Source organism: Paenibacillus sp. O199, from assembly GCF_001636635.1.
Taxonomy (GTDB): domain Bacteria; phylum Bacillota; class Bacilli; order Paenibacillales; family Paenibacillaceae; genus Paenibacillus; species Paenibacillus marchantiae.
The window spans coordinates 1-51,073 of record NZ_LGRP01000033.1 but is presented as its reverse complement, the minus strand read 5'-3'; the positions used below and the strand labels follow the sequence as shown (position 1 = coordinate 51,073).

Below are 51,073 nucleotides of genomic sequence, written 5' to 3'. Positions count from 1 at the left end.
TTGAAACTGACGAGATTAAAAATCTCATTTATGCTCCAGTCGATTCAAGCCAAGGCTTGTCTCGAACTTTCGCGTTCATTCTGCAAGCAGAATGTTTACTCACTCGTTGTTCAGTTTTCAAAGATCAAACTTGATAATTTTCTTGCTTTTTCGTCACCATTTTCTCTCAGCGGCGACTTTTATAATATATCATACTTCGTTTGTTTCAGTCAAGCTTTTTTTGAAATTCTTTTTTTCGAGTTCTTATCGAACTCAGTCATTTCGTCAAAAGCATTTAACCAAGCAAGCAAAGCAACGAGATATAATGTACCATATAAATATCGAAGGAGTCAACTACCCAAACAAAGAAATTTTCAAACCCAATAATAAACCAACACCCGGCAACCCTAAAATGCTCACAGTACCTATTGTAGCAGGGTTCAGTGGAATGTAAGTTCCGGTGATCCACCCTGAATAGTTAACTACATATATCCCTACCGCAGCCAGCACCAGATGAATACCGAATGATGTAAAAAATGATAACCCAATCCGTTTTCTAAACAAGATGATTATCAACCCTAGTAACGACACAACAAGCACACTGCCTAATATAAGACTCTTCATACTCTCAACACCTCCATAATTGAATGTCACACCTCCGCCTACATGCTCACTCCTCGATCACCTATAACTGCCTTATTAATCCCTACACGTTTAGCGCGCTTCAAATGAATCTGATATTTACGCTCCGCGGCCTCCAGCACATAGATCGCATAATCGATTTCATCCTGCCCCTGTGCCTCTTCAAACTGTCTAACAGCCCGTTCCCACTCTGCCTTAGCTTTCTGTATATCTGAATAAATCTGGTCCTCTTCCATCTCCTTTAGCATTCTTTCGCGCTTCTCCACCGATCTCCCTACATTTCGCCATGTAAACATAAGCCATCCCCTTCCTGATCAGCACAGCATATTCTCATACATATCAGGGAAAGGACAAACTTAGAACTGAGCTAAATAAATTAATGAATCGTTTTTTAATCTCAACGACATTCTATGGATTAATAACCATACATCAGTAGAAATGAGAGACTTCACATTTAGGCAACGTTAAAAAGAGTATTAAAACAAAAAAAAGAGAGCCTAGTAGGCTCTCTAAGTAATCCAAACTCATCTATTCTTTTCTTTTAGGAAATCAATCATTATAAGCGCATGCTCTCATTAAGAAACACGCACTGCTATTTCATCTCCCTGCGCCCTTCCAGCGCCTTGGAAAGAGTCACTTCATCCGCATACTCCAGGTCGCCCCCAACAGGCAATCCATGGGCAATCCGAGTCACCGAGATCTCAAACGGACGGACCAGACGGGAAATATACATCGCCGTGGCCTCACCTTCGATATTCGGATTTGTAGCCAGAATCAGTTCTTTAACTCGCTCATCGCTTAAACGGGTCAAAAGTTCCTTCAGACGGATATCATCCGGACCTATTCCCTCCATAGGAGAGATTGCGCCTTGCAGCACATGATAGTATCCGTCAAATTCCTTGGTACGCTCCATAGCCACCAAATCCTTGGAATCCTGAACTACACAGATTACCGAGACATCCCTGGATTTGTCCTGACAGATCCGACACGGGTCAGTATCCGTAATATTACAACACACCGAACAGTAATGAAGATTCCGCTTCACACTGACGAGTGCTTTGGCAAAGTCAATAACGTCATCTTCCTTCATTTTAAGCACATGAAAAGCTAGTCGCGCCGCAGTCTTGGGGCCAACACCCGGCAAACGGGTGAAGGCGTCAATCAGCTTCGCTATCGGTTCGGGATAATACAATCGATTGCGTCTCCTTTGATAGGATCAAATTTAATTAAAATAATCCCGGAATTTTCATACCGCCTGTGAATTTACCCATATCCTGGTTCGCAATTTCATCAGCTTTGGTCATTGCGTCATTGACTGCTGTCATAACCAGATCCTGCAGCATTTCTACATCCTCTGGATCAACCGCTTCTGGCTTGATAGTGATAGCCAGCAATTTCTTATGTCCGTTAACTTCAGCAGTTACAACACCGCCACCAGAAGTACCTTGGACTGTTTTGTCCGCCAGTTCCTCCTGTGCCTTCAGCATTTGCTCCTGCATTTTCTTCACTTGTTTCATCATTTGGTTCATGTTGTTCATGATATTCATCTCCTTTGTTATAGTTATCGCGCCAGGCGCATGTATATCTATTCTTTGATCACTACAAGGTCCTCACCAAAGAGCTGGATAGCTTCATCAATCCAAGGCTGCTTGTTGCCTGAACCGCCGTCTTCATGCTCAGGTTCAAGCTTAAAGTCCTCCTTTGGCGTTTCAGTAGCCCCTTCCATCGCTCCAGTCCAATCTTTGAGCATCATCGTCACAAGACGCGCTGAACGTCCAAGCTGTTCAGACAATACCCGTTCAATCACTTCACGATTAGCCTGCTTCTCCGTAGTTTCACGGTGGATGTTGTTCTTAAACGCCACCAGAACATTGTCTTCCAGCAGCGATACCGGTTCACCATCCATAAACCAGGCGTGAACGGTTACTTTCTCTTCTTTGACGCGCTGCAGGATCTGCCCCCACTTCTTGCTAACCTCCGCAAACTCAGGAGATCCCTTACGTGCAACGTACTGATCAAGCTGTGCAGGCAGCTTCGCTGGCGAATTGCCTCTCGACACTGGAGCTCGTGTTGCCGGGCGTGAAGGAGCACTTGATGCAGCCTCCCCACCAGACAAACCGCCCTTAAGCGCGCGATCCAGCTTTTTCTCCAGTTCAGCAAGCTGTTGCTTCAGTCGGTTGATCTCCCCGCCATCCGCTGGCGCGGATACAGCAGGAGCAGCGCCGGCCGAACCCGCCATCTGACCCGATGACGCCCCTTGAGTAGGAATACTGCACAGTTTAAGGAGAGCTACTTCAAACAGCGTCTGCGGCTGAACTGCATATTTCATCTCACTCTGGTACCGGTTAAGAGTATCAATCATCTGGAACAGCTGTTCCTTGGTGAATGATTCCGCCATATCACGGAACGACTCGGGATTAAGCACCCGATCCGTCAGTTTATCTGCATCCGGCACCATCTTAATCATAAGCAAATCACGGAAATAATAAAGCAAATTTTCCATGCACTTGTCCGCACTCTTACCTTCATGCATGAACCCTTCGATCATTTGCAAAATATGACCTACATCGCCTTTGAGCAGAGAAGCAGCCAACTTTGCAAACTGTTCGGAAGGAATGCCTCCGGTCATATCCATAACTTGCTGATAGGTTACCCTTCCATCTGTATAGGAGGAGATCTGATCCAGGACACTGAGTGCGTCCCTCATCCCTCCGTCAGACAGACGAGCAATATACTGGAGTGCGTCCTGATCAGCTTCCATACCTTCCTGTTCACAGATCAGCGTAAGTCGTGCTGTCTGTTCTTCCAGGGACACCCGGCGAAAATCAAATCGCTGACAGCGAGAAATAATCGTTGCCGGAAGACGATGGGGTTCTGTTGTTGCCAAAATAAACATCACATGTGGCGGAGGCTCTTCCAATGTTTTGAGTAGCGCATTGAATGCCTCTGTCGTCAGCATGTGCACTTCGTCAATAATATACACTTTCTGCCGGACTTCAGTCGGGGCGTATTTCACCTTTTCCCGAAGATCGCGGATTTCTTCAACGCCACGGTTGGATGCGGCATCAATTTCCTGCACATCCATCACAGCGCCAGTCGTAATCCTGCGGCAAGCTTCACATTCGTTACAAGGCTCAGGCGCAGGCCCGCGCTCGCAGTTTACAGCTTTGGCCAAAATCTTGGCAGCACTCGTCTTCCCTGTTCCTCTGGGCCCGCTAAACAAGTAGGCATGGGAAGTCCGCTGTTCACGAATCGCGTTCTGCAAGGTCTGAATAATATGCTGTTGTCCCACCATATCTTGAAACGACTGGGGACGCCAAGCCCGGTATAACGCGATATGCTCCATGATGCGTTACCTTCCTTCCACTTCGCATTCGAGTCCTTTGTCGTTCCCCCATTATACTATATTCCGGGGTGAATCCAAACTTTATCTGACTCATCATGCATGGTTTTTTTAGACATATCAAAAAGACCTCTGCATACGTACAACTGCAAAGGTCTCTACATTTAAATGGTAAGCCGTGCACCTGCTATCGATATTTGCGATCCAAGCGGCACCCCTTAACAACAGCTCGGGCTAGGCGATCCTCCGGCACAAGAGTGATCTCACTTATGGCTGCTTCCTTCCGGACCTGACCAGGTTCATGAGTACTCATTGCGGAGGACCCAACCGTCAACACCACGTTAAGGGACCAAACCTCACATCGACAAAACCTCTAGCAGGAATTCAACCTCGCTGTAGCGGATTGCGAGTTACAGGGCACCGCTACCTCCCCATCTAGCACGGTAAGAAATAGTATAACTTAAGGTTGTCTAAATTGCAACCAGAGCGAAAAGAGCAGCAATACAATCACATAAAAACATATAAAAACCCCTGCCGGAACGGCAGAGGTGATTTGGATGTAATAGTCAGACAATTCCCAGGGAATTGCTGAATTAGATTCCGTATTTTTTCTTGAAACGATCAACACGGCCGCCAGCATCGATAAACTTCTGTTTACCTGTGAAGAACGGGTGGCACGCAGAGCAAATCTCTACACGAAGTCCGTCTTTAACCGAACCAGTCTCAAAAGTATTCCCGCAAGCGCAAGATACTTGACCAATCGTGTATTTAGGATGAATTGCTGCTTTCATTACCTTTCACCTCTTTCCGCCCTGAGCCTCAAGCGGACCCAGAGTAAATGGCACAACATCGAAGATTATAACACGGCCTAATGCCGGTTGCAATCCATTATTGTCATGAGGTGATCAGACGTTTCGGACGCGCCATTCCAGCTGGGGGAACGTGCGTGTATGAGCCGATAACGACATCAGGCAGCTCTTCCTCAAAGATCTCCATCATTTGCTTCATGCCCAAAATATCACCTTGAGCCGGAGGAATCAATTCCAGATAGCTCTCAGGGTCTATATTAAGATTACGCATTTGAATAAGACGCAAATCGGTTCTGCGAGCAAACTCAATCATCGCTTCAATCTCTTCCTCACGATCCGTTACTCCCGGGAAGATCAAATAGTTGATCGACGTATATACACCCTGGGAAGCAGCGTATTTCATCGATTTTTCTACATTGGCCAGTGTATATCCACGAGGTTTGTAGTATGCATTATAGTGGTCATCCAGTGCGCTGATTGTACTTACACGCATTAGATCAAGCCCAGCATCAACAATACCTCTCATGTGATCATTCAAACCGGCATTGGTGTTAATGTTAATATATCCCATATCAGTAATGGAACGCACTTCGCGGATGGCTTCAATAATCAATTTGGCCTGTGTGGAAGGCTCCCCTTCACAACCTTGACCAAAGCTGATAATCGATTCCGGCGTTTTCAAGTGCTCCAGCATTACTTCAACGATTTCGTCTACACGCGGACGGAAATTCATCCGGGTCTGCGGGGAAACGAAGCCACTGTCATCCGGTTGCTCGGAAATACATCCGAAACAGCCTGCGTTGCAGGAATAGGATACTGGAACTCCGCCTTCCCAACGATTCAGGAAGGTATTGGAAGAAGTCAGACATTCATACCCGAGCGCACAATTGGACAAATGGGTATAGAGACGATTTTCGGGATATTGCTTCGTTAAACGTTTAACACCCGCACGTACGTCATCCCGATCACAGTTCAGTGGGTTCCATTTATCCGGATGATCTGACATCCGGGCAGTGACGTAAAACTGACCATCTTTCCAAACAACAGCCGAGTAACCGAACAAAGGCAGTTTGTACTCCTTATCCGTTTTTACATACCCCGGCAGACACAACCGAGTGAATCCTTGCGGAAGCAAAGCTCCAACCGCCTGTGTATCACTAGGCATTGGCAGCATTTCGCCAGTATCCGGGTCCATACCAATCGGACGTGTACTCGGCAGTCCAACCAGCGTTGCACCTTCCGGCAAAGGAATCAGCTCATCCTCCATAATTTCGACGATCATATCTCCACTGCGGGCCAGCCCGTACAGGGAAGGGTGATCAAATACATTACCTTTTTCATCTGCGTATACTAAATACATGATGTTCTCCTCACATCTAATGGGTTAAAGCCAAACGACGAGTATATTGTTAATCAACAGCAGCGCTGCAAAAATTGAGTTAAATCAACGACGTAATGCTAGGTAGTTGTACCGGACGCCGCAGTCTGTCTTGGCGAACGTCGAGTCGTAGTCGTTCCGGAGTTGCTGGTCTGACTGCTGCCAGCTGTATCAAATGCCGCTAGGAACTCAGCATTCGTTTTGCTATTACGCAGTTTCTTCAAGAAACCTTCGACAAAGTCGTGGGAATCGTTCATGTTTTTACGAATCGCCCAGATTGTATCAAGTTCTTCCTTGCTCAGCAACACTTCTTCGCGACGTGTACCGGAACGACGAATGTCGATAGCCGGGAAGATACGACGCTCTGCCAGCTTGCGATCCAGATGAAGCTCCATATTGCCCGTACCTTTAAATTCTTCATAAATGATATCATCCATACGTGAGCCCGTATCAATCAAAGCTGTAGCCAGGATCGTCAGACTTCCACCCTCTTCTACATTCCGAGCAGAACCGAAGAAACGTTTCGGACGATGGAATGCTGCCGGGTCAATACCGCCACTAAGTGTCCGTCCGGACGGTGGGATGACCAGGTTGTATGCACGAGCAAGACGCGTAATGCTATCCAGCAAAATAACGACATCTTTTTTTGCTTCAACCAGACGGAGCGCACGTTCCAGCACCAATTCCGCAACTTTGATATGGTTTTCTGGCAGCTCATCGAACGTAGAAGCTACAACTTCCCCTTTAACCGAACGCGACATATCCGTAACTTCTTCCGGACGTTCATCAATCAACAGGACAAATAGTTCAATTTCTGGGTTGTTGGTTGAGATGCTGTTGGCGATTTCTTTGAGGAGAAGTGTTTTACCCGCTTTGGGAGGTGCTACGATCAATCCGCGCTGTCCCAGTCCTACCGGGGCGAGTACATCCATAATGCGTGTGGACAAATGGCTGGGGGATGTTTCGAGAACCAGTTTCTTCTGCGGGTACAATGGGGTTAATGCCGGGAAGTGAAGTCTTTCCGCAGCCGCTGATGGATTCTCACCATTTACAGCGTTGACTTGCAGCAAACCGAAGTATCGCTCGTTTTCTTTAGGTGTTCTACACTTACCTGATACGAGGTCACCTGTTCTTAGGTCAAACTTGCGAATCTGTGAGGCTGAGATGTAGATGTCTTCCGTACTTGGCAGGTAATTGATCGGACGAAGGAATCCGTAGCCTTCAGGTAGAATTTCGAGCACACCCTGCATGAACATCAATCCACTCTGTTCAGCTTGTGCACGTAATATAGCGAAGATCAATTCTTTCTTTTTTAAAGTGCCGTAGTATGGAATTTGATATTTTTTGGCCAGTTTGTAGAGGTCCGTTAGTTTCATTTCTTCCAAATCGGAAATTTGTAGATCCATATAATAACCACCTATTCAATTAATAAGTCCGTGAAATGGATAGTTTCGCTTGATGTTCCGGCTATAAGAGCAGCATCGTTCTGCATTTCTCTTCTGTCCATTGTACGGAATGTAACCGTTATAATGCAAATACTTGTCTTTGAGTGTAAGTTTCCGGGCGGGATGGCCAGCTTTCGGCAAGATCCGCTAGTGAGTGAACACGAATACATGAGGCGTTCGATCCGGGCAGACCGGCTATGGAGCGCAGTTCAAACAAAACCGGGGTTTGGGGAAAAGGAAATGATGTTCTTAAAGCCATATGAAGTCTGACTCAAAAAAAGACCCTCCGGTAAAGGAAACAGGAACATTTCGTCTTATCCCGGAGAGACTGAGAACTCTATTAAAACAGGTTTACCCAATTACTGAAAGGATATGCAGTTCTGTAAAAATAATCACTTTAATACCGTAAAACTCGTCATACAATACAGAATTAATCGGTTTCTCGCCACACATCTGCACCTAGCAGACGTAGATTGGTTACTAGATGATCGTACCCGCGATCGATAAACTCCACGCCTGTCACTTCGGTCACACCTTCACTGACGGTGAGACCTGCGATCACCAGCGCTGCACCAGCGCGAAGATCGGATGCTTTTACCTTGGCCGCATTCAATGCACTGCCTTCAATAATAGCTGAACGCCCTTCCACACGGATTTTGGCGCCCATGCGTACCAACTCAGGAACGTGCTTGAATCGATTGCTATATACAAAGTCGCTCAGGACACTCACACCCGTTGCCTGTGTCAACACACTGGTCATCGGGGACTGCAAATCCGTCGGAAAACCGGGATATACGAGCGCCTTAACGTCTACATGATTGTAGCTCGGTTTGCCAATGACACGAATACTTTCATCCAGCTCCTCAATACCAACGCCCATCTCCAGTAACTTTGCCGTCAAAGCCTCCAGATGTTTGGGAATGACATTGTCAATCAGAACGTCGCCACGCGTTGCAGCCGCAGCGATCATATACGTGCCTGCTTGTATACGGTCCGGAATGATGGAATGACGGCAACCCTTAAGCTCCGACACACCTTCAATACGGATCGTTTCGGTACCGGCACCCTTGATGCTGGCACCCATTGAATTCAAAAGTGTTGCTACATCTATAATCTCAGGCTCTTTAGCCGCGTTTTCGATAATTGTAGAGCCTTTGGCACGAGTAGCCGCCAGCATGATGTTAATGGTTGCACCTACACTGCTTACATCAAGATAAATCTTTGCTCCGCGTAGCTCTTTGGCATGCAAATGAATGGAGCCGTGTTCGTTTGTTACCGTTGCGCCAAGCGCTTCAAACCCTTTGATATGTTGATCAATCGGACGAGGCTCAAAGTTGCAGCCCCCGGGTAAACCAATGGTTGCTTCTTTAAAACGCCCAAGCAATGCTCCCATCATATAATACGAAGCACGGAGCTTCTTCACGGGACCATTCGGCATAGGAATGGATTTAATGTCGGAAGGATCGATCTTCATCTGACTGCCTTCCCAATGTACACGAGCCCCGAGTTCCTCCAAAATTTCTGCATAAACCGCCACGTCACTCAAAAGCGGCAGATTGTCCAGCACGACTTCTGACTCGGCAAGCAATGCTGCAGGAATAAGCGCGATGGCGCTGTTCTTGGCGCCGCTTATAGTTACAGTTCCCTGTAACGGACGTCCGCCACTAATCATCAATTTTTCCATAAAGCTTAATGTCCCCCTACGTGTTTTGCAGCCGGTTAACGGCAATACGTGCTGTTGGCTTTCGATGTAGAAATAAGGCGTGAAAATGGAAAGACACCGGCTAGGCGGTGTTCTTTCCACTTACACAGTATGGAACTGGTAAAGACAAATTACGCTTTGTTGTTGGAACCAAACTCGCGAATTTTACCTTTAACGGTTTCTTTGATTGCATCACGGCCTGGTACGATGAATGTACGTGGATCGTAAGCATCTGGTTTAGCTGCAAGCACTTCGCGAACCACTTTGGAGAACGAAATTTGGTTCTCAGTGTTCACGTTGATTTTGGAAGTTCCCAGGGAAATGGCTTTGTCGATATCATGTTTAGGGATACCTGTACCACCATGCAGTACCAGTGGAACGTTAACTGCATCGCGAACTTCTTCCATTTCTTTGAAGCCCAAGTTAGGCTCGCCATGGTAAGGACCGTGTACGGAACCAAGAGCTGGAGCCAATGTGTCGATACCTGTTTCTTTAACGATACGTACACACTCGTTCAGGTCAGCGTACATGATACCACCGATAACGTCGTCTTCTTGTCCACCAACAGTACCTACTTCGGCTTCTACAGAAACGCCTTTAGCGTGTGCATATTCAACAACTTTTTTAGTCATTTCGATGTTTTCATCGATGGAGTGGTGGGAACCGTCGATCATTACGGATGTAAATCCAGCATCGATCGCTTCTTTACACTTATCAAAGCTGGAACCGTGATCCAAGTGAATAGCAACTGGAACGGTGATTTTCATGTCGTGAATGAGTCCTTCTACTATTTTAACTACTGTGTAGAAACCGCTCATGTGACGTGCTGCGCCTTCGGATACGCCCAAGATTACTGGGGATTTCTCTTCTTCTGCTGCAGCAAGAATCGCTTGAGTCCACTCAAGGTTATTGATGTTGTATTGACCAACTGCATATTTTCCTTCGAGTGCTTTGTTCAACATGTCTGTCATAGATACTAATGGCATGGTTTCAATCCTCCTAGGGGTGTTGGGTTGTGTCTATGGTTTTTAGCCGAAATCACATACGGGCTTATTATACCACATCCCATGTCAAATACTAAACAAGCATTTGCAAAAATGCTGTGCTTTGCAGCACAGTTTTCATAGACACAGCATGATGACGTCCCCATTTCCAATATTCCCCGGATGCCTGACTGAAATACCCTGTAAGCCCACCTGTAAACTCTCACAGCTTCACACGCAAAAAAATCCTGTATCTACAGGATTCAGCTGCACTTATTTGCAGTATCATTTCGAAGCTGCATATTGACTGCTACTCGCATCTCATCGATATCAAACGGTTTCGTAAAGTGCATGAGCGCTCCAAGATCGGTAGCTTCTTTGATCATGTCCAGTTCACCATAGGCCGTCATCATGATGACTTTGATATCCGGATCAATTTCCTTAATATGTTTCAGAATTTCTAGGCCATCCATGCCAGGAATCTTCATATCAAGCAGCACAAGATCAGGTTTGTCATTATTTACTATCTCCAGGGCGATCTTCCCATTAGGCGCTTGGAACGTATTATATCCTTCGCTGCTGAACACTTCCATTAACAGGATTCGAATACCGTTTTGGTCATCAACAATCAACACTTTTTTATTTTCCACTAAGTAACCTCCTAGAATTAGGAAAGCATGTACGTCTGAATCTGGATAACAATCCCATAGTCGTCATGATAAGTATTCTACCTTACCCATTGAAATCCTGCTTACATCCCAAAATGCCAAAAACCATTTTCGCTCATCTCGATGCACTAAAAAAGGATGTCCCCAGCACCCTTATCGGCTGCCAAGAACATCCATTTATTTATAGCTTAATGATCAACACTTATTTTCCAGCGCTCTCCAGAGAAGCTTTTACAAACTCACGGAACAATGGCTGCGGACGGTTCGGACGGGAAGTGAATTCCGGGTGGAATTGTACTGCCAGGAACCACGGGTGTCCTGGAAGCTCCACGATCTCAACAAGACGTCCATCCGGGGATGTACCCGAGATAACCAGACCGGCTTTTTCGATCGCTTCACGGTATTCATTGTTGAACTCGTACCGGTGACGGTGTCTCTCATAGACCAATTCATCATCATAACAAGACATTGCCAGGGAACCTTCCTGAAGCTTACAAGGATACAGACCCAGACGCATTGTACCACCCAGGTTTTCGATGTCTTTTTGTTCAGGCAACAGGTCGATCACCGGGAACTCTGTAGCTGGATTGATCTCGGAGCTATTTGCTCCATTCAAACCAACGATGGAACGTGCATATTCAATAACAGAAACCTGCATACCCAGGCAAATACCGAAGAACGGAATTTGTTTCTCACGGGCATAACGAATCGCAGATACTTTACCTTCAATACCCCGATCACCAAATCCGCCTGGAACGAGGATTCCGCCTACGCCGTGCAGCAGATCGCCCACATTCTCATCGGTGATATCTTCGGAGTGAATCCAGCGGATCTTGACATCTGCATTGGATGCAAATCCTGCATGAGACAAGGATTCAACAACACTCAAATAAGCATCATGCAATGCCACATATTTACCTACAATGGCAATCTCCACTGTATGCTTCAGCTTATTGATACGGTCAACCAGCCCTTCCCACTCGCTCATATCCGGTGCAGGAGTAGTCAGCTTCAGGTGGTTTACCACGATCTCATCCAAACCTTCTTCACGCAGGTTCAAAGGCACTTGGTACAATGTGTCTGCATCACGGCATTCCACCACGGCATTTTCATCAATGTCACAGAAGAGAGCGATTTTGGCTTTCATGTCTTTGGACAGCTCATACTCTGTACGGCATACAATGACATTCGGCTGAATACCGATGCTGCGCAATTCCTTCACGCTGTGCTGCGTTGGTTTGGTTTTCACTTCTCCGGCAGCCTTGATGTAAGGAATAAGTGTTACATGGATGTACATCACGTTGTCACGACCTACATCACTCTTGATTTGACGAATAGCTTCCAGGAACGGCAAGCTCTCGATGTCACCTACCGTACCGCCGATCTCCGTAATGACAACATCCGAACCCGCTTCACGTCCTGCGCGGAATACGCGCTCTTTGATCTCGTTCGTAATGTGTGGAATGACTTGTACCGTTCCGCCCAGATATTCCCCGCGCCGCTCTTTGCTGATGACGGAGGAGTATACTTTACCAGTCGTGACGTTGCTGTTTTTGGAGAGGTTGATGTCAATAAAACGTTCATAGTGGCCAAGGTCAAGATCCGTTTCCGCGCCATCATCCGTTACAAAAACCTCACCATGCTGATAAGGACTCATTGTTCCCGGGTCGATATTGATGTATGGATCAAATTTTTGAATAGTTACCTTCAACCCTCTGTTTTTCAGCAATCTGCCCAGCGAGGCAGCCGTTATCCCTTTGCCCAGGGAGGACACAACTCCGCCCGTCACGAAAATATACTTTGTCACTGTTATTACCCTCCTAATATAAGTACAGAAATTCAGGCGATATATGGTATTATCGTAACCCGTTTCCCAGGTAATCATCGTTAAAAAGAGCAATGGCAGAAATTCCCTGCATCTGCGAACTGCTCTTTCATGCGAAGACCGTGTGTAAACAACGTTGTTCTACAGCGTAGAATGGTGCAAACCTTCCGGGAGCCAACTACCGAGCCTGTCCCTAAATAGATATCATTGCATCGATCCATTTGGTGTTTTGGATATACAAAAATAGACCACGGATTGTTGGCCGGGAGCATGCGGAATTCAAATCATTTTGCAAAATTCTGCCTCTAAAAATACAAAAAAAGTACTCCCGCAGGACGGGGCACTTTTTATAAAAAACATAAATATTTTGTCGCTCATTCATAAGCCCATGCAATAGTTTACCCGTTACCCCGTCTGCTGTCAAGGCTGACTATGCGGGGAAAACGGGTAAACTATCGATGTCAAAAATGACTGCTACTTATCGGAATCGTCGTCAAATTCACCCTCGTCTTCGGACTCTTCTTCATCGTCTTCTTCGAGGTCTTCCTCTTCCAAATCGTCATCTTCAACTAGAACTTCTTCTTCGCCATCTTCTTCGTCAAAGATGTCGTCTTCGTCATCATCATCGTCATCATCATCTTCGTCCTGATCATCATCAGAATTGTCGAAGTCTTCGTCGCTGTTGTAGCTGTCTTCCTCTTCCCCGAAGTCCTCATCTTCCAGATCATCGTCTTCATCGTTGATGATGCGCGGACGCTTCGCACCCGTCATGGTATCTTCCGATCCAGCTACCGGATACCAGCGCTTCAAGCCCCACAGACTTGTACCGACGCAAGCAAAACGGCCATCGATATTAATCTCGGTATATAACTGGGCGATAAACTCGTTGATTTCTTCATCAGTCATTCCGCGCTGTTTAGCTACCTCATTCATCAAATCACGGTAGTAATACGGCGTATTGGCCGCTTTCAGCACCATAAAGGCGAGGTCCACCAAAGGAATCTCTCTGACCTTTTCTTTATCAATTTTCAAATTGAGCGAGGTACTCACTGACAGACACTTCCTCTCACACAAAATTCACTTTATATCCCTACGAACTGGAATGTTACATATAACATATCCATTAACAAACCTAAGTAAAACCTATTTAGCCTCAAAAAGCAAGTTTTTATGTATGGATGTCTCATAATTCCAAGAAGCGACTTCAAACGAGCAATGTATAGACCCGTAAGAGACCGCTAACTCGCGGGCATATCGTCCTTTTTGCAAAAAAAGCATGATCATATAAAAAAGACGGAGTCCCCTCCGCCTTCTGACTGTATACCCTTGAAGGATCGCTCCTCACCAGGGTCCCCGCGAGAGCCCTCTAGCCCTCCATCCATCATATGTCCCTGCGCCCGTTTTGACACGAAGAGAATGTGTTTTTGTAAAAAAAGGGCAGGTTCCCCATGCGGCGGGATCAATGAATTCATAGAATACCTCAGCATGTTCATCCCGAAGGGGGCTGCCCATTATGGACTATACTGGTTTTCTACATCAATTGGTTGAAGGAATGCAACGTCCCGAACCAGAACAGGGGCGGCGGTACCTGATACGGTTCGCCAAACCGAAGCAATATGAAGCCTGCCTCGTGGAACTGTCGCGGATGAGGAATGAATTTACGGATCTTGGTATGGTACGCTCCTCCCGGCTGGCCCGCTCCATTATCGCCCCGGTGCATGACCCAGAAGAATTATCTCGCTACAGCAATGAGATTACGGTAGAAGAAGATGTATCCATCTCACTGCATGCCACCGCGCTTCACAGTAAACCGAGCAGTGCTCAGGGCATACCTTGGGGCGTCAAACAGATTCACGCTCCCAAAGTATGGTCCGTATCCACGGGACATCGAATCAAAATCGGCGTGATCGACACAGGTGCCGATTATCAACACCCGGATCTTCGCTATTCGCTGGCACGCGGAATCAATCTGTTAAACCGCAGTCTGCTTCCTCATGATGATAACGGTCATGGCACCCATATTGCCGGAACCATTGCCGCAGCTAACAGTACGGCAGGTATGATTGGCGTAGCCCCTCGCTCCCTGATCTATCCGGTGAAGGCATTCGACCATAATGGTTCGGCCTTCGTGTCAGACATTGTGCTTGGCATCGATTGGTGTGTACGCAATCGGGTCGATATTATCAATATGAGCTTTGGCATGAAAACGCGTAGCAAAGCATTGCTTGATGTCGTGAACCGTGCCCATCAAGCCGGAATTGTCATTGTTGCTTCATCAGGAAATGACGGCAAACGCCGCAGCATTGATTATCCGGCACGTTATCCGCAAACGATATCGGTTGGGGCAACCGACAAAAACCGGCGGATCGCCTCGTTTAGTAACCGAGGTGCATACGTTGATGTATATGCGCCAGGGGACAAAATTGTTTCATCCTGGGTGCAAGGCAAGCACCATGAGATGAGCGGTACCTCCATGGCGACATCGCACGTCAGTGGCGCCATAGCGCTCTTGCTTGCGAAGCATCCAGGCCTGTCGCCAGCCGAGATCAAAACGCTCGTAAAGCGCGCGACCGTTCCGCTGCGCGCACGCAAGACAACCACCGCGAAGAGCAAAATACGCGGTGGCGAGATTGACGCCCTCAAGCTGATGCAGGAGGGCGGAGGGTAAACAGCGCTGCCTGCCGCAGGGAGCCGTTCCGTGAAGCATTCGCTAAGCGCAGCACTGCTGCGCGGTGTGATGCTTCACGGTGATTGCCCACAGCGGCAGGCAGCGCTGGCTCTGGGTGCCTCGGGGCCGTATGAACTCGGCCGCGGGCAAAACAAAAAGTCTCCATGTCCACGCTGGATTGCAAGCGTGGTGCATGGAGACTTTTTGCTAAAACCATAGGGCGGTTGTGCACCGCCAGGGCTTGAATTACATTTTGTCCGGTGCGGATACGCCCACCAGACGAAGCGCTGTTGCGATGACGGTGCGTACAGCACCGATCAGGGCCAGACGCGCCTGGGTTTGTCCCGCGTCTTCAGTAATGACGCGCTCTGCACGATAGTAACTGTGGAACAGGGATGCCAGTTCATATACATAACGAACAATACGATGCGGCGCATATCCCGTAGCAGCAGTCGCGATTTCTTCAGGCAGTTCACCCATTTTGCGAAGAAGGTCATATTCATGTTCCGTTGTCAGCTTCGAAAGGTCGATCTGTGCCAATGGCAACAGCTCAATGCCTTGTTCTTCTGCCTGACGGTATACGCTGCATACCCGAGCGTGAGCGTATTGTACATAGAATACAGGGTTTTCATTGGACGTCGAAATCGCAAGGTCCATGTCGAAGTCCAGATGAGAGTCCATGCTGCGCATGGTAAAGAAGTAACGAATGGCATCAATGCCTACTTCGTCCATCAGATCTTCCATCGTTACCGCCTTGCCTGTACGCTTGGACATCTTCACTTTCTCGCCATTCTGGAACAAGCTCACCATCTGTGCAATCAGCACGACCAATTTCTCAGGATCGTTGCCCAGTGCTTGCATGGCCGCTTTCATCCGTGGAATATAACCGTGGTGGTCCGCTCCCCAGATGTTAATCATCGTGTCGTATCCACGCGCATATTTATCACGGTGATAAGCAATGTCCGGCGTAAGGTACGTGTACGTGCCGTCATTTTTAATCAAAACACGCTCTTTATCGTCACCATACTGCATGGTTTTCAACCAAGTTGCTCCGTCTTGCTCATAGATTTCATTACGATCACGCAATTCGTCAAGTACACGCAACACTTCTCCGTTATCATACAGCGAAGTTTCGCTGAACCAGATGTCGAAATTGACACGGAAGCGATTCAAGTCACGTTTGATCTTGTCCAATTCTTTTTCCAAACCGAAGTCGCGGAAATAAGCTGCACGGTCACCTGGATGCATGGACAGCAAAGAATCGCCTTTCTCAGCCACTAGCTCCTTGGCGAATCCTTTGATATCCTCACCATGATAACCATCTTCCGGCATCTCTGCGTCTTGGCCAAGTTCCTGCAAATAGCGAGCTTCAATGGAACGAGACAGATTAAATACCTGATTACCCGCGTCATTAATGTAGTATTCACGTGTTACATCATATCCGGCATAGTCGAGGATGTTGCAAAGCGCATCACCCACAGCCGCTCCACGCGCATGGCCCAGATGCAGACTGCCTGTCGGGTTGGCACTGACAAACTCCATCTCGACCTTGCGCCCTTCACCAACATTGATTCTTCCATAATTCTCACCCTGCTCATGTACAAGCCCCAGCACAGGGTAGAGATAACTCTTGTCCAACTTAAAGTTAATGAATCCCGGTCCGGCAATCTCAGCCTTCTCAATTCCAGCTTCAGCCAGGTTGAGATTGGCAATAATCTCTTCTGCGATCTGGCGTGGATTACGCTTGGCAATCTTGGTCAGTTGCATAGCGGCATTGGTTGCCAAATCGCCGTGTGTTTTCTCGCGTGGTACTTCAAGGGTGATGGTCGGCAGATCCTCCTGCGTAACAATGCCAGCAGCAACAATGGCATTGCCGATGGCTGTACTTACCCGTTCGTTAATCGTATCTAATGGATTACGTGTCATGAAATTGGTTCCTCCTGTATATGCAAACTAATCGCGAAATGTCCGGATTCTTCGTCAAAGCGGTAAAAGTCGTAGCTCCACGCTGCGCGTGCGCTCAATCCCTGAATGGAAAGTTCCAGCTCCTGTGTATGCGTGGACAAGGCAAACGACATATACGGCGAGCGGTAAAAACCAGGGAGCTTGCGGTTTAACTCAAATGTTTGCTCCGATTCCACCTCACCGTGACGTATAATCTTGATGGATTGTCCGCCCAGCTTCAATGTTGTTCGGGTAATACCGCCCTCGGGGCCAGCCTGTGGCTCTTCATAACGAACATAGAGCACAGATCCCTTCAATACGGCTTCACCCTGCATTTCCTGCAGTACATCTTCACCTTCATAACGGCTGTGCAGCCGGATCTGAACCGGTCGCATGTTCGACATGAATGTTAACCTCCATTATATTCGAGGCGACGCAAAATCAGGCACGGCCGGTGAGAACAGCCCTTCCTGTATTGTTGTGCCGCTATACGCGCTCATATTCCCGGATAGCTCGCTATCCTACACTCTACTGTATAACTATATCCAGTTCACCCGCTCAATTCAAATCCAAATTCAGAGTTTTTGCCCATCAATGCCAAAAAAAGCAGAGCCACACTCGTAAAGTGCAGCTCTGCCTTGCTTCATTAATAAAGAAATACGTTCTGGATCAGGTCCATCGCGGCTCATATGGAAATGGACAGGTCGACTCTACCAACTTGGCGCGCACCTGTACGAGACAGCCACAATAGCGGCAGGTCGTACCGTATTGTAATCCTGGACAATCAGAGCAGATGGATAAACGCCGCTCATATTCAGCATCATCGACGACCGGACGTGAGCGTGAGACCAGCTCCACGAGCCGGGCCATCTTGGCTTCACTAATTTTCACATCATATTGATCGTTACATCCCTTGCATGGCTCCCGTTTCCCAGCACTTCTACTCTGCACGGATGAATCCATCTGATCAAGCCTTTATAGCGACCACTCCAACCGAGGCCGGAGGCAGTACAAAACGCAGTTTGTTATTTTCGAGTGTAATACCCTTCCAGTCCGCAGGTTGAACCTGATTCGGCTGTTCAAATGTGTTGAACGCACTATAATCTGCGTGATGCAGAATTCGTCCCGATACAGCAGAAGCGTTCGTTGATTCAATCTGACAAACCACTTCAAGCTCATCCGTATGACTAAGGTTACACGCCGTCACATGAATAACGCCATCATTGCTACGAGAAGCTGACAAACTAAGTTGAGGGATGGTCTCTTCCCCGAAAGTATATCCAGGGCTCTCGTAATTCAGTTCCAACCGCTGCGCGTCCATGTGCACCTGATACATATCAAACACATGATATGTAGGCGTAAGCAGCATCTTCTCTCCTTCTGTCAAGACCAACGCCTGGAGAACATTAACGATCTGGGCCAGATTGGCCATATGCACTCTTTTATTATGTTGGTTGAAAATATTCAGATTGATCCCTGCAAGTACAGCATCACGCATCGTATTTTGTTGATACAGGAACCCAGGATTAGTACCCGGCTCAACGTTATACCACGTTCCCCACTCATCCACGATAATACCGACTCTGCCCTCAGGATCATATTTATCCATAATCTCGGAGTGCTTAAAAAGTAACTCTTCCATATATAGCGTCTTTTTCAATGTAGTGAACCACTCAGCTTCTCCGAAACCTGTAGCCTGACCTTTATCTGCCCACTCACCTGTTGGAATGGTGTAATAATGCAGGCTGATTCCATCCATAAAACGACCGGCCTCCCGCATTAACACCTCCATCCAGTGATAGTTGTTGTCATTGGGACCGCAGACAATTTTATAAATTTCATTCCCGGAATAATTGCGTACATATGTAGCATAACGACGGTACTCATCTGCGTAGTATTCCGGACGCATATTACCGCCACAACCCCAGTTCTCGTTCCCCACACCAAAGTATTTCAGCTTCCATGGCTCTTCACGGCCATTGCTCTTCCGCCAGTTCGCCATCGGTGATTCCCCATCAAACGTGATGTACTCCACCCATTCCTGCATCTCCTGCACCGTACCGCTGCCCAGATTGCCGCTGATATATGGCTGCGTATCAAGTAACTCACATAGTCTCAGGAATTCATGCGTGCCGAAATGATTGTTCTCTTCTACCCCGCCCCAGTGCGTATTGATCATCCGGGCGCGCTCACTTTTTGGACCTATGCCATCTTTCCAGTGATATTCGTCGGCAAAACAACCTCCAGGCCAACGAAGTACGGGAATGTGGAGTTTTTGCAGTGCAGTAAGCACATCATTTCGGATGCCTTCCGTATTGGGGATAGGAGAGTCCTCTCCCACCCAAATGCCTTCATAGATACAGCGTCCCAGATGCTCTGAGAAATGACCGTATATATTGCGATTTATTAATCCTTGTTCTGAATCCGCCTTTAGAATAACATCAACCATTATTTCAACCTCCTCAAAAGTATTGTTACCGCTTACAATAACGTGTTTCTAAACAGGATTCAACCGTTTTTATTCAAGCAAAAACAAGCCCTTTCCGGTTTCATTTGTCCGGAAAAGACTTGTTTGTTTGGGCTGGCCTCATCAGGCCAAATTAGTTGAGATTTATACCATTTTAGATTGAAATCGCCTTAAAATTATTCCATGGCATAACGTCATTTACTCGTTTACAGCGGGCAATAACATTTTTTGCTTCCATGTTGTTCCACCATCTGTCGTCTCATAAATCGCAGGAGAATTGTCGCTTGTTACGACGAGCCAACCTGTTTTGGCAGAAGGAAACGAAATGCGGGAGCTATAACCTGGATCTTTCAGGTCGATATTTTTCCACGTGGAACCTGCATCATATGAACGTCCAATCCCCACTTTGCCCGCCGCAGGTGATCCTGCGGAGAGATAGGCCGTCTGATTACCGATCAACGCCATGTTCCCTGGGTGACCCCCTGGGTCTGCGGGGCCTTTTCCATTCCCTGTGCTGTTTGCACCTGGAGCCGGGCCACCACCTGCTGTGGATTGAGCAAAGACCTGTCTCCAATTCTTGCCCTCATTTCCACTCGCGTAGAGAGAATACGACTGCTGAGACATTCCTGCGTCGCCATACAGAAGGGCCCATACCTGGTTACCACTTGCGTATAAATCTCCACCGCTCCAAGTTGCTGAGGCTACCTTCAGCGATTGCGTCCAGTTCTTGCCGCCGTTACTTGTCTGCATGATACGGTATCCTGAACCAGGAGCCACTACAATGGCATAACCTTGCTTCTGTGTCGTGAACACAGCTCCGCGTGTATTGGCTGGTGTGGAGATCGGGCTCCATGTTGCACCGCCATCCTTCGTCAAATAAGCTCCATTATAGGTATATCCAAAGCCTTCGTTTTTATTGAGGAAATCAATTCGTTTAAACTGTATACCTTTAGTATCCATCCGTGTCCAGTGCGCACCGCCATCCGTTGAGCGGATGAGATATGTCGTTGGAGAATCCTTTACCTGTGCCAAAGCAAATCCATTCACATTATTCGGGAAATCAAGTTGTGTGAACTGCCATTGGCCTGTATAGATGGACTGCCAAGTGCAGCCAGAATTCGATGTGCCAATAAGGAAGCCTTCACCACCAGCCCGTCCGGTTGTATTGTTCAGAAAATCGATATCCGTAAATTGCAGTCGTTGGTCTTCCACACCACTGCCTTTTTTCAACGTAGCCGTTAATCCGTGATCTCCACTTCCACACGTTGGGGAGGATGCAGCGTTAGCGCCGGGTAGAGTATGTACCGGTCCCAGTCCCCAAGCCAGTGTTACTGATAGTGCGAGTGCGCCAATCCGTTTCCATGTCATTCTGCTCTTTGTTGTCATTGTGACACCTCCTTCTATGTTTTTACCCCATTTCGCAGGATTTAACGTAACAATTTGTTTATCGCGCATGACATTATTGCAATAAAAAAACCACTCATGCCCACATTTTTTATCTCATGGGCATGAGTGGTTGATCATTAATCTCTACTAAGAGCTGATTTAAATGGGATATGTCTTAAAAGCAATGATCACAAAAGTGATACTTAAAACAAGGCAAGGGGCAAAATGCAATTTATTGTATTTGAGTGTTCTGATGCTAAAGGCAATATATAGCATGGCGAGATTAGCCAGTATTAGCGTTAAATTGATGAACAAAGTCATTGTTATTATAAGATTGATGGTAAATATCATAAGTACCGCTATGAACCATTTGGGATACATACTCAATTGAGCCCGGATTGCATGCATAACAAAAACTCCTTTCCTCTATTTCCATATTATACATAAATATTAAGATAGAGTCATCCCAAATACGTGTTTTCGCTTAACGCGCGGGCGGAATCATATATACAACAAATGGTAGAGGTACGGGAACGTACGTGCTATAATCAATGTTATGGACTTTGAATAAAGGTGGATGTTTTCTTGATCACGGCGCAGCTTCCGGAAAGGGGGTGACGTCGATGATCAAACTTGTGGCGTTGCTTGATGTAATCCGATGGATTGCTGCGATCCTCAGTTTAGTGCTGAGTATCCGAAAGCTTTACCGTTGGTTGCGCAAAAAGTTTCGTAGCAAGCGAAAACCCACCTCATAAGGTTGATCGCCTGACGGTGGGTTTCGCTTGAATAGCAATATTTAGTTCATGCGCGCCGTGGCAGTCCACAGCCTTTCGGGTCCTAAGAGTCTTTACCGTTGGCGCGGTGAAGGCTCTTTTTTTAGTATATGGTCGAACCAACCACCATATACTTCACGAATGTAATATATCAATCAATATATCAATTAATATACTACTGATTACTGTTGTTGTCAGTATAACACAATACAGAAATGAGGTTCAATAAGTTCAGGAGAAGATCATAAAAAAACGCCCTCTCCTACGCAGGCTTCAACCTGACGCAGACAGAGGACGCTGTTATTTTGCGATTACTTTACGAATCCAAGCAGCATTTCACGGATCATCTTCGCAGCCACAATTTGTGTCTGTTCTGTATGATCGTAAATAGGAGCCACTTCAACCAGGTCACAACCGACCACATTTACATCTGATCCTGCAATCATGTGAATGGCTTCAAGCAATTCCTTGGACGTAATACCGCCCGCTTCTGCTGTTCCTGTACCCGGAGCTGCAGATGGATCAAGCACATCGATATCGATTGTAACGTACACCGGACGGTTACCCATTTTCGGAAGAGCTTCCTTCATCGGAGCTGCCACTTCAAACGGATAGAAGTTGATGTTCTCCCGTCCGAATTGGAACTCTTCCCGGGAACCGGAACGAATTCCGAACTGATAAATATTTTTGCCACCCATCAGTTCAGCTGCTTTACGCACTGGCGTTGAGTGAGACAATGGCTCGCCTTCATAGTTTTCACGAAGGTCGGCATGTGCATCAATATGGATCAGGATAAGGTCCGGATATTTTTTGTACATTTGCTGAATAACAGGCCAAGTGACGAGGTGTTCCCCGCCGAGTCCAATCGGGAATTTGTCGTCCGCCAGTAGGCCACCGATGTATTCTCCGATGACTTCGAGACTGCGTCCTGCGTTACCGAAAGGCAAAAGCAGATCCCCAGCGTCAAAGTAAGTCATATCCACAATACTTTTATCTAGGTAAGGGCTGTACTCTTCAAGTCCAACCGACGCCTGACGGATATGGGAAGGACCAAAACGGGACCCTGGACGGAAGCTGACGGTGTAATCCATCGGCATACCATAAATGACCGCTTTGGAGTTCTCGTAATCCTCTGAACTGCAAATAAATACGTTTCCTGAATAAGCTTGATCCAATTTCATCTAATTATTCCTCCTTATTTCGTAAGGTCTTCCACGAATTTAGGAAGAACGAACGCCGCTTTGTGCAGACGTGGAGAGTAATATTTCGTATCCATCTCTGGAATCTGCGTCTCGTCCACCTCAAGCGGATTATGTTTTTTGCTACCCATTGTAAAAGTCCACAGACCACTTGGGTACGTAGGGATATTACAGCCGTACACATGTACGATCGGGAAGATTTCTTTAACGTCTTTGTTTACCTTTTGGATCAGATCCGCTTTGAACCACGGGTTGTCCGTTTGAGCAACGAAGATCCCGTCTTCTCTCAGCGCTTCATAGATACCTTGGTAGAAACCGCGCTCAAACAGCGGAGCAGCCGGACCTACAGGCTCTGTGGAGTCAACGATGATTACATCGTATTCATTTTTATGCTCTATAATATGCATGTAGCCATCGTTCACCAGCACTTCAACGTTAGGCTCGTCCAATTTACCGGCGATTTCAGGCAGATACTTTTTGGAATATTCAATCACTTTCCCGTCGATTTCGACGAGAACTGCTTTTTCTACATCAGCATGCTTAATGACTTCACGGATAACTCCGCCGTCACCGCCACCGACAACCAGCACCTTTTTCGGGTTCGGGTGTGTGTTCAGTGCAGGGTGAGCCGCCATTTCGTGATAAACGAACTCGTCTTTCACCGTTGTCATCACCATGCCGTCAAGCAGCAACATATTGCCGAATTCTTCGGTCTCTACCATAGCCAGATCTTGAAAATCCGTCTTTTCGCTTACATAGGTCTGTTTAATCTTCGCGGTGATTCCGAATGCGGGGGTCTGTTTCTCCGTAAACCACAATTCCATAATCTCTACCTTCTTTCCGTAAAGTTTATATAGATTAAATTGACCAGAGCGTACATAGCGTCTGACTAATCAAAGAATCAAATCACTGACAATGGGTACTGTTCGACCTTCCTTGCCTATTGTATGTTGTGCCGAACTGTTACTTTTCATTACCCTTTTGCATTATACGCGATTGACGTTTATACTGCAAAACGGTTTTTTCCTGCAAAAAAGCTATATTTTAAACCGTTAAACGGCCGGATTGAATATCCGTGTCATTGAATTCCCATACTGGAAAGAAAAGAAAGGAGCCCGTTCCATGACCCAATCAAGCCAAAAGACCCGCAAACGCGGGTTCCGAATATGGAAAGTCATCAAAAGCCTGACTCTGCTCGCTATTCTCGGCCTAATCGCCACAGCAGCAGCATTGGTCTATCTATACGCCACCAGCCTGCCACTGGCCGACTCCGATCGCAATTCCAGGCTGCTGGACAGCCAGGGCGAAGTCATTGCCACTTTCTCGGCAGGCGGCAAAGACTCGGTACCCGTGCAGTTGGGAGATATCTCACCTGATTTGGTTAGCGCTACACTTGCTGTAGAGGACCGCAAGTTCTATGATCATGTCGGCTTCGACATCCGAGGAATGGGACGGGCTGTACTCGTCAACCTGGAACATATGCAGATGTCCCAGGGCGCAAGTACACTGACGCAACAGCTCGCGCGCAACTTGTATTTGTCTCATGAAAAGACATGGACCCGCAAAGCCAAGGAAGCGATGTACACGGCACAATTGGAGATGAAATATAGCAAGGATGAAATCCTGCAGATGTACCTGAATGAAATTTATTACGGTCACGGCGCCTACGGGATCGAAGCAGCCTCACGGATGTATTTTGGCAAATCCGCCAAACAGTTGACGCTTGCCGAAAGTGCCATGCTTGCAGGGATTCCAAAGGGTCCGACCTACTATTCACCATATAATCATATGAAGAACGCCAAGGACCGGCAGAAGGTTGTATTGAATGCCATGGCTGACATCGGCAAAATTACGCAAGCGGAAGCAGACAAGGCTTATGAGGAAATGCTTTCGTTCAAGCCGGAAAGTGAACGCAAAACCGTAGAAAGCGCACCCTATTTCCGCGATTATATCCGGAATCTAGCCATCAAGGAGCTGGGAATCAGCGAAGCGATGCTGGATCATGGGGGATTGAATATATACACCACGCTGGATCTGCGTGTACAAAAAGCTGCGGAAGACGCTGTAGCCAGAGGCATGGACGCCAAAAGCGAGCTCGAAACGGCTCTGGTATCGATCGATCCGCGTACCGGATACATCAAAGCGATGGTGGGTGGCAAAAATTACCGCACCAATCAGATTAACCATGTACTGGCGACTACACGCCAACCGGGATCTGCTTTTAAACCGATTATGTATCTGGCTGCCCTGGAATCCAAACAGCTCACCAGTGCGTCCATGTTTAAAAGCGAGCCGACTTTGTTTCATTATGACAATGATCGCAAAACCTATAAACCCGGCAACTTCGGGGATAAGTATTTAGGTGAGATTGATTTAAGACAGGCGATCGCCGCTTCGGACAACATCTATGCGGTAAATACGATTATGCAGATTGGACCTGAACAAGTGGTGAAGATGGCCAAGAATCTAGGGATTACGAGCAACATGAGCCCGGTACCCTCCCTTGCACTCGGCACCTCGCCAGTTAGTCCATTGGAGATGGCTTCAGCATTTTCCGCTATTGCCGCAAGTGGACAGCGGACACCTCCTGTAGCCATTCTGCAAGTGACGGATGCCGCAGGACGAGTAATCTATGAAGCACCTCAGACCAAGGCCGAGAAGGTCGTTGAACCCGCTGCCGCTTATGTATTAACACGCTTGATGGAAAGTGTGTTCGAAAATGGAGGTACGGGTAATCGGGTATCTGCAACGATTAAACGGCCTGTCGCCGGCAAAACGGGGACGACCAATACGGATGCTTGGCTAGTCGGCTTCACTCCAGAGCTCTCAACGGCTGTCTGGGTCGGTTACGATCAAGGCAAAGCCATTTCCACATCCGACGGGCGTCGTGCGGCACCCATGTTCGCCCAGTTTACGGAACAGGCCCTCGCCAGTGTTCCACCGAAGATTTTTACTGTACCGGATAACGTCGTCAGTGTATATATCGATCCCGAATCCGGCAAACTGGCTGGCAATGGCTGCGCCGAGAAACGGCTGGAAGTTTTTATTGATGGCACGGAACCGACCGAGGTCTGCCGCAGCGCTTCAGACGATTCGGGTTCAGAGAAAGATAAAGACACTCGAGAAGTGCAAAACCAGCAGGGAATACAGGAAGAGAAGCATTCATGGTGGAAGGATTTCAAACGCTGGTGGGTGGAATAACCAAAGTGACGTAAATACGTAATGACGTAATTGCGTCATTACCCGTAAAATTCAATTTAGCATAAAAGCAAAAGCCCCGAACCGATCATCTCGGTCACGGGGCTTTTGCTTCTTCTTTTTGAACAGCTTGAAACATTCATTAATTAGGCAAGCGCTTCTTTCAATTCATCCGGAGAAGCGTTCCACCATTCTTCGTTATGCGTAGTCAGCAACGTCTTGAGTGCCGCGCGATCCTCAGGTCCAAGATCATCCAGCATGAACCGGCGCTTCATGGCATAATCCATGCGATTCACATGATCGGCAAGCAGTTTCCATCCACGACGCGCTTCTGTATCAATCCACATCTCACACGCAGTTGCTCCACCATAGAACTGCCCCTGTTCGTTACGGTCCACAGCTACCCATACTAGCCATACTTGGCGTCCATTGGGCACATCCTCACGATTAGTCGAGAACTTGATATTGCGCTCCACTTTGCTCTTCGCATGCATCGCGCCCACATCAATCTTTGCTTCACCGTTATCAATAATAACGGGGGAAAGGTTATTCAGATCAATGGAGCCTGCACCGAAACCTTTGTGTTTGCTCTTTGCACTAACGATATTCAAGGCAATCTGTTTTTTGCCGTTCTGCTCGTTTTGGTCCATGTTTTATAGCCTCCAAGGGTTGATACAAATATTTTAACTAATAATCGCCCCAATGCAAACATATACATGCTGTAGATGCTTGTCAACGGGAGGTATTTAACGATGATTCCACGACGCGCCAAGAGCTGGCTCACCGCAATTATAGCCCTGTGTGTAGTTGCCGGGGGGATATGGCTTGGTCTGGGTTCCACACGCTCCATTCAATCTGACTTGCCTGCGCTCGCCCCGGAATCGGGCAAGCCTACGGCACCCGTCAAAACCCAAACATCTCCGGAAAGTATACAGACACCTACCGCTGAAGTGTTCAGCAACCGCGTAGTGGAATATCACATGGATGTGAAGCTGGTAGACGGGAATGTACTGCAAGGGACTCAGACGATCACCTGGACACATCCAGGTAAGAAAACCGTCAGCGAGCTTTATTTTCACATGTATCCCAATGCCTTCTCTTCTGCCGACACCACTTTTATGAAAGAATCCGGAGGGAAACTTCGAGGTGATGTCATGCCCACGAACGGTTACGGTTCCATGCATATTACAGAAATGAAAACAGAGGATGGGCTTTCTCTCTTACATCGGATGCAGTATGTGCAACCGGATGACGGAAACATGAAAGATACTAGCCTCATTAAGGTACGGCTGCCCAAACCCGTTAAAGGCGGTGAAAGCATCACGCTTCACACCCGATTTGAGGTCAAGCTACCGAAAATTTTTGCCCGCATGGGAACAGCAGATAATTTCGTTATGGCAGGTCAGTGGTTCCCTAAACTTAGCGTATATGAGCCAGTAGGCACACGAGGTCAAACGACCGAAGGCTGGAATCTGCATCAGTATCACGGTAATTCAGAGTTTTACGCCGATTTTGGTATCTATAGTGTGCGTATTCGGGTACCGGAAACATACAAAGTAGCTGCTACTGGATTCCCAACCCAGCAAGCGGTTGTGAAGAACGGCGAAAAAGTATATCAGTTCTATGCCGATGATGTGCATGATTTTGCCTGGTCAGCCTCTCCTGATTTTGTTTATGCAGAAGAACCCTTCTCTGCTCCCAATGTGCCAGGCGTACGAATCAAGCTGTATCTCGACCCTGCTCATGAGGATCTGAAGGAACGTTATTTCTACGCCGCCAAAGCAGCGCTATCCAATTATAGCAAGTGGTTTGGCCCTTATCCGTATTCCACACTGTCCATCGTTGTCCCGCCCAAATCAGGGAATGGCGCAGGGGGAATGGAATACCCTACCTTGGTCACCGCCTTCGGTGCAGATGATTCTGCTCCTGGCTACGATCTGGAACGCACGGTTGTGCACGAGATTGGGCATCAGTATTTTTACGGCATGGTCGCGAGTAATGAATTTGAAGAGGCTTGGCTGGACGAAGGATTCACCTCCTATGCAGAAGACAAAGTAATGGAACAGGAATACGGACTTATCCCGAATCTGCCCGTACAAGCTGGTCTCATTACTTCTCCAGCTTCACTGACACAGGACTCCTGGAAGTTTGATTCCCAGAATCAATATGCAGCAAACGTATACACACGAGGCAAGCTTGTATTACTTGGAATAGAACAACAGGTTGGTGCTAAAACGATGGAGCGTATTCTCTCGACCTATGTGAATAAATACCGCTTTAAACACCCTACTTCGTCTGATTTTCAAAAGGTCGTGGAACAAGTGACGCGTACATCCTGGACCGATTATTTTAATCAGTATGTATACGGCGATGGCATGGCTGACTTTGCAGTGGAAAAGATCGCAATCAATCCTATCCTGAAAGACGGCCAAACGTTGTACGAGTCATCGGTTACATTGCAGAAAAAAGGGAGTGAATATAAGAAGGTTCCTGTTCGAATTATGTTCGAAGATGGGAAAACCATGACGAAAGAATGGGATGGTAGCGAGGAGCGCATTACCTACAAACTGACCTATACTTCCCCTGTTTCCTGGGCTATGACTGATCCGCTATACACGATTGTGCTGGAGAACCATCATATGAACAATTTTCTGAAAGCCGGACTGGATGAGCCAACTAAATCCCGCTGGAGCATGAGCGCAACCAAAATTATAGAAGCCATATTCGGAAGTCTGTCATGGTGAGGTGGATACAGTGAAAGCGAAAATACGTGAAGGCTGGTTTCTCGTCCGTCAGCATATGTTCATTGCGGCACTCTTATTTCTCTATCAATTAGTATGGGGATACTTTCTTTATCGGATGGTGCAGTCAGCTGTGGTTCCGCTGCTCCTGCGTTATCCTGACCCTGATACAGGGGAACTCAGTACGATTTTATTTAAAATGGAGAGCCAACTCGGTCTGACAACGAATCCGGAGGTTCACCGCTATTTATGGATTTTAGGGGCTATGCTGCTGATACGGATTCTGATTAGCCCACTCATTCAGGCAGGGCTGCTCTACTCGCTCCAGCATTATAACCATTCGGAAGAGCGCATTCCATTCATTCGCGGTATCAAAAATTTATGGAAACCGATGCTGTTGCTCCACACCATTCGGACTATATTACTGCTGCTACCCGCTTATTGGCTCGCGCCAAAGCTCTATTCCATCTTTATGGAAGGTTTTCATTCCCTCCATCTGCTCTTGCCTGGTATTCCCTATGTTGCTGGTTGGATTGTATACGGGTGGGTTATCCATCATGTCCTACTGTACATGCAGTTTGGTATCTCAGCTCCCGATGGGGAAGGCGGAGCACGTGGTACGTTTCAAGCTATATGGATTGCACTACGCCAAGTCATCACTCTAATCGGCATTGCTGTCCTGCTGGGCGCCCTTCATCTGCTGGTCTTTGGTGCCTTTACATCAGCTTCATGGTTACTAACTGGCTTAACTGGTCTTATCCTACAACAAACGTATCCACTTGCCCGGTGCTTGCTGAGCCTGTGGAAAATATGTGCCCATTTCCGCCTATGGCAGTCCAACTCGGTCAAGGATTAAATCGAACGGTTAAAAACGGTTACCATCTCTATGTAAAGTTGTATTCTTCAAATGCCGTTAAACAAGCAAACCTCGACCTTTCCCCGTCAAAGGTCGAGGTTTTTTTTGTTAATTTTGTTGTTAAACGTTGCCAAAGTGATATACCTCTGTTACAATAATCGCAGTGAGTTTTTAGTAACAACTTTGTAATCTTTACCTTCATATTTGTAACTACTTAAAATTTAATCGTCATTTCTTGATTTCGCAGGTGCATAACTAGCATAGCCAAATTCCTAGCACCTGGGAAGCGGGGGAACCAGTTATGGGTGAATTGATCTTGCAACAGAGGGATCATAGGGGACCTTCAACCGAATCCTTAAGCTAACCTCGCAGGCATTGGAAGGGGTATATCTCTTGTTTAAGAAGAAATTAACCGCAGCTGTACTCAGCCTCACATTCGCATTATCGCTTGGAGCAGGCAGCGCATTCGCAGATTCGAAAATGGACCAAGTTATTGATTCAGCAATGGGGACTACATACAAAAGCGGAGGAACAACGCTTAACGGCTTTGACTGCTCTGGATTCACAAGTTATGTATTCGACAAGCTGGGCATTGATCTGGCTCGCCAATCGAGTTCACAATTCGACATGGGTGATTCGGTATCCCGGATGGAAATGAGACCAGGTGATCTGGTATTCTTCAATACAACGGGCAAAGGGGTCTCGCACGTAGGGATCTTTGTAGGGAATGGGAAGTTTGCACACTCCTCTTCTTCCAAAGGAGTTACAATTAGCGAATTAAGCGAAAGCTATTGGGCCAACCGCTATGTTGGCGCTAAACGTATTATGAGCACGGACGCATATGAGACATTGGCCATTGAATAGGGACAAGCTGAGCAACGTCATGCTGTAACAATAACACTACTGTAACGAAGCATAATAGAACCGTCTGGTACATTCTCCGCAGGAATGTATCCGGCGGTTTTTTTGTGCTTCGTTTCCTTTAATGCGTTCGGGATAGCTACCAAACCTAACTTTAACTTTTTTAAAAGTTATTTTTCATTGCTTCGTCCGTGCTCTTATAATGTTTTTACCCATCCCACTATAATATAAACGAAATTACCGGAACTTTTGTTTCACTTTTTTTCAAAAACGAGGACTTGCCAAATGAACGCCTCTTTTGTAGAGTGGAAACAAGCTTAGATATGGAATGACATATGTATATGGACAAATCAAAATCATTATAGCTTGTTCACAATGAGAGGAGCGTGCAGTTGTATGGATGAAGCCCCTGTGACGTTTCACGTTGTGCCCATGCAAGAAGAACACGCGGAACTAATCTGCGATTGGCAGTATGACCCGCCTTATAATATTTATAGCTGGCTGCCCTGGGAGCAGATGAAAGCACTTGAAGTGGAATTCGGCGATCCCCAGCTACGGAAAGAACAATATGCGGTGGTGCTGGGAGAGGATCAGCAGATTTGCGGTTTTGCTCAATACTTCCCGCTTGATGGTGTAACCCGCATCGGACTTGGCATGCACCCCGATCGATGTGGTCATGGTCAAGGAACGGCTTTTGTCTCGGCCATTGTGCAGGAAGCCATTCGCCGGAACCCTACAAATGAAATTGATCTGGAAGTTCTGACCTGGAATGACCGGGCTATTCGTGTCTATCTCAAAGCCGGATTTGTTACGCAGGATACATACGAACGACAGACACCGGGTGGTTTGAAACCTTTTTACTGTATGGTCTATGAAGGTCCACGCGAATAACTAGGGCTTGAAATCACCCCAAAAAGTCCCCGGTTATGTGATTAGTTCAAAAAATTACCACAAAATGCTATGATGTCACTACAGGTTCCGTTATAATGATATGGATAGTTTCAAGTTAGATGATCTTTCATTCTGGAGGGGACATAAGGGATGCACAAATGGATCATGAGCGGGGTATTTTTTGCAGCGTGCGCTTTAGCTATTGTACTAATGTTTACGCTTCCAGGGAAAGAGGAAGTTGCAGAAGAAGCGAAACCGACGATGCCGCAAGTTACAATGGATGCAGGACAGGCTGAGGCACTGGTCAAAGCAAACTGTATTACCTGCCACGGTGATCAGCTTCAAGGGGGCATGGGCCCTAGTCTGCAGAAGATTGGCAGCCAGGACGATGTGGAGAAGATTTATACGACCATCGTCAAAGGTAAAAGCGGCGGTATGCCTTCGTTCAAAGACAAGCTGAAGGATGAAGAAATCGCGAATATTGCGATGTGGCTGGCGGAGAAGAAGTAATCCAAGATGTTCAAGGCGATCAGTTTGTGGCAGGGGGCATGTATAGAGAGTGTGATGGCTTCAATCATCCTCTGCTCTTTACTCATGCTCTAAACAACGCTGGCGCTAGACGCGCAACGTAGTCAACCCTTATTGGTAATACAGGGTTACTCGTTTTATCAATGGTCATACAGACAAGAGGCTCTTACTCTCCCGTACTGGGAAGTAAGAGCCTCTTGGTCATTTCAGGGATGCTCCGATGAAAACATCCACCATGCTATGGCTAAATAGATGCATTAGCGTATCCTTCCAGCCTGCCTCTGATTTACCTAAAGTATGCATATATTACTGGGTCTTTGCCTTCTGCTCGGCAAGGAAAGCCTGCACTTCACGTGCGGACGGCATCCCGGACTGGGCGCCGAGCTTCGTCACCGACAACGCGGCTGCGCCCATGGCGAAGCTTACCGCCGCGTCCAGCGTCTCTCCGCGCGCGAGGGCTACTGCCAGCGCGCCGTTGAAGCAATCGCCAGCACCGGTCGTGTCGACGGCGCTTACGGCGTAGCCGGGCGCACGGCACGCGCCGGCACGCTCTGCCTGAACGCGGCCGCTAGGCGCTGCCGCGTACACAGCCCCCTCGGGGCCGAGCGTCGTGACGACAGCGGCCCCGAGGGATGCGGCGAGCTCTGCGACCGCCGCATCCACGTCTTCCGGCCGGAGATCATCCCGGCCGGTGAGCACGGCGAGCTCGCTGCGGTTCGGCGTGACGACGTCGACGCACCGCAGGAGCTCCTGGGGCAGACCCGGCACCGCAGGCGCCGGGTTGAGCACCACCAATGCGCTGCCTTCAGCCGCCAGTTGGGCGGCGCGGGTGACCGCAGGCAGCGGGATCTCCAGCTGCAGCAGCACCGCTGCGGCTGCAGTCAGGCTTTTTACCGTATCCGCCTCTTCCAGCATCGCAGGCATAACCTGCCCATTCGCTCCAGGAATAACAATAATCCGGTTATCTCCTTTGGAGAGCCAGATAGAGGCCGTACCTGTAACGGTATCATCCAGAATGCGAACTAGCGAGGCATCCGCCCCGCTTTCCGTTAGACTGTGCAACAGGCGTTCACCAAAACCATCCGAACCTACGGCACCAATCATCGTAGTCTGTCCACCCAGTCGTGCAGCAGCAACCGCCTGATTGGCGCCTTTGCCCCCGGCCAAATAGTGCAGTTCCTCCCCACTCACCGTCTCGCCTTCCTCAGGAATGATGTCTGTCTTCACCACCAGATCCATATTAAGGCTGCCTACGACAGCAATAAGAGGTTTGTTCTGATTATCGTCTGACATGTATGCTTCACTCATTTCCGGTAGTGCGATATAACCGATCCAGGTTATTCCGACCTCATTTTCTCAAAAGCCTCATTATATTGCTCTGCTTCTTTAATATCTACAGATGTGATGCCACCTTCATCCCATGATGTGAGACGCAGTGTGACTGTTGTATAGTCAATCGTAATGAAAGGGTGATGATTGAACGCTTCCGAAATCGCTGCGACCTCGTCCACAAATGCAATCCCTTTCATGTAGTTGGAAAATACGAACTTGCGGACAATCCATCGTCCCTCTTCCAGTTCCCAGCCTTCCAGCCTTCCCAGATGAGCTTCGACTTCCTCTTGCGAAAAAACCATACGTTATCTTCCTCCCCATATGATGGCTTATCACAGACAACTGTCCATGCTGCCACCGAAACCTTTGGTGCTACCCATAGCAACCCAAACGCATAGGTCCACCGCCCTGCGGTTCGCCCGTTTCATGACTATCATCTTACCACGGACAAGCCTCAAATTCCAATAGTACAAATGGCGCTAGATCCACTAACCATAAGGCTTTAGGGAGATTCTCCAACTCGGTTTTCCATGCAAAATATCTTATAGGAGCATACTAAATGAGCGGTACAAAAGTCAGTTCTTCTTCCCCAATTAAGATATGAATTCGGTGCTGATCCTTGTCATGAATGACCACTCCACTTCCTACCGGAATGACCGACTCCTCACCCAGTGCATAGAACAGATCTTCCGCCAATGCCTCATCCACTTCGAGTTGCTCTGTTACACCAAGGCGCGACCATTCTTCCTCATCCATTTCAAAGAAAACATAGCGGTCCGGTATTCGGCCTATAGCCTCTGTCAAATCTGTCAATATTCCTTCATAATCTCGTCCATGCTTTACGCCCATTGGCTTTTCACTCCTATTTAGCCCCTAAGGAGCAGATTTGATCTTATTATACCTGAAAATAACCCTTAAAAAAAAAGGCCATCTGGTCGATAAATACTATACATGACCGTTTTAACTGTTTCTGCAACCCTAAAGGATGCCTAACATTAAACGGATTGCGGTGTAACGTTCGTCCGGAAGCCCGAATAAAGCCGCTTGAAAGGATTCAATTTTATCTCATGGATGAGGTGTATGATGGAAATTTCAACGATTATCGGACTAGTTTTAGGGCTGGTTTCACTTGTAGTGGGTATGTTCCTGAAGGGTGCGCCCCTTATCAACCTGGTTAACAACCCAGCAGCCTACGTTATTATTTTTGTTGGTACGGCAGCAACTATTTTCATGGCATTTCCCATGTCTGAAGTTAAAAAAATCCCCAAGCTATTCGGGGTACTGTTCAAAAAGCAACAACTGATTGACCGTGTTTCTCTAATCGGCACATTTATGGACTGGGCTTCCACCACCCGTCGTGAAGGTTTGCTTGCACTTGAATCGAAAGTCGAAGATATTGATGATCAGTTCCTGCGCGGCGGTATGCGTATGATTATTGACGGCAATGATCAGGAATTTGTAAGTGATGTACTCATGGAAGATATTCATGCTACAGAAGAGCGCCATCGTGGCGGTGCCTTGATCTTCGCGCAAGCGGGGATGTATGCACCAACACTCGGGGTACTCGGGGCCGTTGTAGGCCTCATCGCAGCGCTTGCCGATCTCAGTGATATGGAAAAGCTCTCGCATGCAATTGCAGCGGCGTTTATCGCGACACTTCTCGGTATCTTTAGTGGTTACGTGTTGTGGCATCCGATGTCCAATAAACTGAAGCGGATGTCCAAAAAAGAGATGGAAATCAAGCTGATGATGGTTGAAGGCTTGTTATCCATACAATCTGGTGTATCCACCATTGCCATTAATCAAAAATTATCTGTATTCCTGACACCTTCCGAACGTAGACAGTTGGAAGAGAAGGAGGGCTCATCAGGTGAAAAAGGCTAAAAAACACGAACCGCATGAAGAACATATAGACGAGAGTTGGTTGCTTCCCTACTCCGACTTAATGACGTTGCTGCTCGCTCTGTTTATCACATTATTCTCTATGAGCTCTATAGATGCAACGAAGTTTGAACAGATGGCTTCCGCACTGAGCAGCGCATTGAATGGTGGTTCGGGTGTACTGGATCATACCTCCATGAACCCTACAGAATCTACTACAGATTTGGGCAAGAACAAACAGCAGCCTGAAGAAATCACCAAGAAGACAGCGGCTCAGATTACGGATGCGCAAATGGCCCAGAAAGAACAGGAAGATCTGGAGAAACTCAAGAAACAGCTTGATCAATATATTCAGAAAAATGGGCTTTCCGATCAGCTGAATACCAAGCTGAATCAGTCTGAGCTCAAAATCACGATCAGTGATAACGCCCTGTTCTCCTCAGGCCGGGCTGATGTTAAACCCGAGTCACGCTCGCTGGCCAAAGCCATCTCGAGCATGCTGCAGGAGTTCCCGGAATATGAAGTCGTTGTGTCTGGCCATACTGATAATGTTCCCATTTCGAACAGCCAATATAAAGATAACTGGGATTTGAGTGCCGATCGAGCACTGAATTTCCTCAAAATTCTGTTATTGAATGAGGCGCTGGACCCTTCGAAGTTCACACCTAGCGGTTATGGAGAGTATCACCCAGTCGCTAGCAACCAAACGGATGCTGGACGAGCTCAAAACCGCCGGGTAGAAGTTTCGATTATCCGGAAATATCAGAGTAACAACACGGCCGTGAAAGCAGTCGGACAAGGTAACTAAAGAATCGTTCGTTATAGCAAACTAATGCTTAAGCTTATGTCACTCTCCTTTATACCAGGGGAGTGACTTTTTTCTATCCACTGATATGAAAAAGCGCTGCTTCCCTTGAGGGGAAGCAGCGCCTTGGACATTCATCATTTATTCCATATTATAATCTAGCAAACTGCTTAATTCCGACTTCTCTGCGGGTGTCAGTTCTCTCCAGGTCCCTGTGGCCTGTTCACCGAGATGAATGTTCATAATACGAATCCGCTTCAGCTTCCGAACCTCATAGCCAAATGCACTGCACATCCGGCGAATTTGACGGTTTTTTCCCTCTGTCAGAATAATGCGGAACACCCGCTCTGATATACGAGTCACCGTACAAGGCAGCGTCATTTCGCCAAGGATCTTGACTCCTGTGCTCATGCCTCTCAAGAAACTCGGCGTTACCGCACGATCGACGGTGACAATATATTCTTTCTCATGGCGTCCTTCTGCCCTTAGAATTCGATTGACAATATCACCGTCATTGGTCATCAGAATCAAACCTTCCGAATCCTTATCCAGGCGACCAATTGGGAAGATGCGCTCTTTGTGTCCTACAAAATCAACGATATTCCCTTGAATGTGCTGTTCGGTTGTACTCGTTATTCCAATAGGTTTATTAAGCGCAATATATACGTGTTTCCGTTTTTCCTTAATAGGTTGACCATTAATTCTTACATCATCGCCATCTTCTGCTTGACTGCCCAGCTCTGCCGTCACTCCATTAATCGTTACTTTCCCGCTTTCCACCAATCTGTCGGCTTCCCGACGGGAACAAAAACCTGTTTCACTGATAAATTTATTAATACGCAAAAGGTAATCTCACCTCATCTAGTTCTCTTCGTCTGTAGGTTCATTGTCCGTCTTATGCTCTTCCTCTATACTCTCCGTTTGCTGTGGGGAGGCAGGCAGATCGATAATGACGGTCGTTCCCTTGTTCATGACGCTTTTGATATCCATCATGCCCTTATGTGATTGAATAATGCGCTGGCTGACCATCAGGCCAAGCCCTGTTCCCGATTCCTTGCTTGTGAAGAATGGTTCCCCCAGCTTAGGCATCAGTTCTTCTGGAATTCCAGTGCCTTCATCCTTAATTTCAATCCGAACCCGACTATTCTCTTCGTCATGATTGAGTTTAATTCGAATATTACCTCCGTCTGGCATGGCCTCCATGCCGTTCTTCAGCAAGTTAATGAAGACCTGCTTCAACTGGTTCTCTTCACAGTGTACCATAGCTGAATCCGATGAAGCATTCAATACAAATTCCACACCATGCAGATGCGCCTGACTATCCAGCAATGATATAACATCTCCCAGAATGAAGCGAATATCCCGTTCTTGAAAATGAACCGCTTGTGGTTTGGCCAGTATCAGAAACTCACCCACAATGAGATTAATTCGATCCAACTCTGACAGCATCAAATCCAGGTGACGATGATTAAGCTTGTTCGTCTCTTGTTGGAGTTGAAGAAACCCACGCAAGGTCGTAAGCGGATTACGAATCTCATGCGCAACCCCGGCTGCCAGCTGACCAACCGTCGTCAGTTTCTCGGAACGTCTGAGCAGTTCCTCCATACGATTACGGCTGGTAATATCTCTTGATACGCTGATCAGTGCTGTAATCTCTCCTGCTTCATCCCGGACTGGTGCTGTACTCACGCTGACTTCGACACGGCTACCATCCTTCTTCATCCATGTCGTTTCATTAGACGTAATTGACATACCCTCAATCAACTGGGCATGCTGCTCTTCCATCTCCTCTTCAGTACCAGGAGGGATAATTTTCAATTTGCGTCCTTCAACTTCACGACTGCGCCAGCCATACAACTGCTCAAAGGCACGGTTTACCCGCAGTACATTTCCATCCAGATCCGTAATATGAATCGCATCTGCCGTTTGGTTAATAATCGATTCCAAATGCTCTTTTACCGCACGATTTTCTTCATACATCTGTTTCAGACGATTCGTATAATGGCCCAAATTACGAATCATCGCATTAATGCGATTCGCTAATTGGCCCAGTTCGTCTTTCCTTCTCACTTTTAGACGGAAATCAAAATGGCCATCAGCCACATCATTCACTTTGCCCAGAATAGATTGAATAGGGCGCGTAATGTATCCCGCAAGCAAATAGCTACCAAAGATCACAATCTCCAGCAACACAAGCGAAATCGAGGCATGGCTAACCAGTTGTTCCGATACCATAGAGGATATTTGCTTATAGTCCATGACAATACTAATCACATAAGATGATTCATTGGGGGTAAATATCGGAATGAAACTTTTGAGCACCTTCTGTTCATGAGTTTCACTGACAAAAGATACATTCTGCCCAGTACGAATTGCCCGTACAACCGCCTTGTGATCCTCTTCTGCGGCACCATATTGATATGTACCGAAACGAATAGGCCTGTTATTCAACTTGTTGTGGTTCGTATCCCTTCCGTCATTGCTCATGTTCGAGCTACCGAAGGTCAATGGATTGATACCTGTAATCTCCAGAATCGATGAATTCACTTCGCGAATCTTATTCAAAATCTCGTCTGGACCAGAGATCTTCACATAGTCGTCAACAGCGGCATTATTATAGAAGGGATTGATTATGTAATTCCTCTTCCCATCATGATAGTAACCCCAGATATCAACATCTGACGGATTGGATGTAGAGTATTCGAATCCATCCGACCAAAAATGGTCCAACTTCTGTCCCTGTGAAATTGTAACCTGATGGTTTTCGAACAGCTGTTTAAATGCCTGATACCAGTACGTCATGGATTTGGTAGACAATCCAATCTCCTTTGGATCGGAAGACCGGGTAACCACAATATCATCAGCCGTTTGCTCCATCAATGAAATGTGGGAGACACCGACTTTCTCGCTCATGCGAACCAGGTCTTCATTTGTGATATTATTAATATTCGGGTCCAGTTCTCCCGCTGCCATTACTGAGGCCAGCCATAGATTGTTCCCAATTTGTCGTTTTACATATTCTGAACTGGACTGACTCTGTTCGACAGCGATTGCAATCTGTTTGGCCGTAAGCACCATCTTGGTTTCGCTGTCCTGCCTTAAATTCTCTTCTGTAGTATAATAACTCAGTGCTATATTTAAAACCAAAATGACGAGCACTGAGCACGACATAATCATGGATAATTTCGTTTTAATAGACAACTTTTTCGTTCACCTCTCGGCTTGTACCCTCTGGCGATATATGGCAAAACCTATCTCCATCATAACTGTTGTATGTCTATTTGAAAAGGATAATTGACCCTTGTCCAAAAGTTACCGCTTGGCTGAAAAACGCGAAATCAATTGTATTTTGTCTTTTCCATGCCTACAATGGGAATAACCACTAAAACTTATACACAAATCCACAGGCATGTGGATAGTATGTTCATAACTATGTGAGCAACTCGTTGGTTATCCACAGACTTATACACAACATGTTAACAAACGAATGTTTGTTCGCCGCACAAAATGCTCTTTGGAAGGAGTTTTACATTTTAATGAAGGATGACGTTCTCCAACCTGATCTTACGCATCTCTCCGAGGAGGCTCAGCACGAGCACTGGATGCGTGAAGCCATTGCTGAAGCGTACAAAGCAGAAGCACTCGGGGAAGTGCCGATCGGGGCTGTAATTGTTCAACATAACCGTATTATTGGTCGTGGATATAACCTGCGTGAGACGACACTTGATTCCACAGCACATGCGGAGATGGTAGCCATCCGGCAGGCCAGTGAAGCCATCGGTGCATGGCGACTGCTGGATTGCAGTCTGTACGTCACACTGGAACCATGCCCCATGTGTGCAGGTGCCATTGTGCAATCCAGAGTGCCTCGAATCATATATGGTACCGCAGACCCCAAGGCCGGATGCGCAGGAACGCTGATGAATCTGCTGCAGGAACCTCGTTTTAATCATCGAACCGAAGTGGTTGCTGACATTCTGCAACCAGAGTGCTCCACCATGCTGACTCAATTTTTCCGGCGTTTACGCAAAAAATAGAATCTTACACCCATCTGGAAAGGAAGTGCATTCCATGCCGCTTACACTATACGACACACCAAAAGGAATAAGTCTCCGTTTACTTACTCCACAAGATACAGAGGCGTATCTTGCTCTTATTCAAATTACACGTCATCCCTACCAAGCTGTAGAGCCTATCCGGGATGATGAATTCTATACGCTGCAGGCGCAAACCAGACGCATTCAGGATAGAATACAGGCGGCCGAAGAAGGAACAGGTTATCAATTCGGAATTTTTACAATCGACGATGGTATTCTGATCGGTCAGGTTAGCTTGAACAATGTCGTTCAGGGCGTTGCCAATTATGCAGACATGGGATACTTCATCCATCCAGATTACCAAGGCGGCGGACGAATGACCGCAGCCGTGAAACTAGCTGTATCCTACGCCTTCCGTGCCCTGAAGTTAAATCGTGTTCAGGCAGCCATTCTGTTGTCCAATACAGGTTCCAAACGTGTTCTCGAGAAGAACGGCTTTCAGGCTGAGGGCATTGCTCGTAAATATCTCAAGATTAACGGAGAGTATCAGGATCATCAGATCTACGCTGTGCTGGCCGAGGACTTGGGTGAATCTTTACAGTAATTGAATATACCATGTAACAAAATATAAAGAGCCGCTCAACCCTAAGGTCGAGCGGCTCTTTGCTTTAACATGAAACTGAGAACTTAGTATCCGTAAGATGCGTTCATTAGTTCTTCAAACTGATCCATTGTAATCACGTCTTCGCCAGTTGGAATATTGATTTTGAATGCTGGCTTCTCGTTAATTTTAGTGTAAGTGTTCGAACCAGTGAAAGCAAGTTTAACTTCATCCTTGGTATCAGGTTGTTTAATCAACAGATCAGCAACCAACTTTTGATATACCGGGAAATCTTTTTTGTCCAAAGCAAAATCAATGTGGAACTGGTTAATGGTCAGTGTATCTTTCAACTGGTCCAGATCTTTAGCCATTTCAGCTTGATCTGCTTCAGTAATTTTCAGATCCTCTTTAGCTTTGTCGATATCTTCCTGACTCATTTGCAACATGTCACGATACTCTTCTTTAGAGATGATATCCAGTACTTTTGGCAATGCTTTGGTTACCAGGACAGTAACAGCTTCTTTCACATTGTCATTGTTGACCGAAAATTGAACAACTTGCTTGGCATCCAAACCTTCAGGAAGCTGCGCATCCTTCACGTCCAGGTTTTTAAAGAATTTATCCTGATCGTACTCGCTCAGGACCGCATCCATAACTTCATTGCTCAGCTTTTGTGTTTTCGCTGCATCCATAGCATCCGGATTCCATTCCGTTCCTTCTTGCTCAGCCAGTTCTTTCAAATCCAGCTCCAGGAATTTACCAACAACCGTTTCTGGAATCGGGAAGAACGGAATACTTGGTACCTTAACATATAACTTCTCAGCGGTCATAACCATCGGAATGGTAAATGTCATACCCATATCGCCTTTAAGCTCAATACCTACCGTCATTTCGGTCTGCATTGGCTCGCTTTGGTATACGCCAGTTACATTCAACTGAGCATCCTTCAGCATGCTCATAAACTGAGACATCGTTGGATCCTGTTGTGACTCGTCTGCAGCTTTATAGCTCAATTCATTAATAGTGAAGTTAGAACTCATCTCATACGAAGTCAGTTTGGAAGCATTGGCTGCCGCCGTCTTCAATGCCTCTTTTGGTTCTTGCTTGCTGCTACATGCTGTCAGTGCCATGGATACGGTTAACAGCAACGTAAGAAGAAGCGCCCCCATACGTTTAGTCATTTGTTTCTCTCCTCTCGTGATAACCCCAAAAAAAATAATTCAATATCAATGATATACCATTTATTCTGAAACGGAAACACGATTTGGGAAATTTGTGAGCTTTACTCTCTAAATTGGCTACAAAGACCTATGTAAGCTTTAGATATCAATGGTGTGCTCCTCTAAATCATGTATGAACACGCAAAAACCCCGGTTTGTTAACCGGAGTTATAGGTTATAGTTATGCATTAATATGTGCTAAAGAAAGGAATGAATCTTCCTTTAACTTAGCCTTGAGGATTGTGATGATCTACATGATTCTGGTTTTTCACTTTTTTGGAGCCGGACAACGGTTCCTGCATGGAAGAATGCTTTTCAGGTTTTCGGTGCTGCACATTAGCCTGAGCTTCAGGCACAGGTGTTGTTTTGGGTTTACTCATGTTGTTCCCCCCTCTTCATTGGATTAGGAATGGGATGGGTCCATATCTTCCGTTTTATCATGATTTATGGAATCCTGATGCCGACGGTCATTCGAGTCCTGTTGAATTTGCTGGGCATGGTGACTATTCACAGGTGTCTGATCCAGATCTGCGACTACATTTTGCAGGTTTTTATCTGTTCCAGCTTTGGCTTTGCTCACGTATTACCACTCCTTTGACGTCTACCTAATGTCTGGTTTTGGTTTGCAACGACTGGGCACATTCATGAATATGACGCGTGTAATCCTGAGCCAATTCCTGAATAGGCTCTGTACGCTCATCCGTCGTACTTCCATCGCGCTCCACATCAATTAGTTGTACACTGACTTCACGAGAATCCACATAGGCACACTTGAAATCAAAAGAGTACATCTGGTGTCCCGCTGTTGCGATGTGAATTCGAATAGCCTGTTGATCAGCCTCGTCAGCCATAACTTGAGCCCGATCTCCGACATTTAGGACCTCAGGCAATCTTTCCTGCCAAGCACCTACGAGCTCCGTCTGATCTATGTTTAATTCGCGGTTCATCTTACCACCTCCACTCTTATATAAAGTGCGGCGATTTGAATGTTTTTATGCATCACACAGATATTCAAACAAACTGATTTCTTGTCGTAAAAATGCTCTGTAAATACAGCGGGTATGCGGCTGTGCTAAATGTACAAATAAATGCAAAAAAGGACTCGAGCTTATCGCTCGAACCCTTATCATAATTGTAGTATGGCGGAGAGGGTGGGATTCGAACCCACGTGGAGTTGCCCCCTAACGGTTTTCAAGACCGCCCCGTTATGACCGCTTCGGTACCTCTCCAGGACATTAACTTTTATAAACTTGCCACGAAATAGATCATACCATAATTGTATGACAGAAAGCAACCTTTTTATAAGATTTATTGTTCGATACATCAAAAAGGGAAATTCCACCTACTAACTACCGGTAAACATTGCTACCTGACGATTGATATGGTTGTTCAGAATCTGTTCAGCCCTGCTCTGTATAATCGAATTTAGACTTTTTCATTATGGGGTGGTTGATTGTTTATAGGTGTGTATCGTAAAAATGACCCTTTGAACACAATGCCTGAGGAGCGAATCAGTGAGTTGATTTCGGAGGGAATGAAAAAGGAGTTCTTTCTTTCCTGCGCTCGAAGGACAAAGTTTCTTCATTCACTCTGTTCAGCAATCAGTCTAAAATGACGTTAGCTTTGAACAAATTAAATATTCAACGCGCATCATCTCTACTGCATGTGCCAACCGAACAGCTTGGTCTCCAGATCAACATTGATGTCCTGTCCAACGATAAGTTGTCTGACCTAAAACAACCGCTACCGGCTGGCCTAAAAATGTTGGTACAGCCTTTACGTTTCAATGTACAATGGGTGGCTGGCGACCAAACGCTCAAGCTCGATCAAGAAGAATTAAAAAATGTGACTCGGGTGATCCACCTTGGTACTACAGATCTTGACCCACAAACAGCAACCGTACTCGGGTTCAATGAAGAAACGCGGACATATTCCTACGTGCCAGCCTATTACGTCCAAAATAAAGGGCAATGGAAGGTAAGAATACGAGATATGCAATACAGCACTTATGTTATTGCTTCAAATGAACAGATAGATACTTCAGACAATGATTCATCGATAAACAGCATCCAATACATGCAGAATAAACAATTGCTTGCTTTGAACCAATTCAAGACCGATGGACCCATCACACGCGGAGAGGTTGCCCAATTATTAGTTTCTGCCTTAGGGGCAAACGGAATCGCATATAAGAATACCTCTTTCCGGGATGTGACTGAGGAACAGTCGTATGCGGCAACCGCTGCACACCTTGGACTTGTTAAAGGCTATGATGATGGAACATTCCGTGCCGATCGCCAGGTCACGCGGGAAGAGCTAGCAATCATGGTCTATCGGGCAATTCAGTATACAGGAGGAGTTTCTGTCGCTAATAGCTCAGCTGTGATATCCTATCTGGACCATGAATCTATCTCTCCTTGGGCCACAGCCCAAGTCCAGGCTCTGACATCGCTCAATTTGCTTCAAGATACATTCGGGACCACCTTCGAACCTAAAAAAGCAGTAACCACAGACGAAGCACTTATGATATTGGTGCGTACACTGCGCTCCATTGAGTATGTGAACTAAAATTACGCTTTCGCTTAGGTGATAATTATGGCTAATCTATAGTCGTTATAAACAATAAACTACAAAAACAACCGTCTCCTTGTGAAAATGGATCGTTCTAAACTTCCATTTGTCAGGAGACGGTTTTTTATTTCATTCATTTAGTTGAACATCTTAGGAACGACGGGCAATCACGCTGACTCCGCCCATGTAAGGACGCAGTGCTTCAGGAATAACCACTGTTCCATCTTCTTGTTGGTAGTTCTCCAGAATAGCAGCTACTGTACGCCCCACTGCCAGTCCTGAACCATTTAACGTATGAACAAATTCCGGTTTCGCTTTTGGTTCTCTACGGAAACGGATATTAGCTCGACGTGCTTGGAAGTCTTCACAGTTGGAGCAAGACGAGATTTCACGATACGTATTGCTTTCCGGCAACCAGACCTCAATGTCATATGTTTTGGCAGACGTGAAGCCCATATCTGCTGTACACAACGTCAGAACACGGTAAGGCAGCCCCAATAATTGAAGCACACGTTCCGCATTTTGAGTCATGTTCTCCAATTCCTCATAGGAGGTCTCAGGAGAAGACAGTTTCAACAACTCAACTTTATTGAACTGATGCTGACGAATCAAGCCACGTGTATCCCGTCCAGCAGAACCTGCTTCGGATCGGAAACACGAGCTGTATGCTACAAAGTGTTTAGGCAACTGGTCAGCATTCAAAATCTCTTCACGATGATAGTTCGTTACCGGAACTTCAGCGGTAGGGATCAAATAATACTCGGTATCTTTCAGCTTAAACAGGTCTTCCTCGAATTTCGGCAGTTGGCCAGTTCCAAACAAGCTATCGCGGTTAACGATGTATGGAGGTAAAATCTCTTCATAGCCATGCTGATCGCTGTGCAGATCCATCATAAAGTTGATCAAAGCACGTTCCAGACGTGCACCCAGCCCTTTATAAAAGGTAAAACGGGAGCCTGTTACTTTGGCAGCCGCTTCAAAATCAAGGATGTCAAGGTCCTGTGCGATTTCCCAGTGTGCTTTTGGTGTAAATGAAAATGACTTCGGCTCTTCCCAACGACGAATCTCCACATTATCATCTTCGGACGCACCAACAGGCACACTCTCGTTAGGGATGTTCGGAATCGCCATAGTGAGATCGTTGATCTTCACTTCCAACTCACGCACTTCTTCATCCATTGCTTTGATTCGATCGGAGACTTCGCGCATCTCAAGGATCAACTCATCCGCATTTTCACCACTCTTTTTAAGCTTGGCAACTTCTCCGGATACCGTATTCCGGCGACTTTTCAGGTTTTCACTCTCTTGCAGCAACTCACGACGCTTGGCATCCATGTCCGTGAACCCAGCGATTAGATCCAGCGATTTGCCACGTTTCGTCAATGCTTCTTCAACACGTGCGTACTCATTCCGCAATATTTTCACATCAAGCACTAAATACCCCTCCTAAATAACACCACAAAGTAGAAACCTTCCTTATTAACTCCTGTCAAAACTTTGCAGCCTTATAGCTTCATCATTCCTCAATGGTAAAAAAACAACCTATGACATCCGGCGCTACCCTACGCTGCGATTCCCGCTTTGGAAGCAGATACGGGCAACATCAGGTATCTGACCAGACAGCTCCTTGCCAGCAAGCCGTGTAAAGCCTCTGAAGGACTGATCCGGTTCACCGGCAGATCATAGGTTATATATCAATCACTATTGGTTCTGTACAGGCTGTTTATACGACCTAGCCATGTCCACAAAATAAGCATGCAGTCGATAATCATCTGTCAGCTCAGGGTGATAGGAGCAAGCCAGCAGATGACCCTGGCGAGCAGTGACAATCTCATCCTTGTAAGTGGAAAGAACCTCTACCTCTTCTCCTACACTCTCAATCAGGGGTGCCCGTATAAACACTGCCCTTACCGTCTCCTCAATGCCTTTTACCGGAAGATCCGTTTCGAAGCTTTCCCTCTGGCGTCCAAATGCATTTCTGGAGACGGTCATATCCATTAGCTCCAGATGAGCTTCCTCTTGTCCTTCAATATGTTTGGCCATAACAATCAAACCAGCACAGGTGCCGAATACCGGTTTACCCTCAGCAGCGAATGCCCGAATGGCCTCCATGAAACCATATTTGCGCATCAGTTTGCCAATCGTGGTACTCTCACCGCCAGGAAGAATCAACCCATCCAGCTCATCGAGTTGCTGAACCTGTTTGATAGCCAATCCTTCTGCTCCGGCCCGTTCAATACTACGAATGTGCTCGGTGACTGCCCCTTGAAGTGCTAAAACGCCGATCTTCATTTAAAATCCACCTTTCTCTTACCAGCCGCGATCCTGCATGGGCTCGGAAGGTGCAAGTTTGGAATTGGTACCGATCATGGAAGCACCTTCGCCAATCCGGCGCAACGCTTCACCCAAGTCCTTGGCGCCACATAATGTCCGATCCGCGCTTTCGCACCTCTTTTTACGCGTGCTATTCCCGTTTCCATACCCCAATCTACCGTAATGGATGTGTCGTTCTTGTCCATAAACAGGATGTGAAATATGCATTGTCAGTTAGAAGAACAATAGACTTTTAAACTGATTTATACGTAGAATTCTAACTTGATATTTTACCGGAAAAATTGTAAATATACAATCCATCCGGTCGGAATTACTTGTATTTTGTCAATGGTCTAACGACACTATATTGAAAATGTCATATTATCCCGTCTTCTTTCACCTTATCTATTAGAACAGGTTTTTGATGCCATCAAACAGATCAACGAAGAAATCTTTCACTGCACGGAAGAAGAGACGGAACCAACCGCCTTTTTCGGCTTCTTCTGCGGTGATGAGGTTCACTGTCTTCTCTTGTGGCTCAATTCCTTCAGCTTTGTACGTATAAGTAACCGTCCCAACCTTGGTTCCGGCCTTAATTGGAGCAACCAGCTTATCAGCTTCAGTTACATTCGCTTTAAATGTCACGTCCAGGTTTTGAGTACCTTTAGGTACAACGAAACTTACTGCATTATCCGTCACAACAGGTACTGTTGTTTCCTTCCCTTTTTTCAAAGGTACAGCTTCCCAGCCTGTGACTTTAGTTTTGGCAGCAACCGCCTGTTTCACTTCAAAATTGTTAAATCCGAAGTCCAATACTTTCTTTGTTTCTCTGAAACGCGCTGGCTCCGAATCGGTACCCATAACCACACTGATTAGACGCATGCCATTACGCTCAGCCGTACCCGTAAAGTTATTCCCGGCGTTCGTGGTATGGCCCGTTTTCATCCCGTCCAGCCCCTCATAGGCATAGCTTTTGAAGTTGGTTATATTTTTATTCGCTTCCAGCATCCAGTTATAGTTAACAATTGGATCTTTGTCATTAGGACGGAATTTATAGGACTGAATTGTTGTAAAATCTTTGTAGTCCGGGTGATCCATGATGATGTATCTGCACAAAATGGCCGCATCCCTTGCCGACATGACGATTTCTTTATCCTCAGTTGGGCGGAAGTCCGCAGGCATATCTGCACGATCCAGTCCTGTGGAGTTGATGAAGTAACTATCTTTCATTCCCATACGCTTCGCTTCATCATTCATCATTTTCACAAAAGCTTGCTCGGAACCAGCGATGTGTTCAGCCAAAGCCACTGTAGCATCGTTGGCTGATCCCACAGCCATGGCAATATATAGTTCCTTAATAGTATGCTGATCACCTTCTGCGAGGAAAATGCGTGAGCCAGTACTTTCTGCAGCGTTCTTTTTGATTGTAACAACATCATCCCAACTAAACTTTCCCTGTTTAACCTGTTCAGCCACAATGTACTCGGTCATCATTTTGGTCATGCTGGCTGGCGGCATAGCTTTATCCGCATTCACATTGAGCAGAATCTGGCCCGTTGAAGCCTCCATCAGTATGGCTGATTTAACATCGAGTCCCAGTGAGTCTGCCGAAGGAATGTCCACGGCTTTTTCAGTCTTCGTTGTTGTAGCTGCCGCGGTCAATACCTGCCCTGAATCGTTTGCAGCAGCCATAACAGGCATTACCGCAGACATGCAGAGCATATTAATCAGCATAACCGAGGCTACGCTTTTTTTGAGCATTTGACGTTTTTTCTTATTCATTTGTTTGGTTTTCAATGATGAATACTCCCTTCGGTCCGAAGCTTTCTATTGTGTGCTTCAGTACAGCTTGAGCTGCAATATTTTCTTAGTCCCTAACAAGTGGAGATGATGTGTGAGGTGTGTCGTATATGCGCTGTATCGAAAGAGCAATGTCATTGCTCCTAAAGTTCGAATCGATTGTCACTTAGTTAGCATTAAATGAAATGCTTATGTAAAAGGACGTCCGCGCTTCTTTTTTCGCTGGGCTACCTTCAACCTTTTTCAATCACTCAAAATTCATTGTCAGAAGCAGTTTCATAGACTCACGTCAAAAAACCGCCGCAATGCCCTAATCCATTAAAGGATCATTACCGCTTGTTCTATTCTATCACAGGGGTATCCGCAAAAAAAGACAGGCCCGGCGAAAATCGCCAAGCCTGTCCTGGAAATGATTAACACAATTCAGATTACAACGAGTAGTTAGGGGCTTCTTTCGTAATCTGTACATCATGCGGATGGCTTTCACGAAGCCCCGCACCTGTAATACGAATAAACTGAGTGTTGTTACGAAGCTGTTCCAAACTGCTTGTACCACAGTATCCCATACCTGAGCGTAGACCACCAATCAACTGATGAATCGTATCAGATAATGGACCTTTGTAAGCAACACGTCCCTCAATTCCTTCCGGAACCAGTTTCTTGTCATCATCTTGGAAGTAACGATCTTTACTTCCTTGTTTCATTGCAGCCATTGAACCCATGCCGCGGTAAACTTTGTAGCTACGTCCTTGGAAGATTTCCGTTTCTCCCGGGCTTTCTGCCGTACCTGCAAACAAGCTTCCCAGCATAACTGCATGAGCACCTGCAGCAAGAGCCTTAGTAATCTCACCAGAGTACTTGATACCACCGTCAGCAATGATTGGTACGCCATATTCACGTGCTACATTTGCACAATCGTATACTGCTGTAACTTGAGGAACACCAATACCAGCAATTACACGAGTTGTACAGATGGAACCTGGACCAATTCCCACTTTGACAACCGATGCCCCAGCTTCAATCAATTCACGGGTTGCATCGCCTGTAGCAACGTTACCTGCAACAATGGTCAGGTTCGGGAAACGTTCGCGCAGCTGACGAACCGCATCAATGATGTTTATGTGATGTCCATGTGCCGAGTCTACCGTAATCAGGTCCACACCGGCTTGAACCAATGCATCAGCACGTTCAAAGGTGTCTTTGGAAATCCCGATCGCTGCTCCAACCAGCAAACGTCCTTGTGCATCTTTAGCTGCGTTAGGGAATTGAATTGCTTTTTCGATATCTTTAATAGTAATGAGACCTTTCAGTGTGTTGGACTCATCTACTAATGGAAGTTTCTCGATTTTATGCTTCTGGAGAATGCCTTCTGCTTCTTGCAGTGTAGTACCTACAGGCGCAGTAACCAAATTCTCACGAGTCATGACTTCGCTGATTTTAATGGAGAAGTCGTGGATGAAACGCAAGTCACGGTTTGTCAGGATACCAACAAGCTTTTGATCTCCTTCAACAATCGGTACACCGGAAATGCGATATTTTGCCATAACCGATTCTGCATCAGAAACCAGATGTTCCGCTGTCAATGAGAACGGGTTGGTAATAACACCACTCTCCGAGCGCTTAACCCGATCCACTTCCTCCGCTTGCTGCTCAACAGACATATTTTTATGGATGATACCAATACCGCCTTCACGGGCAATGGCAATAGCCAATGTCGCTTCAGTAACAGTATCCATACCAGCACTAATCAAAGGAATATTCAGTTTAACGCTGTCACTCAAACGAACAGATACGTCCACTTCTTTAGGCAGTGTCTCGGATTTCCGGGGCACCAGCAGTACATCGTCGAAGGTGAAACCTTCCTTACCAAATTTATCTTCCCACACGCGGGCGTTCCTCCTTATGTTTGCTCAGCTTTACGGTCCAAAACCCGAAGATCTCAGGCTGTATTTTATGCCGAAAATACGTTTTCTGAAAAATTTATTATTGCCATCTTAGCAAAGCGTTATTTAGACTGTCAAGGGAAACTCCCTGGTTATATTAGGTGTATTGCCTGATGCATACAACTGTATTTGTCATACGGACAGGTTCATTTTATATATATGAAACGCCACTCGTTATGAGTGGCGTTTATCTATGTTAAGTCATTTAGTGTACTATTTCTAAACTAATAGTTAATGCTAATTTTTGCTTATAAACAAATAAAAACCACCACCGAATAACATCG

Annotated in this window: 47 protein-coding genes, 1 tRNA gene, 1 other RNA gene, 1 pseudogene and 1 riboswitch; of the genes and pseudogenes, 13 read left to right on the top strand and 37 right to left on the bottom strand. The window is 46.5% G+C overall.

The features are described from left to right. Positions 1-333: 333 nt before the first annotated feature. The 14 genes from A6049_RS27575 to rpoE all read right to left on the bottom strand — a co-directional run bounded on the left by A6049_RS27575 (position 334) and on the right by rpoE (position 13,824). Positions 334-603 carry a pro-sigmaK processing inhibitor BofA family protein gene (locus A6049_RS27575; protein ID WP_063567659.1) on the bottom strand — a complete coding sequence of 90 codons (270 nt, stop codon included), beginning with the start codon at positions 601-603 and terminating at the stop codon, positions 334-336. 38 nt (positions 604-641) lie between these two features. Beyond that, a complete protein-coding gene (locus A6049_RS27570; RefSeq protein ID WP_079697741.1) occupies positions 642-869 on the bottom strand; it encodes a DUF2508 family protein in 228 nt (75 codons plus the stop codon). A 344-nt stretch (positions 870-1,213) separates the two neighbouring features. After that, positions 1,214-1,813 carry a recombination mediator RecR gene (gene recR, locus A6049_RS27565; protein ID WP_063567657.1) on the bottom strand — a complete coding sequence of 200 codons (600 nt, stop codon included), beginning with the start codon at positions 1,811-1,813 and terminating at the stop codon, positions 1,214-1,216. 34 nt (positions 1,814-1,847) lie between these two features. Continuing rightward, positions 1,848-2,159, bottom strand: a complete 312-nt coding sequence (locus A6049_RS27560; RefSeq protein WP_024628773.1) for a YbaB/EbfC family nucleoid-associated protein — start codon at positions 2,157-2,159, stop codon at positions 1,848-1,850. Positions 2,160-2,206: 47 nt separating this feature from the next. Continuing rightward, entirely contained in the window at positions 2,207-3,967 is a 1,761-nt protein-coding gene (gene dnaX / locus A6049_RS27555; protein ID WP_063567656.1) for a DNA polymerase III subunit gamma/tau, read from the bottom strand. A 173-nt stretch (positions 3,968-4,140) separates the two neighbouring features. Next, positions 4,141-4,408, bottom strand: an RNA gene (gene ffs / locus A6049_RS27550) — signal recognition particle sRNA large type. 149 nt (positions 4,409-4,557) lie between these two features. Further along, positions 4,558-4,755 carry a 50S ribosomal protein L31 gene (rpmE, locus tag A6049_RS27545; protein ID WP_024628775.1) on the bottom strand — a complete coding sequence of 66 codons (198 nt, stop codon included), beginning with the start codon at positions 4,753-4,755 and terminating at the stop codon, positions 4,558-4,560. 103 nt (positions 4,756-4,858) lie between these two features. Next, a complete protein-coding gene (locus tag A6049_RS27540; protein WP_063567655.1) occupies positions 4,859-6,133 on the bottom strand; it encodes a radical SAM family protein in 1,275 nt (424 codons plus the stop codon). Positions 6,134-6,231: 98 nt separating this feature from the next. Continuing rightward, positions 6,232-7,557, bottom strand: a complete 1,326-nt coding sequence (gene rho, locus A6049_RS27535; protein WP_063567654.1) for a transcription termination factor Rho — start codon at positions 7,555-7,557, stop codon at positions 6,232-6,234. 469 nt (positions 7,558-8,026) lie between these two features. Next, positions 8,027-9,280: a UDP-N-acetylglucosamine 1-carboxyvinyltransferase gene (locus A6049_RS27530; protein ID WP_063567653.1), complete on the bottom strand. Its 1,254-nt coding sequence runs from the start codon at positions 9,278-9,280 to the stop codon at positions 8,027-8,029. Positions 9,281-9,429: 149 nt separating this feature from the next. Further along, positions 9,430-10,284 (bottom strand): class II fructose-1,6-bisphosphate aldolase, encoded by an 855-nt coding sequence (gene fba / locus A6049_RS27525; protein ID WP_063567652.1) that lies wholly within the window; start codon positions 10,282-10,284, stop codon positions 9,430-9,432. A 260-nt stretch (positions 10,285-10,544) separates the two neighbouring features. Beyond that, positions 10,545-10,931 carry a response regulator gene (locus tag A6049_RS27520; RefSeq protein WP_024628781.1) on the bottom strand — a complete coding sequence of 129 codons (387 nt, stop codon included), beginning with the start codon at positions 10,929-10,931 and terminating at the stop codon, positions 10,545-10,547. A 220-nt stretch (positions 10,932-11,151) separates the two neighbouring features. After that, on the bottom strand, positions 11,152-12,756 hold the full coding sequence (locus A6049_RS27515) for a CTP synthase (protein WP_063567651.1): 1,605 nt from the start codon (positions 12,754-12,756) through the stop codon (positions 11,152-11,154). 492 nt (positions 12,757-13,248) lie between these two features. Then, on the bottom strand, positions 13,249-13,824 hold the full coding sequence (gene rpoE / locus A6049_RS27510; RefSeq protein ID WP_063567650.1) for a DNA-directed RNA polymerase subunit delta: 576 nt from the start codon (positions 13,822-13,824) through the stop codon (positions 13,249-13,251). 463 nt (positions 13,825-14,287) lie between these two features. On the opposite strand from rpoE, the gene A6049_RS27500 reads away from it, so the two are divergent. Continuing rightward, positions 14,288-15,442, top strand: a complete 1,155-nt coding sequence (locus A6049_RS27500; protein ID WP_063567648.1) for a S8 family peptidase — start codon at positions 14,288-14,290, stop codon at positions 15,440-15,442. 30 nt (positions 15,443-15,472) lie between these two features. Then, positions 15,473-15,661 (top strand): hypothetical protein, encoded by a 189-nt coding sequence (locus A6049_RS27495; protein WP_063567647.1) that lies wholly within the window; start codon positions 15,473-15,475, stop codon positions 15,659-15,661. 27 nt (positions 15,662-15,688) lie between these two features. Here A6049_RS27495 and argS read toward each other — a convergent pair whose 3' ends face one another. From argS to speE, 7 genes are all read right to left on the bottom strand, one after another. Further along, entirely contained in the window at positions 15,689-17,368 is a 1,680-nt protein-coding gene (gene argS, locus A6049_RS27490) for an arginine--tRNA ligase (protein WP_063567646.1), read from the bottom strand. Then, entirely contained in the window at positions 17,365-17,790 is a 426-nt protein-coding gene (locus A6049_RS27485; RefSeq protein ID WP_063567645.1) for a YwiB family protein, read from the bottom strand. Before A6049_RS27485 ends, argS begins: the two co-directional genes overlap by 4 nt. Before the next feature lie 265 nt (positions 17,791-18,055). Further along, positions 18,056-18,337: a DUF6171 family protein gene (locus A6049_RS32800; protein WP_240321565.1), complete on the bottom strand. Its 282-nt coding sequence runs from the start codon at positions 18,335-18,337 to the stop codon at positions 18,056-18,058. 16 nt (positions 18,338-18,353) lie between these two features. Beyond that, positions 18,354-19,835 (bottom strand): alpha-N-arabinofuranosidase, encoded by a 1,482-nt coding sequence (locus A6049_RS27480; RefSeq protein ID WP_063567644.1) that lies wholly within the window; start codon positions 19,833-19,835, stop codon positions 18,354-18,356. Between the two features lie 216 nt (positions 19,836-20,051). Beyond that, positions 20,052-21,239 (bottom strand): WD40/YVTN/BNR-like repeat-containing protein, encoded by a 1,188-nt coding sequence (locus tag A6049_RS27475; protein WP_063567643.1) that lies wholly within the window; start codon positions 21,237-21,239, stop codon positions 20,052-20,054. Between the two features lie 1,084 nt (positions 21,240-22,323). After that, on the bottom strand, positions 22,324-23,193 hold the full coding sequence (speB, locus tag A6049_RS27465; RefSeq protein WP_063567641.1) for an agmatinase: 870 nt from the start codon (positions 23,191-23,193) through the stop codon (positions 22,324-22,326). 14 nt (positions 23,194-23,207) lie between these two features. After that, a complete protein-coding gene (gene speE / locus A6049_RS27460) occupies positions 23,208-24,035 on the bottom strand; it encodes a polyamine aminopropyltransferase (protein WP_063567640.1) in 828 nt (275 codons plus the stop codon). Positions 24,036-24,333: 298 nt separating this feature from the next. Here speE and A6049_RS27455 point away from each other — a divergent pair, with 298 nt between their 5' ends. Beyond that, positions 24,334-26,412, top strand: coding sequence for a transglycosylase domain-containing protein (locus A6049_RS27455; protein ID WP_063567639.1), 2,079 nt, complete (start codon positions 24,334-24,336; stop codon positions 26,410-26,412). 143 nt (positions 26,413-26,555) lie between these two features. Here the strand turns inward: A6049_RS27455 and A6049_RS27450 are convergent, their stop codons facing one another. Continuing rightward, entirely contained in the window at positions 26,556-27,059 is a 504-nt protein-coding gene (locus tag A6049_RS27450) for a YwhD family protein (RefSeq protein ID WP_063567638.1), read from the bottom strand. A gap of 102 nt (positions 27,060-27,161) precedes the next feature. Here A6049_RS27450 and A6049_RS27445 point away from each other — a divergent pair, with 102 nt between their 5' ends. The 5 genes from A6049_RS27445 to A6049_RS27425 all read left to right on the top strand — a co-directional run bounded on the left by A6049_RS27445 (position 27,162) and on the right by A6049_RS27425 (position 32,268). Then, positions 27,162-29,153, top strand: coding sequence for a M1 family metallopeptidase (locus A6049_RS27445; protein WP_063567637.1), 1,992 nt, complete (start codon positions 27,162-27,164; stop codon positions 29,151-29,153). A gap of 10 nt (positions 29,154-29,163) precedes the next feature. Beyond that, positions 29,164-30,006: a hypothetical protein gene (locus A6049_RS27440; protein ID WP_063567636.1), complete on the top strand. Its 843-nt coding sequence runs from the start codon at positions 29,164-29,166 to the stop codon at positions 30,004-30,006. Between the two features lie 252 nt (positions 30,007-30,258). Further along, positions 30,259-30,396: riboswitch (cyclic di-AMP (ydaO/yuaA leader) on the top strand. A 3-nt stretch (positions 30,397-30,399) separates the two neighbouring features. After that, entirely contained in the window at positions 30,400-30,870 is a 471-nt protein-coding gene (locus A6049_RS27435) for a C40 family peptidase (protein ID WP_063567635.1), read from the top strand. Between the two features lie 393 nt (positions 30,871-31,263). Further along, complete coding sequence (locus A6049_RS27430; protein ID WP_063567634.1) at positions 31,264-31,758, top strand: GNAT family N-acetyltransferase; 495 nt, start codon at positions 31,264-31,266, stop codon at positions 31,756-31,758. A 150-nt stretch (positions 31,759-31,908) separates the two neighbouring features. Further along, positions 31,909-32,268: a c-type cytochrome gene (locus A6049_RS27425; RefSeq protein ID WP_063567633.1), complete on the top strand. Its 360-nt coding sequence runs from the start codon at positions 31,909-31,911 to the stop codon at positions 32,266-32,268. 324 nt (positions 32,269-32,592) lie between these two features. Here A6049_RS27425 and rbsK read toward each other — a convergent pair whose 3' ends face one another. The 3 genes from rbsK to A6049_RS27410 form a co-directional block, all read right to left on the bottom strand. Then, entirely contained in the window at positions 32,593-33,579 is a 987-nt protein-coding gene (gene rbsK, locus A6049_RS27420) for a ribokinase (protein WP_063567632.1), read from the bottom strand. 44 nt (positions 33,580-33,623) lie between these two features. After that, positions 33,624-33,920 (bottom strand): 4a-hydroxytetrahydrobiopterin dehydratase, encoded by a 297-nt coding sequence (locus A6049_RS27415; RefSeq protein ID WP_063567631.1) that lies wholly within the window; start codon positions 33,918-33,920, stop codon positions 33,624-33,626. Positions 33,921-34,173: 253 nt separating this feature from the next. Beyond that, complete coding sequence (locus A6049_RS27410; RefSeq protein ID WP_063567630.1) at positions 34,174-34,467, bottom strand: hypothetical protein; 294 nt, start codon at positions 34,465-34,467, stop codon at positions 34,174-34,176. Between the two features lie 234 nt (positions 34,468-34,701). Between A6049_RS27410 and motA the strand changes: the two genes are divergently transcribed. Both motA and motB read left to right on the top strand, forming a co-directional pair. Next, positions 34,702-35,502: a flagellar motor stator protein MotA gene (motA, locus tag A6049_RS27405; protein WP_024628803.1), complete on the top strand. Its 801-nt coding sequence runs from the start codon at positions 34,702-34,704 to the stop codon at positions 35,500-35,502. Beyond that, positions 35,489-36,307 carry a flagellar motor protein MotB gene (gene motB, locus A6049_RS27400; RefSeq protein WP_063567629.1) on the top strand — a complete coding sequence of 273 codons (819 nt, stop codon included), beginning with the start codon at positions 35,489-35,491 and terminating at the stop codon, positions 36,305-36,307. The genes motA and motB overlap by 14 nt, the downstream gene beginning before the upstream one ends. Positions 36,308-36,445: 138 nt before the next feature. On the opposite strand, the gene rluF is transcribed toward motB, so the two are convergent. Both rluF and A6049_RS27390 read right to left on the bottom strand, forming a co-directional pair. Beyond that, the gene (rluF, locus tag A6049_RS27395) at positions 36,446-37,147 is read right to left on the bottom strand and encodes a 23S rRNA pseudouridine(2604) synthase RluF (RefSeq protein WP_063567628.1); all 702 of its coding nucleotides are present in this window, start codon (positions 37,145-37,147) and stop codon (positions 36,446-36,448) included. 18 nt (positions 37,148-37,165) lie between these two features. After that, positions 37,166-39,505: a PAS domain S-box protein gene (locus A6049_RS27390; RefSeq protein ID WP_063567627.1), complete on the bottom strand. Its 2,340-nt coding sequence runs from the start codon at positions 39,503-39,505 to the stop codon at positions 37,166-37,168. 335 nt (positions 39,506-39,840) lie between these two features. Here A6049_RS27390 and tadA point away from each other — a divergent pair, with 335 nt between their 5' ends. Both tadA and A6049_RS27380 read left to right on the top strand, forming a co-directional pair. Further along, positions 39,841-40,341 carry a tRNA adenosine(34) deaminase TadA gene (tadA, locus tag A6049_RS27385; protein ID WP_063567626.1) on the top strand — a complete coding sequence of 167 codons (501 nt, stop codon included), beginning with the start codon at positions 39,841-39,843 and terminating at the stop codon, positions 40,339-40,341. 34 nt (positions 40,342-40,375) lie between these two features. Further along, entirely contained in the window at positions 40,376-40,945 is a 570-nt protein-coding gene (locus A6049_RS27380) for a GNAT family N-acetyltransferase (RefSeq protein ID WP_063567625.1), read from the top strand. Positions 40,946-41,028: 83 nt separating this feature from the next. Here the strand turns inward: A6049_RS27380 and A6049_RS27375 are convergent, their stop codons facing one another. From A6049_RS27375 to A6049_RS27360, 5 genes are all read right to left on the bottom strand, one after another. After that, positions 41,029-42,123 carry a hypothetical protein gene (locus tag A6049_RS27375; RefSeq protein ID WP_063567624.1) on the bottom strand — a complete coding sequence of 365 codons (1,095 nt, stop codon included), beginning with the start codon at positions 42,121-42,123 and terminating at the stop codon, positions 41,029-41,031. A 266-nt stretch (positions 42,124-42,389) separates the two neighbouring features. Further along, positions 42,390-42,542 carry a small acid-soluble spore protein P gene (locus A6049_RS27370; RefSeq protein WP_063567623.1) on the bottom strand — a complete coding sequence of 51 codons (153 nt, stop codon included), beginning with the start codon at positions 42,540-42,542 and terminating at the stop codon, positions 42,390-42,392. 23 nt (positions 42,543-42,565) lie between these two features. Then, positions 42,566-42,742 carry a hypothetical protein gene (locus tag A6049_RS33670; RefSeq protein WP_162842467.1) on the bottom strand — a complete coding sequence of 59 codons (177 nt, stop codon included), beginning with the start codon at positions 42,740-42,742 and terminating at the stop codon, positions 42,566-42,568. Between the two features lie 25 nt (positions 42,743-42,767). Continuing rightward, a complete protein-coding gene (locus A6049_RS27365; protein ID WP_063567622.1) occupies positions 42,768-43,109 on the bottom strand; it encodes a hypothetical protein in 342 nt (113 codons plus the stop codon). Positions 43,110-43,302: 193 nt separating this feature from the next. Next, a tRNA-Ser gene (locus A6049_RS27360) sits at positions 43,303-43,391 on the bottom strand. A gap of 394 nt (positions 43,392-43,785) precedes the next feature. On the opposite strand from A6049_RS27360, the gene A6049_RS27355 reads away from it, so the two are divergent. Then, positions 43,786-44,730, top strand: a complete 945-nt coding sequence (locus tag A6049_RS27355) for an S-layer homology domain-containing protein (protein ID WP_161490644.1) — start codon at positions 43,786-43,788, stop codon at positions 44,728-44,730. A gap of 153 nt (positions 44,731-44,883) precedes the next feature. Here the strand turns inward: A6049_RS27355 and serS are convergent, their stop codons facing one another. From serS to guaB, 5 genes and pseudogenes are all read right to left on the bottom strand, one after another. Further along, positions 44,884-46,167, bottom strand: coding sequence for a serine--tRNA ligase (serS, locus tag A6049_RS27350; RefSeq protein ID WP_063567620.1), 1,284 nt, complete (start codon positions 46,165-46,167; stop codon positions 44,884-44,886). A gap of 267 nt (positions 46,168-46,434) precedes the next feature. After that, entirely contained in the window at positions 46,435-47,025 is a 591-nt protein-coding gene (pdxT, locus tag A6049_RS27345) for a pyridoxal 5'-phosphate synthase glutaminase subunit PdxT (protein WP_063567619.1), read from the bottom strand. 57 nt (positions 47,026-47,082) lie between these two features. Beyond that, a pseudogene (locus tag A6049_RS33030) lies at positions 47,083-47,160 on the bottom strand (hypothetical protein); the annotation flags it as partial. A gap of 294 nt (positions 47,161-47,454) precedes the next feature. Further along, positions 47,455-48,828 (bottom strand): D-alanyl-D-alanine carboxypeptidase family protein, encoded by a 1,374-nt coding sequence (locus tag A6049_RS27340; RefSeq protein WP_063567660.1) that lies wholly within the window; start codon positions 48,826-48,828, stop codon positions 47,455-47,457. 446 nt (positions 48,829-49,274) lie between these two features. Continuing rightward, positions 49,275-50,732, bottom strand: a complete 1,458-nt coding sequence (gene guaB, locus A6049_RS27335; RefSeq protein ID WP_024628817.1) for an IMP dehydrogenase — start codon at positions 50,730-50,732, stop codon at positions 49,275-49,277. Positions 50,733-51,073: the final 341 nt, after the last annotated feature.

Excerpts from the sequence above, each read along its gene's own strand:
- A6049_RS27375 (WP_063567624.1), bottom strand. The coding sequence starts at position 42,123 with ATGACTAAACGTATGGGGGCGCTTCTTCTTACGTTGCTGTTAACCGTA.
- rpmE (WP_024628775.1), bottom strand. The coding sequence starts at position 4,755 with ATGAAAGCAGCAATTCATCCTAAATACACGATTGGTCAAGTATCTTGC.
- A6049_RS27500 (WP_063567648.1), top strand. The coding sequence starts at position 14,288 with ATGGACTATACTGGTTTTCTACATCAATTGGTTGAAGGAATGCAACGT.
- A6049_RS27380 (WP_063567625.1), top strand. The coding sequence starts at position 40,376 with ATGCCGCTTACACTATACGACACACCAAAAGGAATAAGTCTCCGTTTA.
- A6049_RS27560 (WP_024628773.1), bottom strand. The coding sequence starts at position 2,159 with ATGAACAACATGAACCAAATGATGAAACAAGTGAAGAAAATGCAGGAG.
- motA (WP_024628803.1), top strand. The coding sequence starts at position 34,702 with ATGGAAATTTCAACGATTATCGGACTAGTTTTAGGGCTGGTTTCACTT.
- A6049_RS27370 (WP_063567623.1), bottom strand. The coding sequence starts at position 42,542 with ATGAGTAAACCCAAAACAACACCTGTGCCTGAAGCTCAGGCTAATGTG.
- A6049_RS27455 (WP_063567639.1), top strand. The coding sequence starts at position 24,334 with ATGACCCAATCAAGCCAAAAGACCCGCAAACGCGGGTTCCGAATATGG.
- A6049_RS27530 (WP_063567653.1), bottom strand. The coding sequence starts at position 9,280 with ATGGAAAAATTGATGATTAGTGGCGGACGTCCGTTACAGGGAACTGTA.
- tadA (WP_063567626.1), top strand. The coding sequence starts at position 39,841 with ATGAAGGATGACGTTCTCCAACCTGATCTTACGCATCTCTCCGAGGAG.
- A6049_RS27425 (WP_063567633.1), top strand. The coding sequence starts at position 31,909 with ATGCACAAATGGATCATGAGCGGGGTATTTTTTGCAGCGTGCGCTTTA.
- A6049_RS27475 (WP_063567643.1), bottom strand. The coding sequence starts at position 21,239 with ATGACAACAAAGAGCAGAATGACATGGAAACGGATTGGCGCACTCGCA.
- fba (WP_063567652.1), bottom strand. The coding sequence starts at position 10,284 with ATGCCATTAGTATCTATGACAGACATGTTGAACAAAGCACTCGAAGGA.
- A6049_RS27570 (WP_079697741.1), bottom strand. The coding sequence starts at position 869 with ATGCTAAAGGAGATGGAAGAGGACCAGATTTATTCAGATATACAGAAA.
- rbsK (WP_063567632.1), bottom strand. The coding sequence starts at position 33,579 with ATGTCAGACGATAATCAGAACAAACCTCTTATTGCTGTCGTAGGCAGC.
- A6049_RS27450 (WP_063567638.1), bottom strand. The coding sequence starts at position 27,059 with ATGGACCAAAACGAGCAGAACGGCAAAAAACAGATTGCCTTGAATATC.
- dnaX (WP_063567656.1), bottom strand. The coding sequence starts at position 3,967 with ATGGAGCATATCGCGTTATACCGGGCTTGGCGTCCCCAGTCGTTTCAA.
- A6049_RS27575 (WP_063567659.1), bottom strand. The coding sequence starts at position 603 with ATGAAGAGTCTTATATTAGGCAGTGTGCTTGTTGTGTCGTTACTAGGG.
- A6049_RS27340 (WP_063567660.1), bottom strand. The coding sequence starts at position 48,828 with ATGAATAAGAAAAAACGTCAAATGCTCAAAAAAAGCGTAGCCTCGGTT.
- argS (WP_063567646.1), bottom strand. The coding sequence starts at position 17,368 with ATGACACGTAATCCATTAGATACGATTAACGAACGGGTAAGTACAGCC.
- A6049_RS27445 (WP_063567637.1), top strand. The coding sequence starts at position 27,162 with ATGATTCCACGACGCGCCAAGAGCTGGCTCACCGCAATTATAGCCCTG.
- speB (WP_063567641.1), bottom strand. The coding sequence starts at position 23,193 with ATGAAATTGGATCAAGCTTATTCAGGAAACGTATTTATTTGCAGTTCA.
- A6049_RS27430 (WP_063567634.1), top strand. The coding sequence starts at position 31,264 with ATGGATGAAGCCCCTGTGACGTTTCACGTTGTGCCCATGCAAGAAGAA.
- A6049_RS27410 (WP_063567630.1), bottom strand. The coding sequence starts at position 34,467 with ATGGGCGTAAAGCATGGACGAGATTATGAAGGAATATTGACAGATTTG.
- A6049_RS27540 (WP_063567655.1), bottom strand. The coding sequence starts at position 6,133 with ATGTATTTAGTATACGCAGATGAAAAAGGTAATGTATTTGATCACCCT.
- speE (WP_063567640.1), bottom strand. The coding sequence starts at position 24,035 with ATGGAATTGTGGTTTACGGAGAAACAGACCCCCGCATTCGGAATCACC.
- A6049_RS27485 (WP_063567645.1), bottom strand. The coding sequence starts at position 17,790 with ATGTCGAACATGCGACCGGTTCAGATCCGGCTGCACAGCCGTTATGAA.
- A6049_RS27480 (WP_063567644.1), bottom strand. The coding sequence starts at position 19,835 with ATGGTTGATGTTATTCTAAAGGCGGATTCAGAACAAGGATTAATAAAT.
- A6049_RS27365 (WP_063567622.1), bottom strand. The coding sequence starts at position 43,109 with ATGAACCGCGAATTAAACATAGATCAGACGGAGCTCGTAGGTGCTTGG.
- A6049_RS27415 (WP_063567631.1), bottom strand. The coding sequence starts at position 33,920 with ATGGTTTTTTCGCAAGAGGAAGTCGAAGCTCATCTGGGAAGGCTGGAA.
- pdxT (WP_063567619.1), bottom strand. The coding sequence starts at position 47,025 with ATGAAGATCGGCGTTTTAGCACTTCAAGGGGCAGTCACCGAGCACATT.
- rho (WP_063567654.1), bottom strand. The coding sequence starts at position 7,557 with ATGGATCTACAAATTTCCGATTTGGAAGAAATGAAACTAACGGACCTC.